Source organism: Roseburia sp. TF10-5 (assembly GCF_003462365.1).
In the GTDB taxonomy this organism is placed as follows: Bacteria; Bacillota; Clostridia; order Lachnospirales; family Lachnospiraceae; genus Roseburia; species Roseburia faecis.
Genome location: NZ_QTYW01000008.1, coordinates 57,672 through 100,821, shown reverse-complemented (window position 1 = coordinate 100,821; position 43,150 = coordinate 57,672). Strand labels below are relative to the sequence as shown.

General features: G+C 46.5%; 54 protein-coding genes and 2 pseudogenes (1 of these 56 running past the window's edge). 53 read left to right on the top strand and 3 right to left on the bottom strand.

The genetic code is table 11. The features are described 5' to 3' along the window. The first annotated feature begins 86 nt into the window (after positions 1 to 86). The 13 genes from DXD06_RS09850 (at position 87) to mobQ (DXD06_RS09795) (ending at position 10,527) form a co-directional block, all read left to right on the top strand. On the top strand, positions 87 to 1,151 hold the full coding sequence (locus DXD06_RS09850) for a DUF6017 domain-containing protein (RefSeq protein WP_117831502.1): 1,065 nt from the start codon (positions 87 to 89) through the stop codon (positions 1,149 to 1,151). Continuing rightward, the gene (locus DXD06_RS09845; protein WP_117831501.1) at positions 1,132 to 1,464 is read left to right on the top strand and encodes a DUF6050 family protein; all 333 of its coding nucleotides are present in this window, start codon (positions 1,132 to 1,134) and stop codon (positions 1,462 to 1,464) included. Before DXD06_RS09850 ends, DXD06_RS09845 begins: the two co-directional genes overlap by 20 nt. Next, positions 1,461 to 1,733 carry a hypothetical protein gene (locus tag DXD06_RS16960; RefSeq protein WP_147343621.1) on the top strand — a complete coding sequence of 91 codons (273 nt, stop codon included), beginning with the start codon at positions 1,461 to 1,463 and terminating at the stop codon, positions 1,731 to 1,733. The genes DXD06_RS09845 and DXD06_RS16960 overlap by 4 nt, the downstream gene beginning before the upstream one ends. Positions 1,734 to 1,758: 25 nt before the next feature. Next, positions 1,759 to 2,409: a hypothetical protein gene (locus DXD06_RS09840; RefSeq protein ID WP_117831500.1), complete on the top strand. Its 651-nt coding sequence runs from the start codon at positions 1,759 to 1,761 to the stop codon at positions 2,407 to 2,409. 24 nt (positions 2,410 to 2,433) lie between these two features. Then, complete coding sequence (locus DXD06_RS09835; protein ID WP_117831499.1) at positions 2,434 to 3,588, top strand: hypothetical protein; 1,155 nt, start codon at positions 2,434 to 2,436, stop codon at positions 3,586 to 3,588. A 296-nt stretch (positions 3,589 to 3,884) separates the two neighbouring features. After that, positions 3,885 to 4,358, top strand: coding sequence for a PcfB family protein (locus DXD06_RS09830; RefSeq protein WP_117831498.1), 474 nt, complete (start codon positions 3,885 to 3,887; stop codon positions 4,356 to 4,358). A gap of 110 nt (positions 4,359 to 4,468) precedes the next feature. Continuing rightward, a complete protein-coding gene (locus DXD06_RS09825) occupies positions 4,469 to 4,729 on the top strand; it encodes a conjugal transfer protein TraG (protein ID WP_243000992.1) in 261 nt (86 codons plus the stop codon). Positions 4,730 to 4,776: 47 nt separating this feature from the next. Then, positions 4,777 to 6,627 carry a recombinase family protein gene (locus DXD06_RS09820; protein WP_330418186.1) on the top strand — a complete coding sequence of 617 codons (1,851 nt, stop codon included), beginning with the start codon at positions 4,777 to 4,779 and terminating at the stop codon, positions 6,625 to 6,627. Between the two features lie 79 nt (positions 6,628 to 6,706). Beyond that, entirely contained in the window at positions 6,707 to 6,898 is a 192-nt protein-coding gene (locus DXD06_RS09815; protein WP_085533500.1) for a transposon-encoded TnpW family protein, read from the top strand. Positions 6,899 to 7,031: 133 nt separating this feature from the next. Continuing rightward, complete coding sequence (locus DXD06_RS09810; RefSeq protein ID WP_117831495.1) at positions 7,032 to 7,328, top strand: hypothetical protein; 297 nt, start codon at positions 7,032 to 7,034, stop codon at positions 7,326 to 7,328. 79 nt (positions 7,329 to 7,407) lie between these two features. Further along, a complete protein-coding gene (locus tag DXD06_RS09805) occupies positions 7,408 to 8,346 on the top strand; it encodes a serine hydrolase (RefSeq protein ID WP_040219241.1) in 939 nt (312 codons plus the stop codon). Positions 8,347 to 8,496: 150 nt separating this feature from the next. Continuing rightward, positions 8,497 to 8,793: a DUF3847 domain-containing protein gene (locus tag DXD06_RS09800; RefSeq protein ID WP_117831494.1), complete on the top strand. Its 297-nt coding sequence runs from the start codon at positions 8,497 to 8,499 to the stop codon at positions 8,791 to 8,793. A 132-nt stretch (positions 8,794 to 8,925) separates the two neighbouring features. Beyond that, entirely contained in the window at positions 8,926 to 10,527 is a 1,602-nt protein-coding gene (gene mobQ, locus DXD06_RS09795; RefSeq protein WP_330418185.1) for a MobQ family relaxase, read from the top strand. Positions 10,528 to 10,588: 61 nt separating this feature from the next. Here the strand turns inward: mobQ (DXD06_RS09795) and DXD06_RS17085 are convergent, their stop codons facing one another. Continuing rightward, entirely contained in the window at positions 10,589 to 10,753 is a 165-nt protein-coding gene (locus DXD06_RS17085) for a hypothetical protein (RefSeq protein WP_158569508.1), read from the bottom strand. Between the two features lie 79 nt (positions 10,754 to 10,832). Here DXD06_RS17085 and DXD06_RS09790 point away from each other — a divergent pair, with 79 nt between their 5' ends. The 5 genes and pseudogenes from DXD06_RS09790 to DXD06_RS17080 all read left to right on the top strand — a co-directional run bounded on the left by DXD06_RS09790 (position 10,833) and on the right by DXD06_RS17080 (position 14,929). After that, positions 10,833 to 12,734, top strand: a complete 1,902-nt coding sequence (locus tag DXD06_RS09790) for an AAA family ATPase (protein ID WP_117831493.1) — start codon at positions 10,833 to 10,835, stop codon at positions 12,732 to 12,734. 85 nt (positions 12,735 to 12,819) lie between these two features. After that, positions 12,820 to 14,064: pseudogene (locus DXD06_RS09785) on the top strand (VirD4-like conjugal transfer protein, CD1115 family); the annotation flags it as partial. Between the two features lie 96 nt (positions 14,065 to 14,160). Continuing rightward, on the top strand, positions 14,161 to 14,544 hold the full coding sequence (locus DXD06_RS09780) for a TnpV protein (protein ID WP_117831492.1): 384 nt from the start codon (positions 14,161 to 14,163) through the stop codon (positions 14,542 to 14,544). A 14-nt stretch (positions 14,545 to 14,558) separates the two neighbouring features. Next, complete coding sequence (locus tag DXD06_RS09775; RefSeq protein WP_015559843.1) at positions 14,559 to 14,741, top strand: hypothetical protein; 183 nt, start codon at positions 14,559 to 14,561, stop codon at positions 14,739 to 14,741. A gap of 11 nt (positions 14,742 to 14,752) precedes the next feature. After that, on the top strand, positions 14,753 to 14,929 hold the full coding sequence (locus DXD06_RS17080) for a hypothetical protein (RefSeq protein WP_158569507.1): 177 nt from the start codon (positions 14,753 to 14,755) through the stop codon (positions 14,927 to 14,929). A 204-nt stretch (positions 14,930 to 15,133) separates the two neighbouring features. On the opposite strand, the gene DXD06_RS09770 is transcribed toward DXD06_RS17080, so the two are convergent. Continuing rightward, positions 15,134 to 15,982, bottom strand: a complete 849-nt coding sequence (locus DXD06_RS09770) for a helix-turn-helix domain-containing protein (RefSeq protein WP_117831491.1) — start codon at positions 15,980 to 15,982, stop codon at positions 15,134 to 15,136. 362 nt (positions 15,983 to 16,344) lie between these two features. On the opposite strand from DXD06_RS09770, the gene DXD06_RS09765 reads away from it, so the two are divergent. From DXD06_RS09765 to DXD06_RS09655, 23 genes and pseudogenes are all read left to right on the top strand, one after another. Then, positions 16,345 to 16,638, top strand: a complete 294-nt coding sequence (locus tag DXD06_RS09765) for a hypothetical protein (protein WP_117831507.1) — start codon at positions 16,345 to 16,347, stop codon at positions 16,636 to 16,638. Next, positions 16,622 to 16,927 carry a molecular chaperone gene (locus DXD06_RS09760; RefSeq protein WP_117831490.1) on the top strand — a complete coding sequence of 102 codons (306 nt, stop codon included), beginning with the start codon at positions 16,622 to 16,624 and terminating at the stop codon, positions 16,925 to 16,927. Before DXD06_RS09765 ends, DXD06_RS09760 begins: the two co-directional genes overlap by 17 nt. 424 nt (positions 16,928 to 17,351) lie before the next feature. Continuing rightward, entirely contained in the window at positions 17,352 to 18,596 is a 1,245-nt protein-coding gene (locus tag DXD06_RS09750; RefSeq protein ID WP_117831488.1) for a serine/arginine repetitive matrix protein 2, read from the top strand. Between the two features lie 33 nt (positions 18,597 to 18,629). Then, positions 18,630 to 19,217, top strand: coding sequence for a CHC2 zinc finger domain-containing protein (locus DXD06_RS09745; protein ID WP_330418184.1), 588 nt, complete (start codon positions 18,630 to 18,632; stop codon positions 19,215 to 19,217). A gap of 40 nt (positions 19,218 to 19,257) precedes the next feature. Then, positions 19,258 to 20,616, top strand: a complete 1,359-nt coding sequence (locus tag DXD06_RS09740; protein WP_117831487.1) for a virulence-associated E family protein — start codon at positions 19,258 to 19,260, stop codon at positions 20,614 to 20,616. Between the two features lie 266 nt (positions 20,617 to 20,882). Then, a complete protein-coding gene (locus tag DXD06_RS17265; protein WP_004612784.1) occupies positions 20,883 to 21,050 on the top strand; it encodes a hypothetical protein in 168 nt (55 codons plus the stop codon). 71 nt (positions 21,051 to 21,121) lie between these two features. After that, entirely contained in the window at positions 21,122 to 22,774 is a 1,653-nt protein-coding gene (locus DXD06_RS09735; RefSeq protein WP_117831486.1) for a recombinase family protein, read from the top strand. Positions 22,775 to 22,941: 167 nt separating this feature from the next. Beyond that, positions 22,942 to 23,832: a LysR family transcriptional regulator gene (locus tag DXD06_RS09730; RefSeq protein ID WP_117831485.1), complete on the top strand. Its 891-nt coding sequence runs from the start codon at positions 22,942 to 22,944 to the stop codon at positions 23,830 to 23,832. Positions 23,833 to 23,945: 113 nt separating this feature from the next. Then, complete coding sequence (locus DXD06_RS09725) at positions 23,946 to 24,140, top strand: hypothetical protein (protein WP_117831484.1); 195 nt, start codon at positions 23,946 to 23,948, stop codon at positions 24,138 to 24,140. Positions 24,141 to 24,311: 171 nt separating this feature from the next. Beyond that, positions 24,312 to 25,292, top strand: a complete 981-nt coding sequence (locus DXD06_RS09720) for a flavodoxin (protein ID WP_199535206.1) — start codon at positions 24,312 to 24,314, stop codon at positions 25,290 to 25,292. A gap of 22 nt (positions 25,293 to 25,314) precedes the next feature. Then, the gene (locus tag DXD06_RS09715) at positions 25,315 to 26,043 is read left to right on the top strand and encodes a flavodoxin (protein WP_117831483.1); all 729 of its coding nucleotides are present in this window, start codon (positions 25,315 to 25,317) and stop codon (positions 26,041 to 26,043) included. Positions 26,044 to 26,075: 32 nt separating this feature from the next. Beyond that, positions 26,076 to 26,846 carry a flavodoxin gene (locus DXD06_RS09710; RefSeq protein ID WP_117831482.1) on the top strand — a complete coding sequence of 257 codons (771 nt, stop codon included), beginning with the start codon at positions 26,076 to 26,078 and terminating at the stop codon, positions 26,844 to 26,846. A gap of 20 nt (positions 26,847 to 26,866) precedes the next feature. Continuing rightward, a complete protein-coding gene (locus DXD06_RS09705; protein ID WP_117831481.1) occupies positions 26,867 to 27,553 on the top strand; it encodes a DUF4405 domain-containing protein in 687 nt (228 codons plus the stop codon). 28 nt (positions 27,554 to 27,581) lie between these two features. Then, positions 27,582 to 28,925, top strand: a complete 1,344-nt coding sequence (locus DXD06_RS09700; protein WP_117831480.1) for an MATE family efflux transporter — start codon at positions 27,582 to 27,584, stop codon at positions 28,923 to 28,925. Positions 28,926 to 28,972: 47 nt separating this feature from the next. Next, positions 28,973 to 29,449 (top strand): flavodoxin, encoded by a 477-nt coding sequence (locus DXD06_RS09695; RefSeq protein ID WP_117831479.1) that lies wholly within the window; start codon positions 28,973 to 28,975, stop codon positions 29,447 to 29,449. Positions 29,450 to 29,553: 104 nt separating this feature from the next. Then, on the top strand, positions 29,554 to 29,958 hold the full coding sequence (locus tag DXD06_RS09690) for a cupin domain-containing protein (RefSeq protein ID WP_117831478.1): 405 nt from the start codon (positions 29,554 to 29,556) through the stop codon (positions 29,956 to 29,958). An 11-nt stretch (positions 29,959 to 29,969) separates the two neighbouring features. Next, positions 29,970 to 30,290, top strand: coding sequence for a carboxymuconolactone decarboxylase family protein (locus DXD06_RS09685; RefSeq protein ID WP_117831477.1), 321 nt, complete (start codon positions 29,970 to 29,972; stop codon positions 30,288 to 30,290). 14 nt (positions 30,291 to 30,304) lie between these two features. Next, positions 30,305 to 31,471, top strand: coding sequence for an iron-containing alcohol dehydrogenase (locus DXD06_RS09680; protein WP_117831476.1), 1,167 nt, complete (start codon positions 30,305 to 30,307; stop codon positions 31,469 to 31,471). 113 nt (positions 31,472 to 31,584) lie between these two features. After that, positions 31,585 to 31,839: pseudogene (locus DXD06_RS09675) on the top strand (VirD4-like conjugal transfer protein, CD1115 family); the annotation flags it as partial. A 124-nt stretch (positions 31,840 to 31,963) separates the two neighbouring features. Beyond that, positions 31,964 to 32,122, top strand: coding sequence for a Maff2 family mobile element protein (locus DXD06_RS09670; protein WP_117831475.1), 159 nt, complete (start codon positions 31,964 to 31,966; stop codon positions 32,120 to 32,122). Between the two features lie 155 nt (positions 32,123 to 32,277). After that, positions 32,278 to 32,550, top strand: a complete 273-nt coding sequence (locus DXD06_RS09665) for a helix-turn-helix domain-containing protein (RefSeq protein WP_002593556.1) — start codon at positions 32,278 to 32,280, stop codon at positions 32,548 to 32,550. Next, positions 32,510 to 32,887 (top strand): TnpV protein, encoded by a 378-nt coding sequence (locus DXD06_RS09660; RefSeq protein WP_005335912.1) that lies wholly within the window; start codon positions 32,510 to 32,512, stop codon positions 32,885 to 32,887. The genes DXD06_RS09665 and DXD06_RS09660 overlap by 41 nt, the downstream gene beginning before the upstream one ends. A 29-nt stretch (positions 32,888 to 32,916) precedes the next feature. Next, positions 32,917 to 33,879 (top strand): DUF3658 domain-containing protein, encoded by a 963-nt coding sequence (locus DXD06_RS09655; protein ID WP_005335911.1) that lies wholly within the window; start codon positions 32,917 to 32,919, stop codon positions 33,877 to 33,879. Between the two features lie 61 nt (positions 33,880 to 33,940). On the opposite strand, the gene DXD06_RS09650 is transcribed toward DXD06_RS09655, so the two are convergent. Further along, positions 33,941 to 34,747 carry a helix-turn-helix domain-containing protein gene (locus tag DXD06_RS09650; RefSeq protein ID WP_008372835.1) on the bottom strand — a complete coding sequence of 269 codons (807 nt, stop codon included), beginning with the start codon at positions 34,745 to 34,747 and terminating at the stop codon, positions 33,941 to 33,943. A 482-nt stretch (positions 34,748 to 35,229) separates the two neighbouring features. Here DXD06_RS09650 and DXD06_RS09640 point away from each other — a divergent pair, with 482 nt between their 5' ends. From DXD06_RS09640 to DXD06_RS09580, 12 genes are all read left to right on the top strand, one after another. Further along, on the top strand, positions 35,230 to 35,418 hold the full coding sequence (locus tag DXD06_RS09640; RefSeq protein ID WP_002304353.1) for a hypothetical protein: 189 nt from the start codon (positions 35,230 to 35,232) through the stop codon (positions 35,416 to 35,418). Continuing rightward, positions 35,415 to 35,756 (top strand): DeoR family transcriptional regulator, encoded by a 342-nt coding sequence (locus DXD06_RS09635; RefSeq protein ID WP_005335900.1) that lies wholly within the window; start codon positions 35,415 to 35,417, stop codon positions 35,754 to 35,756. Before DXD06_RS09640 ends, DXD06_RS09635 begins: the two co-directional genes overlap by 4 nt. Beyond that, the gene (locus DXD06_RS09630) at positions 35,749 to 36,045 is read left to right on the top strand and encodes a DUF3847 domain-containing protein (protein ID WP_005335898.1); all 297 of its coding nucleotides are present in this window, start codon (positions 35,749 to 35,751) and stop codon (positions 36,043 to 36,045) included. The genes DXD06_RS09635 and DXD06_RS09630 overlap by 8 nt, the downstream gene beginning before the upstream one ends. Before the next feature lie 317 nt (positions 36,046 to 36,362). After that, entirely contained in the window at positions 36,363 to 36,560 is a 198-nt protein-coding gene (locus DXD06_RS09625) for a helix-turn-helix transcriptional regulator (protein WP_002595107.1), read from the top strand. Between the two features lie 2 nt (positions 36,561 to 36,562). Continuing rightward, entirely contained in the window at positions 36,563 to 36,979 is a 417-nt protein-coding gene (locus DXD06_RS09620; RefSeq protein WP_002595106.1) for a hypothetical protein, read from the top strand. 103 nt (positions 36,980 to 37,082) lie between these two features. Next, complete coding sequence (mobQ, locus tag DXD06_RS09615; RefSeq protein WP_002595105.1) at positions 37,083 to 38,657, top strand: MobQ family relaxase; 1,575 nt, start codon at positions 37,083 to 37,085, stop codon at positions 38,655 to 38,657. Between the two features lie 66 nt (positions 38,658 to 38,723). Beyond that, positions 38,724 to 39,368, top strand: coding sequence for a CHC2 zinc finger domain-containing protein (locus DXD06_RS09610; RefSeq protein ID WP_002595104.1), 645 nt, complete (start codon positions 38,724 to 38,726; stop codon positions 39,366 to 39,368). Further along, on the top strand, positions 39,337 to 40,674 hold the full coding sequence (locus DXD06_RS09605) for a virulence-associated E family protein (RefSeq protein ID WP_117831474.1): 1,338 nt from the start codon (positions 39,337 to 39,339) through the stop codon (positions 40,672 to 40,674). Before DXD06_RS09610 ends, DXD06_RS09605 begins: the two co-directional genes overlap by 32 nt. 241 nt (positions 40,675 to 40,915) lie before the next feature. Next, the gene (locus DXD06_RS09595; protein WP_002595102.1) at positions 40,916 to 41,113 is read left to right on the top strand and encodes a hypothetical protein; all 198 of its coding nucleotides are present in this window, start codon (positions 40,916 to 40,918) and stop codon (positions 41,111 to 41,113) included. Next, complete coding sequence (locus DXD06_RS09590; protein WP_005335872.1) at positions 41,114 to 42,784, top strand: recombinase family protein; 1,671 nt, start codon at positions 41,114 to 41,116, stop codon at positions 42,782 to 42,784. A 104-nt stretch (positions 42,785 to 42,888) separates the two neighbouring features. Next, entirely contained in the window at positions 42,889 to 42,957 is a 69-nt protein-coding gene (locus DXD06_RS18000) for a hypothetical protein (RefSeq protein ID WP_208913923.1), read from the top strand. Positions 42,958 to 42,960: 3 nt separating this feature from the next. Continuing rightward, positions 42,961 to 43,150, top strand: partial view of a VirB6/TrbL-like conjugal transfer protein, CD1112 family gene (locus tag DXD06_RS09580; RefSeq protein ID WP_117831473.1) — the start only. Its footprint extends 683 nt past the window's final position; 190 of the gene's 873 nt are visible here — the first part of the coding sequence; it begins with the start codon at positions 42,961 to 42,963; its stop codon lies beyond the right edge, outside the window.

Here is a 43,150-nt window from a genome sequence, read left to right as displayed (position 1 = left end):
AACAACAAAAAATACCGTATTTATGCGGTGTTTGGCGTTTCGCAAACGCCTAAGTGAGAAATAAGCAGCAAAGGAGGCATGAAAAAGTGGACGAGAATACAAAATTTGATTACTACTATGGAATTGAAGCAGACCAGTTCTCTTTTTATCGTGTTCCCCGGTTGCTGATTAAGGATGAGCGGTTCAAGGGGCTTAGCAGCGATGCCAAGCTCCTGTATGGCTTGATGCTCGATCGGATGTCACTGTCTATGAAAAATGGATGGCTAGACGAGGAAAACAGGGCGTATATCATCTATACGGTGGATGCGATTATGGAAGATTTGGGATGTGCGAAAGCAACCTGTGTCAAGATTATGAAAGAGCTGGATTCCGAAAAAGGGATTGGGTTGATTGAAAAAAAGCGCAGAGGTCTTGGCAAACCGGATATTATCTATGTGAAAAACTTTGCCACAATGTCAGCGGAACAGGAGGAAAAAGAGCCTGAGAATACTGGAAAATCCACAGAAGTTCAAAATTTGAACTTCAAGAAGTCTAATATTGATACTCCAAGAAGTTCAGAAATTGAACTTCAGGAGGTACAGAATCTGAACCACCAGAAGTATAAAAAGCAGACTTCAAGAGGTTCAGAAACTGAACTTGCAGAGGTTCAGGATTTAGCCCCTATTTATACTAACTATAATAAGACTGATATAAATTATACTGATATGAGTTATACCAATCCAATCTATCCATCCGGTGAAGGAAATCAGACCGATGATAGGATGGATGGAGCAGATGCATACATAGAGATTATCAAAGAAAATATTGAGTACGATCATCACATGAAATATGATGAAATAAATGACAGGGAACTGTATGATGAATTATTTGAATTGATCTGTGAGGTTGTATGTGTAAAGCGGACTACGATACGGATTGCGGGGGAGGAGTATCCCTATGAGCTTGTAAAGTCAAAATTCTTAAAGCTGAGGAGCAGTCATCTGGAGTATGTGATGGGGTGTATGAAAGACACGACAACAAAAATTTCAAACATTAAGGCATATATGGTTACAGCACTGTATAATGCACCATCAACAATAAATCATTATTATCAGCAGGAAGTGCAGCATGATATGTATGGAGGAGGCTGGCATGAAAAAGGTATTGTTTAGAATTATTATTCCGATACTGATATTAGCTACCTGGATGATCATGTGCTATCCGGTACGTGCAAAGGCAGATGGGTTTGATTATTTTCTATACTGGATTATGGTAGGATGTCCATATGGAATGCGGAAAATGAGTATGTTTCTTGTTCCGAAGAATTTTGGTATTGCAGGGAGCATTGGCATATTGGCACTAGATTGTATCATTGGTGGGTTGATCGGTGGTATGATTGTTATAATCAGAATTATCAATACAGTTATGGAAATAATAAAATTGATATCAGGAACTTTTGGACATAATGTCCAGAAGTGTGAGTGAGAAAACAAAAAAGGCATTGTCAATCGAGTTTAACATTTGAAAATTTGTGGCAGGAATGGTTAGATACGAAATTATTCATCACAGGCAAGAGCAGGAAAATGGAAGGCATGGGGGATGAGGAAATATTTAAGAGTCTGCCAGCAGATGAACGAAAAGCACTTTTAGTAAAGAAAGATGATTTTGCAGCAAAGGCAGGAATAGAAAACAGCGTCAGAGCAGTTATGAGTCGAGAGATTTGTAGCTGTTCTTTTTATTACTTTTTGACATAATGTCCAGGAGTGGAAAGGAAAATGTATGGAATCAATGAGAGATGTGAACAGGGTAATGGAACGGGAGATTAAAAAGGGAAGTAGTCCTTTGAAACTGGACCATATTGAATTTGGAGATTATTCGTATCAGGAGATAATGTCACAGGAGAAATTGTTTGAGGTATTAACATATTTGTTGCGGATAGGTGACTTCAAACAGTATGCCGGAAAGACTATTCTTAATAATGTTTATATGGATCTGCGATGGAAAAAGCCAGTATTTAAGAGAACCAAGACTATTATGGAAAGAAATAATATATTTGCGACCATTAGAAGGTATGTAAAAAAGCTGAAACCGCAGTATAATGGAGATGTATATTTGGAAACGGTCAGATGTTATTTTGATATATCACAGGAAAATCTGGAAAAGTGCCGATATACATATCAAGGGAATGAAACATACGCCTTCCTTATGTCGGACAAGTATATTAGGGCATTGTATACGCATTGTTTGGTGGCAAGAAAAGAATATGCTTTTGACAGTGTAAAATCGAATGGACTTTCGGATATGGAGCTTTCTATGGTAAAATTAGAGGGTGTTAGAGAAGTATTATTTCAGGCATTGTTACTTGATGATGTGAAGTTTGAAGATGACAAGATGTATACGGAGTTAAGCAGTATATATTTATTGTGTTAAAAGGAGAAAGGGGAACTGAGAGAAATGAAGTGTACCATTTTTTATTCTTGGCAATCAGACTTGCCCAACAAAGATAACAGATCATTTATTGAAAATTGTATAGAAAAGGCAATTAAGAAAGAAAAATTGGGATTTGAAGCTGGTTTGACGGTAGCTGTTGATAGAGATACAAAGAAAACGGTTGGTACACCAGATATAGCTGGAACAATTTTTGATAAAATTGCCAAAACCGATATTTTTATTTGTGATATATCTATTATTAATGGAAACGATAAAGGGCGCAAGTGTCCCAATCCTAACGTATTGTTGGAGTTGGGATATGCGGTAAGAACTCTTGGATGGGATAGGATTATTTGCTTCTATAATCTGAAATATGGAGAGTTAAAAAGTGTTCCATTTGATTTGAGTCACCGTCGTATATTTTTCTATAATTCCGATAATGAGAATGAAAAAGAAGAGGTATCTAAGGCATTATCGGTGGGGATAAAAGAGATGATAGCGAAAGGTTTAATTAGTAACCCTTTACGTGATCATATGAAAGGACGAATTGATTATTGTGTATTAGAAATTTTAAAACAAATAAGTTGTGTTTTGGTTAATACAATCACAATGTCTGATGCTTTAGCGAAAGTTCCTGAGGTCTTGAATTTTACAGAAGAGAAAATTATAGATATATTATCCGATAATCATAAGGTATTGGGATTCTTTGCAAATAATGATTTAGAAGAAGTGAAAAGAAAGGGCGAAGCCATTTTTTCTGCAATTACTACATCAAATGTATATCAAGTTGAATGGGCTGTTTTAGTATTGGAATTGATTGATTGGGTAAGAAGATATCAATATCTTATATCTGATAGGGCAAAAAATATATTGTATAGCACTGTTTTAGAACCTGTTCCATATTTGAATGTAGTGGCAGGAAGAGAGCTGAATCCAGATAATCCTAATAATTCCTGTTTGTTATTAAAAAAGATGGGAACTGATTCGGGAAAAGTACTATATGCGGGCACAATGGTGAAGATTGATAAAAGATCCTTAGTATCCCTTTGGTATATAAACGATGCGGCAATAGAAAAATTTGCAAAATGTTTAGTTGATGCTATTAATATGGCAAAAAAGTGGCTTGATAAAACAGAAGGAGAATTTATTTTAGATCCAGATTATTATGGAATTATTTGATAATAAGTTGTTATGAAAAAGTTTTTTGTATGGAAGCATAGAGGAAAGGATATGAACTTGGACAACGCAAAGTAGAGAAATTATAAACATCTTGATACTTGATAAAAGATATGATAATTTACAACAGCGTAAGGGCAGTTATAGACCGTAAAGGTTTGTAGTTGCCCTTTTTTGTGTTTATAAAACTTTTGGACAAAATGTCCAGAAGTGGAAAGGAGAACTTATGAAATATTTATTACACAGGCTGTTGGTTCCACCCTGAATCAAATCGGTGCAGATAAGGAAGGAGGTACACCGTGCAGGAGGAAACAACACAGAAAACCATTGCTCTTGCAATCAAGACTTCCAAGCTGACCGCAAGCGTTTTACAGAAGGCAATGAAGATGTATCTGGAGCATCAGAAGCATAAGGAGCCTTCGCATGGAAAAATTCCGGTAAAGAAGCTGATCGGTCAGGGCGAGGGTGCAAAGTCCATAGAGGTCACGGATAGCAACATCAAATCTTTTGAGCGTGTTGCAAGAAAGTACAATGTTGATTTCGCTGTGAAGCGGGATAAGACCACGGAACCACCTAAGTATCTTGTATTTTTTAAGGGCAAAGATGCCGATGTGATTGCACAGGCATTCAAGGAGTTTGTAAAAGTTAATGAGAAAAAGCAGCAGCGTCCGTCACTCAGACAGAAATTGAAAGGACTTCAGAAGATTGTTGCGCAGAATAAGAATAGGGAGCGAAGCAGAGAGAAAAATAAGGACAGAGGACAGAGCTTATAAGCAAGGTCATTGACGGAATTAAAAAGGATTTACAGTCAATTCCGAAAATTCTCAAAGAAAAAACAAAAGGGGTAAATAAGAAACAGCTTGCCCTGAAGTGCGCTCCCTATGTGATTTTCGGATATGTTCTGAATAAGGTTTCATGGCTGTATGGACAGCAGGCAGGTGACAATACATTACAGAAGGTGTTGGACACAATCAATGGGATTGGAGGTGCGTTCCATAATCCGCTTCCAAGTTTTCTGCCGAGAGATTTACTGGTAGGAGTGGGATGCGGAATAGAATTTCGTATGGTAGTTTATTATAAAGCGAAAAATGCAAAGAAATTCCGGCAGGGAGTTGAGTACGGTTCGGCAAGGTGGAGTGCATAATTTTAAGTGTAAATGACACATACATGGACGCACAGGAGGTTATGCACATGACTGATTATAGCAAAATTACAGCCCTTTACTCCCGCCTTTCCGTGGGCGACGAGGACAGGGACGGCGGCGAGAGCAACAGCATACAGAACCAAAAAATATTTTTGGAGAACTATGCCAGAGGGCAGCACCTAACCAATATCCGGCACTACATTGACGATGACGAAAGCGGTAGGTTTTTTGACCGTTCCGCCTACTCCCGCATGATGGACGATGTGGAAAACGGGAAAATCGGTGTCTGCATTATGAAAGACCTTACCCGCTGGGGACGCGATTATCTCCAAGTCGGCAACGCGATGGAGATATTCAGACGGAACAATGTGCGCTTTATCGCAGTCAACAACGGCATAGACAGCGAGAAGCCCGACACGCTGGAGTTTGCGCCCTTTATCAATATCATGTCGGAGTGGTACGCAAAGGACATCAGCAAGAAAGTGAAAACAGGCATTAAGACCAAAGGCATGAGTGGAAAGCCGATTGTCACCGAAGCCCCTTATGGCTATGTCAAAGACCCGGACAACAAGGATTTTTGGATAATCGACGAGAAAGCCGCCGAGGTTGTCCGTTTGATTTTCCGTCTGTTTATCGGTGGGAAGAACCGCAACCAAATCGCCGTGCATCTGAAAAACGAGCAAATCCCCACCCCCACTTTCTATATGAAAGACCGCGGGCGGGGAACCTGTAAAAATAAGACGCTCAACGAGGATAACCGCTGCAAGTGGAACAAAGCCACCTTGACCAATATCCTCACACGGCAGGAGTATTGCGGCGATGTGGTCAACTTCAAGACTACAAAGCATTTCCGGGATAAACATAACCACTATGTAGACCGGAGCCAGTGGCACATCACAGAAAATGTGCATGAGCCGATTATCTGCCGCAGCGATTTTGAAACCGTACAGCGGATTTTGGAAAACGCACCCGTCAAACGCCCCAACGGGGACGGGGAAATCCACCCTCTGTCCGGCTTGCTTTTCTGTAAGGACTGCGGCGCAAAAATGCACATTCGCATAGATTACAGGAACGGCGGCAAGCGTCATGTTGCCTATTGCAGCGAGTACCACAAGGGAAAAGCAAAAAATCCCAAGTGCAGCTCCCCGCACATCATGGATGCGGACTTGCTCATGCAGACCATCGCGGAAGTGCTGAAGAAAATCGAGGACTATTCTATCAGCAACCGGGCGGAGTTTGAAGCCTTAGTGAAAAAGAACCTTGCCATGCAGCAGACCGACCAGACCAAAAAACAGCAGAAGCGTATTCCGCAAATCACGACGCGCCTTGAACAGATTGACAAGGTGCTGAATAAGCTCTATGAGGACAACGCCCTCGGCACGATCCCGCAAGACCGTTATGAGCAGATGTCGCAGAAGTATTCGGAAGAATACTACGCGCTGAAAGCGGAGCTTGCCACGCTCCAAGAGCAGCTATCCGCTTACGAGAACGCGGGAGGACGGGCGCAGAAGTTTTTGAAGCTGACGGAACGTCATGCTGCCTTTATCGACCTGACCCCCGCCATTCTCAACGAGTTTATCAGCCGGATTGAAGTGCATGAGCGCGACCAGAAAAGGGCGAGATACGCAATCCAGCACATCAGCATATATTTCAATTATATCGGCAAGTTTGAGAATGAAGTGACACAGCTTGCAGAGCCGACCGAGCAGGAAATCCGGCAAATGCGGGAGGAAATCGAAGAAGCCAAAAAGGAAAAGAGCCGCGCCTACCACCGGCAGTATTCAAGGGAGTACCGGGCGCGAAACCTTGAAAAGCAGCGGGAGTATGACCGCATGAAAGCGCGGGAATACCGGGCAAGGAGAAAGGCGCAGGCAGCCGCCGCACAGCCCACACAGTAAAACAGAATAACCGTCAACCAAGAGGGATTTTCCGAGTTACGGGAAATCCCTCTTTTGCGCCCGGAGAAAGGAGCCGCCTATGGCAGAACAGACCCCCGACAGTATCATCACGACCCGGAGGAACGGGCAGACCATTGTTGCGGAGTTATTTTTCAATCACAGCAGCACAGAAACATTCCGCGACAAGCTGCTCAAACTGGTGCTTGCCGACAGTTCGCGTTTATCCGCGTCTGACGGTCAAGAGCCGGAAAAAACAGAAATCTTGCGATAACAGCCGCCCCGACGAACCATTCCCTGTCCGGGCGGTTTCTATTTGAAAATCCTCATTTTCCCCAAGTCAAGAGCCGGGAAAAACACCCGAAAAATGCCCCTATTGCGTAACAGGGGCGCAGAAAGGAGAGTTTATGAGAACAGGGCTTACGAAGCAGGAAAAGACCACCGATATTTGGTTTGACGAGAAAGACCCCCTTATCCATATCCGCACCCACAACACCGCCTTAAAGAAGCGGCTGCTTGCATACAGCCGCCGTTATCCGGCGAATTGCCAGCAGACGGACACAGACCCGGAAACGGGCTGCATGGAGTTTGATATTGAGAAAGGGCGTTTCTCTTTCCGTCTGACTGCCCCATACAGCGAGGAACGACGGGAAGCAACGCGGCGATATGCCAGAGAAAACAGCACTACAAACTTGTTGAAATAATGTGGATTTGTTCATATTCTTGTGCTATACTTTTCTTAAAGGCACAGAATGGCAGATATAAATTCGTGGGAGAAAAAATATGAAGAAGCATAGAAAATGTAAAAAGATAATAGCTTTTGTAACAGTGTTGTTTATAGCATTTGTTGCAGTAATTGGGCTACACAAAACAGGGATTTATCGTTTTGATTTCTTAAAGGACATCTATAAAAAAATTGATTTTCAACTAAGTACGAACGAGCTTAACATTCCGCAGGACGCTCTTTCATTTTCTGTTTATGATATTGAACAGGAGGAATATTTATTTTACGAGGGCGATAGCCAACTTCCCACAGTAGCAAGTTTGGCAAAACTATTTGCCATTGATTATGCTTTGGGAAAAGTAGATTTGGAAGATATTGTTGAAGTAAATCAAGAGGTATTAGAACTTGTTCCGGCGGGTTCATCTTTAGCAAATCTGTATGCTGGGGAATACACAGTTAAACAAATCATGGAGGCTATGCTTGTTCCTTCCGGAAATGACGCAGCCTATGCGTTGGCATATCATATCGCTAAAAACGAATTAGGCGAAGGTTATACAGCAACGGAATATATAGATTATTTCATGACAGAACTTAGTGAGTATTTAATCGAAGCAGGCTATTCCAAAACAAATTTATATAATGACCCAAGTGGCGCGTCTATGCAAGCTGACTCTCATTTAGATGACATTAACCGCGTAGCGTTGAAGCTCCTTAACTACGATTTTGTTAAAGAATGTATTGGAAAAAGCGAATTTTCAATTCAAACTCCGCAAGGTGAATTTACATGGAAAAATACAAATGAATTTTTAGATGAAAATTCACCGTACTATAATGCAAATGTTAAAGGAATGAAAACAGGAACAATGGCATCTTCCTATAACATTGTTGTTCTGTATGAAAAAGATGGAAAAGCATATTTAATTACCTGTTTAGCGGCACACTCAAATGAGGGGAGATATAAAGCGGTACAGTCTGCTATCAACACGATTATTGAATAATGATGATGAAATATCCCGTTTAAGTAAAGTGTCAAAACAATAAGGGTAAGATAAAACAGCACACAATAAAACTTAATACCCACCCAAAAGGGCAGCCGAGAAATCGACTGTCCTTTTTCTACGCCGACAGGCAGAAAGGAGCGACCAGCCATGACGAAACCGAGAGAGAAAACCCGCGAGGAGCTGCAAGCCGAGATTGAGGACGGAAAGAAGAAAATCCGGCAGTTTGAGAACCGGGAAAAGATGTTGCGTCAGAAGCTATCCAAAGAAGAACGCAGAACGCGCAGCCACCGCCTTATCGTCCGGGGCGCGGTCTTTGAAAGCATTGTGCCGGAAGCAAAGGACATGACCGACGAGGAAGCCGCAGCACTTCTCCGGCTTGCCTTGACGAGCCAGCCAGCGCGGGAGTTTTTGAGAAAAAGAGCCGAAGCCGGGAACGCCGAATAAATCCCTTTGGAACAAAGGGCGCACTTATACACCCTTGCGGGCGTGTGCGCTCTGCCGAGGGCTTATCTCCGCACAGGGGTTTTACCCCGCGCTCCGATATGGTGGCTTTGCCGCAACAAGGGGCTGCACCCCTTGCGCCGCTTCGCGGCTATCCCTGCACACCCACAAAAACAGTACACCCGCCGTTGGCGTCTGTACTGTTTTTGCGGGTTTTATTATCCTATCCGGGAGGTGATACCCATAGCCATTTACCATTGGAACATCGGCATTGTGAGCCGAGGAAAAGGCAAATCAGCCGTTGCCGCAGCCGCCTACCGAAGCGGCGAAAAGCTGACAAACGAATGGGACGGAATGACCCATGACTACACCCGCAAAGGCGGCGTTGCCCATACAGAAATCATGCTGCCGCCCCACGCACCGCCCTCATTCGCTGACCGTTCAACCTTGTGGAACAGCGTGGAGCTTTACGAGAAAGCCGGGAACGCCCAGCTTGCCAGAGAGATTGACGCGGCGCTCCCCATAGAATTATCCAGAGAGGAACAGATCCGGCTTGTCCGGGAATACTGTTCCTCTCAATTTGTTTCCAGAGGAATGTGTGTGGATTTTGCCATTCACGACACCGACAGCGGCAATCCCCATTGTCATATCATGCTTACCATGCACCCCCTTGACGGGCGCGGCGCGTGGGCGGCAAAGTCCAAAAAGGAATATGACCTTGATGAAAACGGTGAGCGTATCCGCTTGCCAAGCGGCAGATATAAGACGCACAAGGTTGACCTCACGGGCTGGAACAGCCAAGAGAATGCGCTTGTTTGGCGCAAGGCATGGGCTGATATTTCAAACGACTATCTTGAGCGTGCCGGAAGCCCGGAGCGTATCGACCACCGCAGCAACGCCGAAAGAGGAATTGACGAGATACCCACTGTCCACATGGGCGTGGCGGCTTGCCAGATGGAGAAGAAAGGTATCGCCACCGAGAAAGGCGAACTGAACCGCAGTATCCAAAAGACAAACCGCCTTATCCGGGAAATCCGAGCGCAGATTGGGAAGCTCAAAGAATGGATTGCCGACCTGTTCAAAGCGCGGGAAACCGCCCCGGAACAGCCGCCGCAATCTCCCAACCTTGCAAATCTGTTGATGAAGTATTTGAGCGTTCAGAGAGAAAAAAGCCGGAAGTATTCGCAGAGTTGGCAACAGCAGCACACAGCCGATGAATTGAAAACCATAGCGGCAGCGGTCAACCATCTCTCCGAGCATAGTATCTCGACCCTTGACGAGCTGGACGCTTCTATTTCCTCTGTCAGCGATAAAGCCTATTCAATCCGGGAGGGAATGAAAACCGCCGAGCGGCGCATGAAAGAACTGCAAAAACTCTTGGAGCACGGCAGAAATTATCAGACCTACAAGCCCATACAGGACGAGTATCGGCAAATCCGCTGGAAAGGAAAACAGGAGAAGTTTGCGGAAGCCCGCCGCGCCGAGCTTACCCTATGGGACGCGGCAAACCGCTATCTCCATGCAAATCTGCCGAAAGGAACAAAGAGCTTGCCTATCGCTGAATGGGAAAAGGAGTACGCCACTCTCAGCGGGCAGAGAACAGCGGAATATGCCAAGCTGAAAGAAACACGCGCCGAGGTTGCCGAGCTGCACAATATCCGCAAGTGCGTTGATATTGCGCTGAAAGCCGACCAGCCGGAGCAGACCCGCACCAGGCGGCACGAACAGGAGCGATAAAAAAGGACGGGCAAGCTGTCCGGCTTGTCCGTCCCATATATTTCCGGATATAAGAAAAAGCTCATTTCTTATCGGGTAAAAATGTCATTACAGCACCTACGATACCAACGATTGAAAAAATTAAAGACCATCTAAAAGAAAAGTCAAAAAAAGGTGCATTACCGTATCCCAGCATCAACAGGATACTAAATAAAATCAGTGCTATACCTTGCAGTTGCCTTTTCATGTAATCACACTCCTCTCAGATGATTAAATTATACTCGCAAGTTATGAATAATTCAACCACAGAAAGCGAGGTATCAACCATGTACTACACCCAAGAACAGATAGACCGGGCGAACCAAGCCGACCTTGTTTCTTTCCTGCAATCACAGGGAGAGCAGCTTACCCGCGCCGGACAGGAATACCGATGGAAACGGCACGACAGCCTGACCGTCCGGGGAAACAAATGGTATCGCCACAGCCAGAGCAAGGGCGGCGCACCCATTGATTTTGTCATGGAGTTTTTCGGCAAGAGCTTCACCGAAGCCGTTGAACTGCTGACAGGCGAAAAAGGAGCCGCCCCGCCGCCGGACAGACCAAGCCCCGCGCCCCTATCCGACTTCCGACTGCCACCCCGCAGCACCGACAACCGCATAGCGAGGAACTACCTCACAGCAGCCCGCCGCATTGATGAAGATGTGACGGGCTTTTTCTTTTCCACCGGGGATATTTACGAGGAAGCCGCCCACCATAACGCCGTATTCGTCGGCAGAGATGAAAGCGGCATACCGCGATACGCCCATCAGCGCGGCACAGCCGGGAGTTTTCGGCTTGATGTGAAAGGCAGCGACAAAGCCTTTAACTTCTGCTACCGTGGCGAGGGCGAAAGGTTGTTTGTCTTTGAAGCCCCGATAGACCTCTTATCTTTCCTCTGCCTGTTCAAAAAGGACTGGCAGAAGCAAAGCTATCTGGCGTTGGGCGGCGTGGGAGAAAAAGCCCTGTTGCGCTTTCTCTCTGACCGTCCGAACATCAAGACCGTTTTTCTCTGCCTTGACAGCGACGAAGCCGGAAACGACGCTTGCAGCCGCCTTGCAGAGCTTGTGCCGGAGGGGTTGACCGTCCACCGCCTTGTGCCGCTTTACAAGGACTGGAATGAGGTATTGCAGCACCGGGCAGAAATCGCAGACGGGAAGTATTTGCGTGAAGCGGTCTACGGCTTGAAAGAGCCGCCGCAGGAAGAAACCGTTGAGATTATCCGAATGAGTGAGGTTGACACGCAGACCGTTGAATGGCTATGGGAGCCGTATATTCCCTTTGGGAAAGTAACCATTGTGCAAGGCAATCCCGGCGAGGGCAAGACCACATTTGCCCTACGCCTTGCTGCCGCCTGCACCACCGGGGGAACGCTGCCGGGAATGAAACCCTTGCCGCCATTTCAAGTGATTTACCAGACTGCCGAGGACGGTTTGGGCGATACCGTTAAGCCACGCTTGATAGAAGCCGCCGCAGACCTTGACCGGGTGCTTGTGATTGATGAAGCAAAACGGGAGCTTACCCTGTCCGACGAGCGCATAGAGAAAGCAATCATGCAGAATGGAGCGCGTCTGATTATCCTTGACCCCATACAGGCGTATATGGGCGAAAAAACCGACATGAACCGGGCGAACGAAGTGCGCCCCATGTTCCGCCGCCTTGCCGATGTTGCCGAGCGTACCGGGTGCGCCGTTATCCTTATCGGACATCTCAACAAAGCTGCCGGAGGACAGAGCGCGTACCGGGGATTAGGTTCTATCGACTTCCGCGCCGCAGCAAGGAGCGTCCTGCTGATCGGGCGCGTGAAGCGAGAGCCGAATGTGCGCGTCATCGTCCATGACAAATCTTCCCTTGCGCCGGAGGGCAAGCCCGTTGCCTTTTGCCTTGACCCCGACACAGGTTTTGAGTGGATAGGCGAATATGATATAACCGCTGATGAACTGCTATCCGGCGCGGGCGGCAACACCGCCACAAAGACCGAACAGGCGGAACGGCTGATACTGGATTTACTGGCAGACGGGAAAGAGCTTGCCAGCGAGGACATTGTAAAAGCCGCAGCCGAAGCCGGAATATCCGAGAGAACGGTGCAGAACGCCAAGCGCAACATGGGCGGCATTTTAGGCGCAAGGCGCGTGGGCGGTCAATGGTACAACTTCATCAAGAAGAAGCAGCAGCCCGAACCCGCAAGCTGAAAGTGCAAAACGCAGACCCTTTGCACTTTGCACTTTCGCACTTTCACGATAATTTGCGTCAATAACTCAAAAAAGCACTTGACAAAACGCTTCATGGGGAACTGCCAAAGATATTGGACCGTATGTTGATCCTGTATTTGAAAACAACGTGCTTTTAACGGCAACGGAGCGTCTTATGATGTCCGGCAGACCAAAGCAGCCGAAGTATGCAAGGAATAAAAACATTCTTGTGATCGGTGGTTCCGGTTCCGGTAAGACACGCTTTTTTGTGAAGCCGAACCTTATGCAGATGCACAGTTCCTATGTGGTCACTGATCCGAAAGGCACAGTCCTCGTGGAATGTGGCAAAATGCTGTCTAAGAATAATTACCGGATTAAGGTGCTTAATACCATTAACTTTGCAAAATCAATGCATTACAACCCTTTCGCTTACATCCGGAGCGAAAAGGACATTCTGAAACTCGTAAACACAATCATTGTAAATACCAAAGGGGAAGGACAGCAAGCCTCTGAGGATTTCTGGGTAAAAGCCGAAAAGCTCTATTACACGGCACTGATCGCATATATCTGGTACGAAGCACCGGAGGAAGAACAGAATTTTTCCATGCTGATTGATCTGGTGGATGCCAGCGAAGCTAGGGAGGATGATGAAAATTTCAAAAATGCGGTTGACCTGCTGTTTGAGGAGCTGGAGCAGAAGAACCCAAACCATTTTGCGGTAAGGCAGTATAAGAAGTATAAACTTGCCGCAGGAAAGACAGCAAAATCTATTCTGATTAGCTGTGGTGCAAGGTTGGCACCATTTGACATCAAGGAGCTGCGTGACCTGACTGCTTATGATGAACTGGAGCTTGATACATTGGGTGAGAAAAAGACAGCACTGTTTGTCATTATCTCCGATACCGATGCGACATTCAATTTCATTGTAAGTATCATGTATTCGCAGTTATTCAATCTGCTTTGTGACAAGGCAGATGATGTATATAACGGAAGACTGCCGATTCACGTCCGGTGCTTACTGGACGAGTTTGCAAACATCGGGCAGATTCCACAGTTTGAGAAGCTGATTGCTACCATTCGTAGCCGGGAAATATCAGCTTCTATTATTTTGCAGTCAAAGTCACAGCTAAAGGCTCTGTACCGGGATAACGCTTCCACGATTGAAGGAAACTGCGACACTACCTTGTTTCTGGGAGGAAAAGAAAAAGATACTCTGAAAGATCTGGCAGAAATCCTTGGAAAAGAAACGATTGACCTTTACAATACCTCGGATACGAGAGGTACGAGCCAGTCCTACGGTCTGAACTATCAAAAGACCGGAAAAGATGTGCCATAATTCATGGTGACGAGTTCAGTTGCCTTGAATAACAGATGGACAGGGACACGATCAACTGGATTCGTACAAAATCGAATATAGGAGGTCGATATGGAAGAATTAAGAAACCGTATCCATGATGACAGCAACGGTCTGGACTATGTTCTTGTTGGCGATTATTACATACCAGACCTGAAGCTGCCGGAGGAAAGCCGCCCCATCGGGCGGTGGGGCCGGATGCACAAGTCATATCTGCAAGAACACCGCCCCGGCCAATACAATGAACTGCTTCTGTCGGGAAACTTCTGGACGTATCTTGCCGATCTGAACGAGCAGGCCGCTGAACGGCTGGCGCATATCATCTCGCAGATGCAGGCGGCGGAAGGTGTTACCGAGGAACTGAAAGCCCGTAATCAGCTTGCCTGGGTCGGAACCATGAACAGCATCCGTAGCCGGGCAGAGGAAATCATCCGGTCTGAGATGATCTATGTTTAAGGAGGTGCCTGTCTATGAGATACCGTATCGAATACGCTGATGGACGCTGCTGTAACTTTGCCAATGGCAGGGCTGACCTGCTGGAATGGCTGAAACTGCTGAAGGAGGAAGAAATCGCTGACATCCGCAAAGTGTATAAAAGCGGTGTGTCGGATTCCGTCCTGGAAACATACCGGAATTATATCCGTCCAGCATAAGGAGGACGCTTATGGGTACAGATATTGAAAAACTGGTTGATTTGATGATTCAGGAGAGGATGCAGAGCCAGTTTGCTAAGTGGCGGGAGGCAGAAACCGGCAAGGAGAAAAAAGCTGACTACCTTCACTGGAAACCGAGTATCAAAAAGCGGTCAGCGCATTATCCGAGGAACAGAAGGACGCTGTAAAGAATTATTGCGATTCCATTTTCGATTCCGGCGCAGAAAGCGAATGCTTCTTTTACCGGCTGGGCCTTAAAGATGGCATCCGACTCTGGAAGTTTATGAAAAAGCTGATGAAAACGGTCAGCTAACAGATGTACAACAGCATATTTTTTCCGCCCGCAAACGGGTCGAAAGCCGTCCAACGGTACAGGTTGGGCGGCTTTTCTGTTACCTGCGTTTCTTGCGTTTGGGCGCATAGTACGGCTGCGGCTTGACCTTCCCCCTCATGTTGTTGGGATTTTTGAGCATCTTGGACAGGCTCAGTATCCGCAGGAACGCCGAAAAGTCCTCCGAGGAAATTTTCTCAAATGGTATCTGCATCCTGTCACAAAATTCATGGATTACCATTTCCTCCTGGCTGCCCTGTTCAAGTGCCTGCTCAAACTTTTCCTTGACGTCATCCAGCGTGGGCTGTGGGTCGGCGGTGGTCTTGTCCTTCAGGTGATCTCCCCGTATATCCTGGACGATGTTATCCAGGTCATCGTGCATGACGTGGCTGTAAAAGTCGCTTTCCTGCACCTGCCCCAGTTCCAGCGTCCGCACATAGAGGTCATCTTCTCCGGGCGCATATTTGCTGAGGACGGTCTGCCGGGTGGCCTCCATCACCAGATTCATCTGCTCCACCCGCATATTGGCGATCTGGTCGATACAGATTTCCATATCCACCATCAGCCGCCGGAAGTTTGGGTGTGTAGCCAGTTCGCAGAGAAGCCGGTTGTTAATCTTACCACTCCGCAGAAGTTCAATCATCTCATCGTTCAAATGGAGCGACTGCACATCGGCGTTGGGAACCTCCTTGTTATCGGTCAGCCCCATCAGATAGTCGGCGGACACGCCGTAAAAATCCGCCAGTGTCGCAATCGCAAACGGGCTGATGTCCTTATAGTCATCGCTTTCATATTTTCCCAGCGCCGATCTGGACAGGCCGGTCTGCTCCGCCAACTGTTCCAGCGTCAGGTGTTTGTCCACCACCCGCAAGTCTTTGAGCCGCTCGGGGATTGACAGCTTTGTGTACATCCAATGCCCCCTCTCTCGTTATCGTTTTTTCAGTGATTACACCTATTATAGCACGATTCCATAAGCGTGGAAATATGCGGATTTCGAGCGTTTTTCCAACGTCTTGGATATACGGGAGCAGCCCCCTTTTTTCGGTAAACTGGTTCTTGCAGACAGGCACTGAACCTTGAAAATCGAATGACCGGCTGCAAGGGGTATGACCTCCGGGGAAGTGACGCCAGGACAGAAATCGAGCGCACCAAAGAGGCCGATACGCCGGGAGAAATTCCGGGCAGGAGCGGCTTGCAGGCAGACCGGCGGACAGAAACAAGTTTATCATGCGGGGCGCATGGCTCCGCAGCAAAGAAATGGAGGAAATCATTATGACACTGAGCATGAAAGAAAAGAAGATTCTCTACGCTTACGGCTGTCCCGGCCACCACAATACGGTGACACGGCTGAAATGGCTGACGGCCCTGACGGTTGACCCGGAGGCCAAACGCCGGATGCTGGGGCTGGCCCGGAAGGTGGAGACGGAGGTGAACGAAAGCTGGTACGAGGATTTTTACCACCATCTGCGGATGGAGATGGACGAGTACCGCCGTCTCAAGCGCAGCCTGCGTGTGCTGAAATCTTATACCGATTATGAGGAGGATTTGTATGACGAAGCTGTCTAAGTATGAGAAAGAAACCATCATCAACTGGAACGAGGCGGAGAACCTTGCCAGTATCTACACCTTCAACGCCAGCTTGAAGCGCAGGCTGGCCGATTTCAGCCGGAAGTACCCGCTGCTGTGCCGGTTGGAGCGCAGCACGCCGGAGGGCAGCGTGACCTATGTGCTGGACAAGTCCCGGCTGTCGATCCGGCTCATCCCGCCTTACAGCGAGGAACGGAAAGCCGCCGCCAGCGCCTACGCAAAAGAGCATGGCTTTCAGGTGGTGACGGCAGAAGAAAAAATCGCCTGAAATGGGGGCGATTACGGTCAAAATGGCGGGTCTGCACCCGTCGTTTTGACCGGCAATCCCCGCAGGCGTATTCCGTATCCACTTCCCGCCGAAAGGCGTAAATGTGTGGATGCGGAGCCGGTGAAACTGGCGGACACCGCTTCGGCGGTAGAAGCCAGCTTCGCCGGAGCGGAAGTACAGAGGGCGGCCAGCCCTTTGTGCCTGGGTGCAGGGGCGGCAGCGCACTGCTGGGGTCAAGGGGCAACGCCCATTGGCGGGTTGAGGGCAGCAGCCCCATCGGGTCAAGGGCGAAGCGCCTTGCCCAGGGAAAGTTGATGCCTGCGTCAACTTGTACTGGGTATTACCTGACGCAAAACTTCGCAGGTCTGGCGGCTTTGCCGCCCTCCCCAGCCCAGAACATCTTTGCAGGAAGGAGGAAAAATGTTTGAAATTAACAAGACACAATGGACGATCTGGGAAGCATGGCACTTACAATCCCCGGCACAATGACCGTCGGTTCGATGTAGAAAATAGCGAACACATTGACGCTGAGCGTGCCAGACAAAATGTGTACTGGGACTGTTACCGGGGCTTTACCACCCACGACTTTCGGGAAAACCCAGAGCAGCCGGATTTCAGCTTTGAGGAAATTGAACGGATGTATTACTACGAGCATTATGCCGACCATGTCAATGCTCAGAACGCCCGGAACGAGAAAACCCGGCACATTGAGCGCAATCGCACTGTGGATGATCTTTTGAAAAATAACAAGACCTGTCCAGAAGAAAGCATCTACCAGATCGGCACTATGGAAGAATCCGTTCCGCCGGAGACTTTAGCGCTCATTGTCAGTGAATTTTATGAGGAATTTGAAAACCGTTTCGGTTCTCATATCCACATTTTAGACTGGGCGCTCCATCTGGATGAAGGGACTCCGCACATCCATGAGCGCCATGTATTTGACTGTGAAAATCGGTATGGAGAGCTGTGCCCCCAGCAGGAAAAGGCGTTGGAGGAACTGGGTATCCCTCTCCCTAAACCGGAACAGCCAAAAGGAAAGCACAATAACCGGAAACAGACTTTTGATGCAGTCTGTCGGACAATCTTATTTGACATTGCCAAACGGCATGGGCTGCATCTGGAACAGGAGCCGTCTTATGGTGGGCGTGACTATTTGGAAAAGCAGGATTATATCCTGATGAAGCAGAAGGAGCAGCTGGCGACACAGGAGCAAAAGCTGGAGGAACTGACGCTAAAAATTGAGGATGTAGAAACCTTACTGGAAGATGTTTCCAGTGCAGCCTATGACAAGGCGGTGGAGGTTGTGACCGACAAGGTTCGGGAACAAACCCAGCTTGAAGATATGGAAGTAATTGAGAAATATCGAAAGAGCGTGGTATCGCCCAATACCAAAAATTCGCCAGAAGTTGTGAAGATAGCGAACACTCTGCTGAGTAGGGTGCGAGAAAAATTACAGCAGTCTGCTGAAAAAGTTCTCAAAAAGGTACAGGCGGTGCTGTTAAAACCGGAGGTCAAACAGGCTGGCAAAGAGCAGATCAAAAATAAAGCCAGAAAATCCATTAAGGAGAAGCTGGCACAAGGCAAACTGGACGCTGATCGGGAGAACCGGGAGCGCTGGGAGCGTGAAGGACGGATTGCTCCAACAAGAAAACAGGATATGGAATTGTGAGGCATCTGATTTTCTATGGAAACCGGATGCCTTTTGCATTGTTTGGAGGTGGAAGAAACGAATGTATTTGAAGCAGTAAAACAGTCTGTTACCACAAGGCAGGCTGCTTTGGTTTATGGAATTTCAGTAGGACGCAACGGGATGGCTTGTTGCCCGTTTCACGATGACAGGCATCCCAGCATGAAGGTGGACAGACGGTTCCATTGTTTTGCCTGTCAGGCAGATGGAGATGTGATTGATTTCACTTCCCGTCTTTTTGGACTAAGCAGTAAAGAAGCTGCCTTAAAGCTGGCAGAGGACTTCTCAATCAGCTTTGACCGCAAAGGCCACGATCCGCCACAAAAGAGAGCAATCAAAAGAAAAATCAGCGAGGAAATGCGATACCGGCAGGCAGAGCAGAAATGCTTTCGGGTGCTGTGCGACTACCTGCGTTTGCTGGAACTATGGAAAGAAGAATATGCGCCCAAACAACCGGAGGATGACTGGAATCCTTTGTTTGTGGAGGCTCTGCACAGGCAGCCATATATCGAATATCTGTTGGATCTTCTTCTGTCTGACAGCGTAGAGGAACGAGCTTTTGTAGTTGCGGAGTATGGAAAAGAGGTGAAGAAAATTGAATAGCGAATATCATAGTTTACCGCCAGCCACCCAGCAGGCTGTGATGAACGCAGCCGAAGCCATAGCGCCGGAACAGAGCGTTGATGAGGTGCGGCAGAGCCTTTCTGTTACCGACAAGGGAAAAACAGCCAACACCATTGACAACTGCCGGATTGTGTTCTGCTGCGATCCACTCCTGCGGGATGCCATCCGGCTTAATCTCCTGACTGACCGGGTAGACATTGTACAGGACTTGGGGTGGCGCAGGAATACCAGCGCTCTGACGGATACTGATGTGAAATATCTTCTCCTCTATTTTGAGAGAAACTATGAGCTGACCAGTGAGAAAAAGATCACGGCTGCCCTTTCTATCGTAGCAAACGAAAATTGTTACCATCCAATTCAGGATGTGCTGAACAGTCTTGTCTGGGACGGTACACCACGCATCCGATCCTGTCTGCACCATTTTCTTGGTGCTGATGAAAGTGACTATGTGGAAGAAATGCTGAAACATTTCCTGCTGGGTGCTATACGCCGGGTATTCCGTCCCGGTTCCAAATATGAGGAAATGCTTTGTTTGGTGGGCGGTCAGGGTGCCGGGAAGTCCACATTCTTCCGACTGCTGGCGATCCGGGACGAATGGTTCTCTGATGACCTGAAGAAGTTGGATGACGACCGGGTATTCCAAAAGCTACAAGGTCACTGGATCATTGAGATGTCAGAGATGCTTGCCACCAGCAGCGCAAAGAGCATTGAAGAAATTCGTTCCTTTATTAGCCGACAGAAGGAAACCTACCGGACACCTTATGAATCTCAGCCTAAAGACCGGCTTCGGCAGTGCGTGTTCGGTGGTTCCTCGAATACGCTGGACTTTCTGCCGCTGGATCGAGCCGGGAACCGGCGCTTTCTCCCAATCATGATTTACCCGGAGAATGCAGAGGTTCACATTTTGGAGGACGAGGACGCTTCCAGAGCGTATCTGTTGCAGGTATGGGCAGAAGCTATGAGCATTTACCACAGCGGCAAATATTCCATGAAATTCAGCAAGTCCATCCAGCGTCAACTGGTGGAGGTGCAGAAAGACTTCATGCCGGAGGACACCGAAGCCGGACAGATACAGGGTTTTCTGGAACATTACACCGGGAATATCGTCTGCTCCAAACAGCTGTTCAAAGAGGCACTGGGACACACATTTGATGAACCGAAGCGGTGGCAACTCCACAATATTAACGAGATTATGAACACGGTCGTGACCGGTTGGAAGCCTTTTTCTAACCCACGGATGTTTGCCGGTTATGGCAGGCAAAAGGGTTGGGAACGGGACACTTCCGGCAACGAACTGCCCGGCAACGAAGGTGGATTTGTGGAACTGAGTGAAGAAGAATGCCGTCAGCTGGAACTTCCGCAGGAGTGGATTGCCTGACAAGGACGGTCTGTTGCCGGGATAGTTGCCAGTTGGTTGCCGGGTTCGTTGCTGATAAATTTATGGTTTTGATATAGAAAAAGCCCGTAAATAAAGGATTTTTATTATCTATCTATGTTTCCGGCAACGAAAGCAACGAGATTTTACAAGAAAATTTGAAAAGTAAGAAATCAGGGTCAGACGATAGTTTACAGGTTTTTTGATGTCCGTTGCCGGACTTCGTTACCACAGCTACCGTCTGATCCCCTATTCTATGGAGGTAGCCTATGGAGAAAAACAAGAAGCAGAATAAAAAAGTCCAGTTTGTAGTGGTTCGTGAGTTTTCTGGGGACAAAACCATGCGGGAAGCCTTTGAGCAGCTGATCGAGCGTCAGACCTGCGAACACTTCGAGGAATGGTTAGAGCATCAGGAAATGGCACGAAAAGCGGCGTAAAGCAGTTGAATCATGGACAGGGGCATGGTATTATAATGGTATCGTGTCCCTGTTCATAGAAGGAGAACACTATGAGCAGGAAAAAACAAGTGAATCAGAAAATCACAGCCCTTTATTGCCGTATCTCTCTGGAGGATGGCGGCGATAATGAGAGCATGAGCATCAGCAACCAGAAACTTATGCTCCGGGACTTTGCCGAAAAAAACGGAATGTTCCAGTATGAGTATTATGTGGATGACGGTTATACAGGCCGCAATTTCAACCGCCCTTCTTTTCAGCGCATGATTGCCGATATTGAGGCGGGAAAGATCGGCTGCGTTATCACCAAAGACCTGTCCAGACTGGGCAGGAATTATATCGAAGCTGGCAGCTATATCGAAATCTTTTTCCCAAAACACAATGTACGCTATATCGCCATTACAGACGGAGTGGACAGCCTGACCCGTCAGGAAATGGACATTACGCCGTTTAAGAATATTCTGAACGATATGTACAGCCGGGATATTTCCAAAAAGGTGCTGGCAGGGCGTATGACCCGTTCCCGGCAGGGGAAGTTTTGTGGTGGGCAGCCGCCCCTCGGTTTGATGCGTGACCCGGAGGATAAGGGGCATTTGATCCGTGACCCTGAGACAGCACCGGTAATCCGAAAAATCTATGATATGGCGCTGGATGGCTGGGGATGTATGCGGATTGCAAAGCAGCTCATGGATGATAAAGTCCCAATCACCAGAGTAAAAAGTAACACAGAATGTGATGTAAATTACTATTCATGGGGAAGTGCAAGAATCAGCCATATCCTGCGGAATCCCTTTTATAAGGGCGCACATCTGGTCTGCCGGACACATCAGAAAGGGATTCGCTCCAACACCTATGACATTATCCCTCGTGAGGACTGGGAAGTTATCGAGGATTGCCATGAAGCAATCATCTCCCCAGAAGAATGGGAGCAGGTGCAGGAAACCATTGACCGCAGACCAACCATTATGAAGGGCAACTCCTGCCCTTTTTATAACCTGTTCCACGGTATCATTTATTGTGCGACTTGCGGAAAGTCCATGCAGGTGCGGTATGAAAAGGTTGGCAGAACCGGAAAGAACCGTTTTACCGGCGAACAGCGGGAACCGATTGATAAGGCGTATTATATCTGCCAGACCTACAACAGGCTGGGCAAGAACGCCTGTACCAGCCACAAGATCGAAGCCAGAGATTTATACAACCTTGTACTGAAAGATATTCAGGAACTGGCAAAGACTGCGCTCAAAGATGCCGATGCTTTTTATCAGCGGCTGAGTAGCCGAATGGAGCACCGCTATCTTCTGGATGCCTCCCAGACACAGAAGGAATGTCAACGACTGGAAAGCAGGAATCGTGAAATTGATGAGATGTTCCTGAGCCTATATACCGATAAAGCAAAAGGAATCCTGACTGAGCAGCGTTTTATGAAGCTGACAGCAACACTGGAACAAGAGCAGGAAGCCAACCAGAAGCGCCTGCAAGACCTACTGTTGATGATGCGCCACTCTGACGAACAGGAAAATGAAGTTCGCACCTTCATCAAAGAAATCCGGCGCTATGCAGCCATTGAAGAACTGGATGAAGCGGTGCTGAACCGGCTCATCAGCAAAATTTTGGTGGGCGAAGTCAAGAAGATTGACGGACAGAAGGTGCAGGAAGTCCGAATTGTTTATAACTTTGTCGGAGAAATTTCGGAAATGACAGCATAATTAGAAAACCCCTATCTCCCTATTAATGAGAGATAGGGGTTTATCAAGTTTTACATAAAATTATATTACCGGTAAGCATACGATGAGCAGATGTTTTTTATTGCCTTTCGAGTATAGATACGCTAAAATATACTTATTAAGCATGATGAATTTGGGAGGTGTTTTTCGTGGAAATTAGAGTTCTTCGATATTTTCTGACTGTAGTAAGGGAAGAAAGTATCACAAAAGCCTCAGAAGTTTTACATATCACGCAGCCGACACTTTCACGCCAGCTTGCACAGATGGAGGAAGATATTGGTGTAAAGCTGTTTGATAGAGGGACACGGAAAATCAAATTGACAAATGAAGGAATCCTTCTTCGCCGTCGTGCGGAAGAGATTTTGCAGCTTGTAGATAAGACAGAAAAAGAATTAGTGGAGCAAGAGGAACAGGTGGAAGGTAAAATTTCCATTGGGTGTGGAGAAATTGCTGCTGTACAACTTCTTCCTAAAATAATTGAGTCCTTTCGTCAGAAATATCCCCGTGTTACTTTTGACATTTTTACAGCCACAGCAGATTTGGTAAAGGAACAAATGGAGAAGGGACTACTGGATATTGGCTTGCTTCTTGAGCCGGTTGATATGGAAAAATATGAATTTATTCGCTTGAATATAAGGGAAAAATGGGTGGTTCTAATGAAATCGGATGATCCACTCTCCAAGAAAGAAACGGTAAGCGCAAAAGATTTGTCTGTACTGCCTTTGATTCTTCCAAGGCGTATGAATGTGCAGAGTGAGTTGGCAAGTTGGTTTGGCAACTACTATGAGAAACTGGATATTGTTTTTACCAGCAATTTAAGTACGAACAGCGCAATTATGGTGAATGGAGGCTTGGCATATTCATTGGTGATTGAAGGGGCTGTACCCTTCTGGGATCAATCAAAGGTTACATTCAGACCGCTTGATCCGCCACTTACAGCAACAAGTGTATTAGCATGGAAACGTGGTCAGCCGTTTAGCTTAGCAGCCACAAAATTCATCGAACATATTCAATGCTTTTTAGGCATGGACAAACCATAAAAACTAAGTATTTGATATAATTCAATTCAAAAATTATTATATAGGTGTAGAGATAAAGCAAACAGCTTTCATTTCTGCACCTATATTTTTTATTGAGGAGGGAGTGCCATTTCATGAAACCGGATTATGATTCCCTTATAAACGCCGGATTAAGCAAAGAAGAAATCGCAAAAATTTCAGGATGTGAAGATCAAGGAATGCAGATCAGGATGTTGCGAAAATATCGGTACAAATTGCTTGATGAGGTACATGAAAAGCAGCAGTCACTTGATGCAATCGATTATATGATCTGTAAAATACAAAAATAACAATAAGAGGAAGTGACAAATTAAATGGGGGTAATTATGAAAAAATTTCCATCTATTCTATTCGTTTTTTCTCTGCTTTTTATGCTGACTGCTTGCAGCAGCAGCGCAGATCCATCGCAGGAGAGCAGTGGACAAACCACAAGTCCATCTTCTCAGCAAGATAGCGTTTCAGTGTCTAATGCAGTTTTAGAATCTGAAAGCACAGAAAGCGAACAATCGGCCAATAACACTTTAATCGTCTATTTTTCACGCTGGGGCAATACAGAATATCCCTCTGATGTGGATGCCATAACTTCGGCAAGTATTGTAGTGGATAATAATTCCCGTTATGGTACAACAGAGTATGTCGCTAATATGATAGCGGAGAATGTGGGTGGAGATCTGCACCGGATTGAAACAGTTACTCCTTATACGGCAGATTTTGATGAATTGCGGGATGTAAACCATGATGAAATGAATAGTAATTATTTGCCGGAGCTTAAAGAAAGCAATCTGGATATTTCCGCCTATGACACGGTGTTTATTGGCTATCCCGTATGGGCAACGGATGTTCCGCAGGCAGTGCTATCTTTTTTGAAGGAGTATGATTTAAGTGGGAAAACAGTTATCCCATTTTGTACCCATGATGGCTATGGTGCAGGTAACAGTTATCAGACTATTGCAGAAGCAAGCCATGCAGCAGTTTTGTTAGAGGGTATTGCGATTGAAGCAAAAGATGTTCCAAACGCACAGGATACCGTCTCATCATGGCTTGCAGATATAGGAATATCTAAATCTAAAGTACAAACAGGGACTCCTATCAAGATTACGGTTGGTGAAGTTAGTTTAGATGGAATTCTATACGATACAGAACTGGCAGAAGAAATCAAAACATATTTTCCGTTGACAATTTCCATGGTGGGTTACGGTGGCAGAGAATACTATGGAGGGGTTGAGTTCTATCCAGAACATTTGGAAGGCGGTCAGAAGAATTTTGAGAATGGTGATATTACCTATTGCGAGGCACACCATAATATGGCCATTTTCTATGCACAGACAGATAACCCGGTACTTTCTGTGGATGTCATTCCGATTGGCAGAGTGACTTCGGACTTATCTGTTTTTGAAAACCTTGACAGCCGGGAGGAAGTCGTCTTTTCTCTGGCAGAATAAAAAAATGATGGAGGTATTTATAATGAAAAAAGCAATCGCTATCTTACTTTCTTTGACTATGATTTTGGGACTTGCAGCTTGCGGAAATTCTGCAAGCCAGACAGAGCAACCATCTACAGAAGATACTTCCGTGGAAAGTAAAGCTGATACCAATTCTGCGGAAAGCAGGACAGCAGAATTTGAGCCCGAAAGTGAAGCTGCGCAGCCCGATGATACGGAAGAAACAGAACCTGCGCCTGATACGGATACTGAGTCGGAAGGAACAAAGGTACTGGTAGCATATTTTTCCGCCACCAATACAACGGAAGGTGTGGCAGAACATATTGCAAATGGTCTGAACGCAGACATTTACGAAATCGTTCCTGAAGATCCTTATACAGATGCAGACCTTAACTACAATGACAACAACAGCCGTACTACGATTGAAATGAACGATCCCAATGCCCGTCCCGCAATTTCCGGTTCTGTTGAGAACATGGAGCAGTATGACATCATATTCGTTGGCTATCCCATCTGGTGGGGAGAGGCACCGAGAATCGTCAGCACTTTCATGGAAAGCTATGACTTTTCCGGCAAGACCATTGTTCCTTTTTGCACTTCCGGTGGCAGCGGCATTGGTTCCAGTGCGTCCAATCTGGAGCGTCTCACCAGCGGAGCTACTTGGCTTGATGGACGGCGGCTAAATGGCAGCGATTCGCAGGATACCGTTATGGAATGGGTAAACAGCCTTGATCTGAACCTGGCAGAATAACCCGATAAAGAAGATTTCAAGGAGATGATCACATGAAAAAAATAACCGCACTGATACTTTCTGTTGTACTGGTGTTTTCTCTGGCAGCCTGCTCTAATACACAGCAGAACAATGCTTCTGATCCTGTGTCCAGCGAAGCACCCTCTCTGGTGGTAGAATCCACTCCCGCAGAAGTCACAGAAACGGAGTCTCCAAAGACAGAGGACGATACGGAACCTGCTTCTTCGGAGTCGGAAGAAACGAAAGGCAGCAATATTCTGATTGCTTACTTTACCTACGGCGAAAATGCGGAGCTTCCCGATGACGTGGACGCTTCTGCATCAGCCAGTATTCAAATCTTTAACGGTGAAGTCACAGGCAATACGGGTGTGATGGCCCGTATGATTGCAGAAGCTTCCGGCGGAGAGTTGTTTTCTATCCGAACAGTAGAACCTTATCCCAATAACTACAATGATACCGTTGATGTTGGACAGACTGAAAAGAACAATGGCATTCATCCGGAATTGGCTACGCATATCGAAAATCTGGATCAGTACGATACGATTTTTGTTGGCTTCCCAAACTGGTGGTATGGTATGCCTATGGTAATGTACAGCTTTTTTGACGAGTATGACTTCAGTGGGAAAACCGTGATCCCCTTCTGCACTTCCGGTGGCAGTGCATTCTCGGATGCGATTGATGAAATTAAAAATATGGAGCCGGATGCAACCATTCTTGACGGACTTCATATTGGCAGTTCCAGTGTAACCGATGCGGAAAGCAGAGTGAGCGAATGGGTGCAGGGACTCGGTTTATCTAAATGATACGAAAGGACAAATGACTCATGAAACTAAAAATAAAGATGGGAATTGATTTACTGATGACAGCGCTGTTACTTTGTCTGATGGCTTATCAAGTCACCGGACAGAAGCTTCATGAGTGGTTTGGAACAGGGATGCTTGTACTGTTTTTGCTACATAACATTCTGAACATCCGGTGGTATGGTAGCCTGTTCAAAGGGAAATATACCCTGCTGCGGGCAATGCAGACGCTCATCAATATCAGCGTTCTTATCTCCATGCTGTGTTTGGGGTTTAGCGGAGTTGTGATGTTCCGTCATGTCTTTGCGGGACTTTCTATCCACGGACCGATGGCAACAGCGAGAACCATGCACCTGGCGGCATCTTATTGGGGATTTGTGCTGATGAGTATTCATTTAGGAATGCATTGGGGAATGATCGTGGGAATGTTCCGCAGACTTTGTAACAGAAAGAAAACCCCTGCTGTATTTGTATGGCTGATGTATTTTATAGCAATTTTTATTGCGGGGTATGGAGCGTACTGTTTCCATAAGGAAAATATTCTCTCCTATATGTTCCTTAAACAGGAGTTTGTGTTTTTTGATTTTGAACAGAGTGCAGTTTCTGTATTTGCAGAGTATATCACCATGATGGGACTATGGGTCTTTATCGGCTTTTACACAGTGAAAGGACTCAGAAAGATAACCTCACAGAGCAGAAGAAAGGAATAAATTGTAAAATCTTAGTGGAGGAAAAGGCATGAATCAGCAAACAACTCTGTTTTCAAACGAGAAGTTGATGGCTATGATTATTCCCCTGTTTTTAGAGCAGCTGCTGATAATGCTTGTAGGGATGGCGGACACACTGGTGGTCAGCTACGCCGGAGAAGCAGCAGTATCCGGTGTTTCATTGGTAAATCAGTTCAATACTATTTTTATTTATCTGTTTACAGCATTGGCATCTGGAGGGGCGGTTGTGATCAGCCAGTATATTGGTAGAAAGAAAAATGATGACGCTGGAGAATCCGCCAGTCAGCTTCTATCATTCTCTACGATTTTTTCCATATTGATCGCAGTGATAGTTCTGATTGGAAATGAAGGGATGCTTCGTCTGATGTTCGGTAAAGTGGAAGATTCTGTGATGCATTCTTGTATTACATACCTTAGGATTTCTGCATATTCCTATCCGGCATTGGCGATTTACAATGCTGGCGCTGCCCTTTTTCGCAGTATTGGAAAAACCAGTGTGACCATGTATTTGTCGGTAATTTCCAATATCATCAATGTTATTGGAAATCTCATTGGTGTATTTGTTTTGCGTGCAGGTGTTGCAGGTGTTGCATACCCTTCACTGATCGCTCGGACATTTTCAGCCGTGATGATTACAGTACTTTGTTTTCAGAGAAAAAATGAAGTGTTCTATCGCTGCAAGTGGATTTTTCGGTGGAATGTGGATTTCATGAAACAAATTCTAAAAATTGCTATTCCAAATGGGATGGAAAACGGTGTGTTCCAGTTAGTCAAAGTAGCATTAAGCGGTATCGTTGCACTTTTTGGAACATATCAGATTGCTGCAAATGGTGTTGCACAAAGTATCTGGTCGTTGGCTGCGCTGGCGGGAGTCGCTATGGGTCCCGTATTTATAACGGTCATTGGGCAGTGTATGGGAAATGGGGATGCAGATGCTACGGAGCATTATTTTAAGAGATTGACAAGAATCACATTGCTGATTTCATCGGCATGGAATCTTTTGATTTTTCTTCTGACTCCATTCTTTATGAAATTTTATGCTTTGCAGCCGGAGACCAAACGGCTTGTGATCTGGCTGGTTTTAATCCATAACGTGTTTAATGCAGCAGCATATCCCTTTTCCGGTGCGCTTAGTAATGGGCTGCGGGCAGCGGGTGATGTGAAATTTACCATGTATGTTTCGGTTATCTCCACGATAGCGGTGCGTCTTTTGCTGTCATGGTTCTTCGGAATTGTCCTGCAAATGGGCGTGATCGGGATTGCTATTGCAATGGTTTGTGACTGGAGCATTCGGGCGGTCATTTTTTTCCGGAGGCAGAAGTCCGGAAAATGGAAAACATTTCAGGTGATATAGATTCATTTATAATAAGTTCAATAACATAATTTACGGAGGAAATTACTATGGGCAAGAAAATTTTGGTAGCCTATTTTTCAGCAAGCGGCGTGACTGCAAAGGCAGCATGGAAACTTTCAGAAGCGGCAGGCGCAGACCTGTATGAGATTAAACCAAAGGTACCGTACAGCAGTGCCGATCTGGACTGGACAAATAAAAAAAGTCGCAGCAGCGTGGAGATGAACGATCCGATATTCCGCCCTGAAATTGCCGGGAAACTGGAAGGTATGGATCAGTATGATCTGGTGTTTGTCGGGTTCCCTATCTGGTGGTATGTTGCCCCAACGATTATTAATACTTTTTTGGAGAGTTATGATTTCTCAGGTAAAACCATCGTTCCTTTTGCTACTTCTGGCGGCAGCGGCATGGGAAACACAAATGAAAAACTTGCACCGAGCTGTCCTGGCGCTATCCTGATGAAAGGAAAAATGCTGAATGGCTTGTTGTCTCAGGAAGAATTGAAAGCATGGGTAAAAAGTCTGTGAGTTGGATGTGGGCATTGTAACAAACGCTGCCCGTTCCATGTGGATCAGGTTGCAAGGATGCAAGAGATTTTAGGCTATTTTAATTCTTGAAGGGAGAATCAATCATGACAGAAAAAGATTTTAAACAGATCTTCCCATTGGGTGAGAAAAATGATGCGTATGCACAATATTTTGTTGGACAGAGTTACCTGTCCATGCTGACAACGGAAAGAGTTGGAATTGCAAATGTAACTTTTGAGCCAGGATGCCGGAATAACTGGCATATTCATCACAAAGGCGGACAGATTTTGCTCTGTACTGCCGGACGTGGATATTATCAGGAGTGGGGAAAAACGGCTCAGGAGATGAAACCCGGTGATATTATTAATATCCCGCCGGAAGTGAAGCATTGGCATGGAGCTGCTCCTGATAGCTGGTTTTCTCATTTGGCGGTGGAGGTCCCGGCAGAAGGAAGTTCTAATGAATGGTTGGAACCGGTGAAGGAAGAAGAATACAGTAAGCTAAAATAAGGAGACAGATTATGAAAAAGGTAACAGCGGGCAGAGATGCCCTGGGTGATTTTGCACCAAAATTTGCGGAACTGAATGATGACGTGCTGTTTGGAGAAGTGTGGTCACGAGAAGATAAGCTGCCTGCAAGAGACAGAAGCATTGTCACAGTAACAGCACTTATGGCAAGCGGTGTTCTGGACAGTTCTCTTGCCTTTCATATAGGAGAGGCAAAAAAGAACGGTGTCACAAAAGAAGAAATAGCAGAAATTTTGACACACGCTGCCTTTTATGCTGGCTGGCCGAAAGCATGGGCAGCATTCCGCATGGCGAAGGAAATCTATCAGGACTAAGGAGGAAAAACATTATGTTAGGAAATTTTTCGTATTCAAATCCGACAAAACTTTACTTTGGAGAGGAGTCTCTTTGTTCTTTGAACGAGGAGCTTCCTAAATATGGAAAAACCGTTCAGTTGATTTATGGCGGTGGTTCTATCAAGAAAAATGGTATTTACAATCAGGTTATGAGATTACTGAAAGATAACGGAAAAGTAGTCGTTGAGGATGGAGGAGTGATGCCAAATCCTACCGTGGAGAAACTGCGGGAGGGTGTTCAGATTGCCAGAGAGAATCATGTGGACTTTCTGCTGGCTGTAGGCGGCGGCTCTTGCTGCGACTATGCAAAAGCGGTTTCCGTGTCTGTTCACTGTGACGAAGATCCATGGGAGAAATATTATATCCGCTTTGAGGAGCCGGATTGTGAGATTGTCCCTGTTGGCTGTGTATTGACTATGGTGGGAACCGGAAGCGAAATGAATGGAGGTGCGGTCATCACCAATCACGATCAAAAGCTGAAAATTGGTCATGTGTTTGGAGATGCTGTGATGCCGAAGTTTGCAATCCTGAATCCGAAATTCACTTTCACATTGCCGAAACAGCAGATGGTGGCCGGCATTTATGATATTTTCAACCATATCTGCGAGCAGTATTTCTCTGGGGAGGACGACAATACCAGCGATTATATCAGCGAGGCACTGATGAAATCAGTAATTCACAGTTCGAGAATTGCCATTCAGAATCCAGAGGACTATGAGGCAAGGTCGAATATCATGTGGGCTGCAACCTGGGCACTGAATACGCTTGTTTCCAGAGGAAAAAGTACCGACTGGATGGTTCATATGCTTGGTCAGGCAGTAGGAGCATATACGGATGCAACTCACGGAATGACGCTTTCTGCGGTGTCACTTCCTTACTATCGGTATATTATGCCTTATGGTCTTAGCAAGTTTTGCCGTTTTGCTGTGAATGTGTGGGAGGTCAATCCTGCTGGAAAAGCTGATGACCAGGTTGCCAGAGAAGGGCTTTCCTGTATGGAAGTTTGGATGAAAGAACTGGGACTTACAATGAATCTCCATGAGTTGGGAGCAACAGAAGAAATGTTGCAGGGTATCGCAAACGGAACCATCATCATGGAAGGTGGATATAAGGTGTTGAATCATGATGAAGTGTTGGAGATTTTGAAGAACAGTCTGTAAGTATTTAAGTAGGAGCTTTTATAACGATAATATAATAGAGAAAGACAAGTGCTGTGAAAGAAATTTTTCTTTGATGGTGCTTGTCTTTTTTTTAATTCATCACTTGACATTGTGGCAAAGAGTTAATGAGTCAGGACGAGATTGCAGTCATGGATGGCAGCAAATGTATCATGCAGCTTAGAGGTGTGAGACCATTTTTCTCAGATAAGTTTGATATAACGAAGCATAAGCAATACCCGCTGTTATCCGATTATGACAAAAAGAATGAATTTGACATTGAAAAATACGTCAAGAACCGCAACAGACTCCGCTTTAAGAGGAATGATGTGGTGGATGAGGTATGCGATGTCGGAGAAATCACAGCTTAACTTCTGGACATTGTGACCAGAAGTTGTTTTACAACTGAATATGGAACTTATGATATGGGAGCTTTTCTAAAAATTATAATTCAGAGAAGCTCCCTTTTTATTTTTTGAAAAAGGAGACAAACAAATGGGCTTTTTTACAACATCAGTAACAGGACTTAAAACAGTAGTAACCGCAATCGGTGCAGGTGTCGGCGTATGGGGAGTTATCAATCTTCTGGAAGGATATGGTAACGATAATCCCGGTGCAAAATCACAGGGTATCAAACAGTTCATGGCTAATTAAAGGGAACAAAAAGAAAGGGAATGCACAATCCAGACGGTATCAGCGGCAGGCTACAAGAATAAATTGTGATTTCACAAGATTGGTGTTATAATAAGAGAAAAGTTCCTGCCGGGGCAACCGCCCCGGTGGTATGGATAGAAAGGCAGGAAAACAATATGCACATCAGCTATAAACCACTCTGGCACACACTGTTAGAGCGTGATATGAGAAAAGAGGATTTAAGGCTTGCTGCTGGTATGACAACAAATATGATTGCCAACATGAGCAAAGAGGGAAAGCACATCAGCATGGATACATTAGCCCGTATCTGTGAAACTCTGAATTGTGAGATTACTGATGTGATTGAGTTAGTACCAGACGAGCCTGCTTCCACAGGAGGTAAGGAACATGAGCGAATTGAAACCAAGAATAACGGAAAACGGAATTGATTATATCCTTGTCGGAGATTACTACATTCCAGGCTTGAAACTGCCGGAGGAACACCGCCCTATCGGAAAGTACGGACGAATGCACCGGGAATATTTAAGAGAAGTCCACCCAGCCAGATTGAATACATTGATACTGACCGGAGAATTGTTGACATATCTTGCAGACCTGAATGAACAGGCACAAAAACGGTTAGACACTATCATGGAGCAGATGAAAGCTACCGAGGGCGTGACAGAGGAATTGAAGTGTACCCGACAAATGGAATGGGTGCAGCGTTGCAATAACATTCACAACAGGGCAGAAGAAATTGTTTTGTATGAGATGATTTATTCATAACGGGAGCAATTAAATCGGAGGTATATAAGATGATTGAAATTGTATTTGGTGAAAGTGCCTGTGGAAGTTTGAAAATTGCCCAAACTTACGGCAAGGGAAAGTATAGAGGAAGTGCTGTTTCAATATTTATGAGGCACGAAGACGGGAGTGTTCCATCTTCAGATGAAATGAAAAAGGCACAGCTTCAAGCACAGGAACAAGAACGCATTGCTTGGGAGAATGCTATTCCATTGGGAGGCAAGAGCAGTGATGTTTATTGTTTTGATATGGCTCTTAGTGTGGGAGATATTTCTGATAATGGAATTGGCGAACAGCGGAAAAATATTTTCAAGAAAATGCTGTCTGTCTGCTTTGTAGAGGATTTAGATTATCAGGTTGAAGAAAAAATACAGAAAATTAAAACTACATTGACCTCAGTGATTGAACGATATGTAGCTGGGGAAGAAATTCGCATTTGGTATAGCTATAATCCAGATGAGCTTTGTGGTATGTATTGGCTTATGAAACAACTTCAACCATTAAACTGCCAGACAACAATTTATTTGGTTAAGTTACCTACATGGGAATATGGAAAAGAAAATACTATGACATCCAAAATAGCATGGGGCGAGGTCTCTCCTGGCGAATGGGGAAACTATATAACTCTACAAGAGAAAGCTAATCCTGTATTTCTTTCAGCTTGTACTATGAAATGGAATCAACTTCAAAATGAAAATGCACCTTTGCGTGCAATGTTAAATGGTAAATTGCAAAGCGTTTCAGAAGATATATATGATAGTTTCATTCTTCGTGAAATTGCGGAACAGCCAGAGCAATTCAAAATGGCTATTGTCATAGGTAATGTTTTAGGAAAATATCAACTTGGAATTAGTGATGTATGGATTTCCAATCGCATTGATAAAATGCTTGAAGATGGTGTGTTGGAAATTATACAGGACGCACCAAAGGGAGAAACAAATTATCGCCGAATATTAAGAAAACGAATGAAATAATAACCACAGCACAAACCGCTGCTACATGGAATCCAACAAACCATGCAACAGCGGTTTTCCTTTACCGTTTTTTCCTCTGGCTGATAGGTGTTCCCATTTTCTTTGATTTTTTGAGAATACGAATGAACCAGCGAAATTCTTCTTCTGACAGGTTTTTATAGTTGATACCAAGCTGCTTGCAGTAAAGGATAACCAGTTTTTCATCTCGACTGCCCTTGAAATTTTCGACCGCTTCCAGATTTTCTTTCAGTTCATCGGCAACGGTAGTTTGGGGCGCACTCTCGCTGTCCTTTTTGTGGAATTCCCGAATATCCCGGATAATCAGGTTGAGGTCATCCAGAACCATGTGACTGAAATACTCATCATCACTGATATGTGCGGCTTGCAGCACCTTCAAATGCGGGTCATCTTCGCCGGGGCGATACCGTTCAATAATTTCATGCCGGACGGTATCAACAAGGGAGTTGAGATTTTGGATTTGCATGGTGGCAATCCCGTCCACATAAATCTCAATGTCCGCAAGAAACTTGATAAAGTCCTTATGGGTGGCAAGTTCGCAGAGCAGACGGTTGTTAATCCGACCGCTTTTCAGCAGTGCCACCATCTCATCGTTCAAATGCAGCTCCGTCAGTGGCGTGTTGATCTGCTCCCTGTTCTCTGTCCGGCACAGCAGATAATCGACGGAAACCCCATAGAAGTCTGCCAGCGTGATAAGGTTGCCATGATTGATTTCCTTATAATCCTCTTTTTCATAACTGCCAAGGGCTGATTTAGAAATGCCCGTCAGCTTTGATAGTTCTTCCAGATTTAAGCCTTTGTCTTTGCGGAGTTCCCAAAGGCGTTCCTGTATGCTTGTTGCAACTTTCATGGGCGCACGCTCCTTTCCGGTGGTTTTATTTCTGCCGTTTAACTGGATTATATCACACTTTCCGCAATCGTGGAAATTTCTGATTTTCCCCCTGATTCCTACTTTGTGGATATACGGCACAGGGCACAAAAATGTTCTATGATACAGGTAGTTCATCGATGGATTATTCCAATCGAATGACCAGCCTGTGTGGGATATGCTTCCCCGGCGATGTAGCGCCATGACTTTTGGCAGGGATATGGAGGAACCCTGACCGAAACGAGCGTACCAAAGGGAGCGATACGCCGCTGTGAGATTCAGGGGAGGAACGACACCGGGGAGAACTGGCGAACTGACACCGAAATGATACCGAAACACGACAATTTGATAGGGAGATAGTCTACCCTATCGCTGAGACTTCGGGAGATTTTAAGCGGCTCTATGGCTGTAATTTTGCCGAAAATCGCCCCGAAACCATACACGAAAACGGGAGGAAACGTAACATGCCGAGAATGAGCAAAAAGCGGAAGCATGAGCTTTCCTTTTACCTCAATGACCGGGGGCGTGTCACTTACAACGAATTATGCCGGAAATGCCAGCATGGGTGCAAGCAGAGCTTCCGGGCGGTTGTGATTGACTGCCCCCGTTATTTATCCAAACGAGCAAAGAAAAAGGAGGAACACACCGAATGAATTTTGAATTTATGACGATAGACACACCATTGCCGCCCTGTATGCCATTTCCCAGAGCGTTGACAGGATTTCCAGTCAGCAGCACCGCAAAGGTCATGTACTGCCGGATGTTGGACGCTATGCTTTTCAGAGGGCAGGCGGACGAGAACGGGATTCTTTTTGTCTGCTTCCCTATCACAGCCATTGCCGCAGTCCTGTCCCGCAGCCTCATGACGGTCAAGCGTTCTTTGAATGAACTGGAAACCGCCGGACTTATCATGCGGGTGCGTCAGGGCGTGGGAGAACCGAACAGGATTTATGTGCTGATACCGGGAAAGGAGGGCGCTACCCTTGCCTGATACCTCAAAGCTGGGAAAGCTCAACCGGGAGTTGGAGAAAAGCGAAAAGAAACTGCGGAAAGCCATCAATGATGAAAAGGCATTGCAGCACCAGTTGAAGCAGCTTACCCGAAAGGAACGGACGCACCGGCTCTGTACTCGTGGCGGTATGCTGGAAAGTTTTCTGCAAGAGCCGGAACGCCTGACGGACGATGATGTCATGCTGTTGCTGAAACTCATTTTTCACAGGCAGGACACGCAAGATATATTGAAAAAACTGCTGGAACGGGAGAAGCCGGAAACCCCTTAGTTTACTAAGGGCGCAATTATACACCACCCAGAGGTTGGTGCATTGCGTTCTCCGAAGGCTCCTTGCAGGAGGGCTGTGATTTTCCGCAGCCACGGTCTGCTCCAAATCAAACAGGGGACGCTACACTTCCCCTGCGCTGGCTGCCGCCAGCTACCCTTTTGTGGACTTGCCATCTGGGGACACCTTGCGTTGCAAGCTGTTCCCAGCCGATAAGTTTCATAAAATATAATGCAAATGGAAAGCTAACTTGACATAAAAGAACTATGTGATATAATGGAAGCATGGAAAGTTAACTTTCCATAAGAGAGGAGGATGACATGAAAAATCGCCTGGAAGAATTACGAAAGCAACGAGGCATAAAGCAAGAAGATTTAGCAAATGCATTGGAAGTATCACGACAGACCATCGGCTCTTTGGAAAACGGACGCTATAACCCATCTATTCAGTTGGCATTTAAGATTGCCAGATATTTCAACATGAGTATTGAAGAAATTTTTATTTACGAGGAGGATTGATTATGAAAAAAAGGTTGTTGATTTTAATGACAGTTACAGGAATGATTATTCTACTGGGAGGATTGCTAACATACGGTTTGGGAGTACATGAAATAATACCTGTGCCACGTCCCGACTTAATAGTAGTAGGTACATCTCTCATTGGAATTTTGCTGATTGTATCTGGTGTGTGCGACTTGTTCGTTAAGAAAACCAAAGAAATGGAAATAGAGGAAAATGACGAGAGAAATATTTCGCTTAGTAATGCTGCTATGGCAAGTGGCTTCAAGGTAATGAATGTTACGATTGCTGTTTCTATTTTTGCTTTGATTTTCACCGGATATATGACAGTAGTCCCATGTTTCACTATTATTGGGGCTTATGCTATTGGACAAATTGTATTTATTGTGCGACTTTGGTACTTGCACAAAACTATGTAAATGTATTACTAAATACCCGCCGCCCCCAGCGGCACAACAAGCAGGAAATCTGAAAAGGTATCCTGCTTTTTCTATGTCCAAAAACGGAAAGGAGGAACACAAAATGCCCTGTCCACACAACGAAATCTCTATTGTGCAGCGCAGCCACCGCCAGTCTGCGGTTGCCGCCGCTGCTTACCAGAGCGGCGAAAAGCTGTTCTGTGAATATGACCAGGAAGTAAAACACTACCCGGAAAAGCGTGGTATCGTCCACAATGAAATCCTGCTCCCGGCAAACGCTCCCCTGGAGTACACAGACCGCAACACCCTCTGGAACGCTGCCGAAGCTGTTGAGAAGCAATGGAACTCCCAGCTTGCAAGGCGGTGGGTGCTTTCCATTCCCAGAGAGATACCGCCCGACCAGTACGCCGCCCTTGTACGGGATTTCTGCCGCCAGCAGTTTGTTTCCAAAGGAATGTGCGTGGATTTTGCCATCCATGACAAAGGGGACGGAAACCCACACGCCCATGTCATGCTGACCATGCGGGCAATGGATGAGCGTGGGAAATGGCTTCCCAAGAGCCGCAAGGTCTATGAACTTGATAAGAACGGGGAACGAATCAAGCTCCCGTCCGGCAGGTGGAAAAGCCACAAGGAAGATACGGTTGACTGGAACGACCGCAAATATGGCGAAATCTGGCGGCATGAATGGGAGGTCATCCAAAACCGCTATCTGGAAGCCAACAACCGCCCGGAACGAGTAGATCTCCGTTCTTACGAAAGACAGGGGCTTGATATTATCCCTACCGTCCATGAAGGGGCTGCTGTCCGGCAGATGGAAAAGCGTGGGATTCAGACGAACATCGGCAACCTGAACCGAGAAATCAAAGCCGCCAATAGTTTGATGAAGTCCATCCGGCAGCTTATTAAAAATCTCAAAGGCTGGATTGCGGAGCTTAGCGAAAAGCGGAATGAACTGCTTGCCCAAAAAGCTGCGGAGGAAGCGGTCTTTCTTCCCAATCTGCTGATGAAGTATATGGAGATACGAAAGGCAGAACGGAGCAGCTGGACACGGGCGGGACAAAGCCGGGGGACTTCCAAAGACTTAAAGGCAGTCAGCGAAGCCCTGTCCTATCTCCAGAGAAAGGGACTTTCCACCGTGGAGGATTTGGAAAACTTTATAGAAACGTCCGGGAAATCTGCCGCCGACTACCGAAAGCAGATGAAGCCAAAGGAAACCCGCAGCAACGTGATTGACGCTATCCTTGCCGCCCGGACGGACTGTAAGGAATGTAAGCCCGTTTATGAGAAATACCAGAAGATATTTTTCAAGAAAACTAAGGAAAAATTCAAGCTGGAACACCCGGAGGTTGCCCGGTTTGAGAAAGCCAGTGCCTACCTTGCCAAGCACCCGGACGATAAGGACAGCACGAAAAAGGAGCTTTTGCAGGAACAGGCGAAGCTTGTGGACGAAATCGCAGACTTGAAAGTACCGTTGACCGAGGTGCAGGAAGATTTGAAGAAGCTGTGGGACATCCGCTACTGGGTACGGAAAGCCACACCCGGCACAGAGGAAAGCAAAGAGCCGCCCAAGAAGCAGCCCCTCAAAGAAGTCTTGCAGGATAAGGCTGACGAGAAGAGAGCACAGAAAAACGCCCCGGCGCAGACGAAACACAAACAACAGGATATGGAACTTTAACAGGCACTTGCCATTTTCAGATTGAGAATGATAAGTGCCTTTTCTTTTTTACAAGGAGGAATTGATTTGAATGTATTTGAAGCTGTGAAGCAGTCCGTTACGACAAGACAGGCTGCGGAGCATTACGGAATCCGGGTAAACAGAAACGGGATGGCTTGCTGCCCGTTCCACAACGATAAGACCCCCAGCATGAAGCTGGACAAGCGTTTCCACTGCTTCGGATGTGGTGCAGATGGGGATGTGATTGATTTTGTAGCTGCCCTGTACGGGCTGGGGAAAAAGGAAGCCGCCGCACAGTTGGCGAGTGACTTCGGGCTTGCCTATGAGGACTGGAAGCCACCGGGCAGGGCAAGGAAGCCCAAGCCCCGGCAGAAATCCCCGGAAGAACAGTTCCGGGAAGCAAAGGCACATTGCTTCCGTGTCCTTGCCGATTATCTACACCTCTTACGGGTATGGAAAACCGACTATGCCCCGCACTCCCCGGAGGAAGCGTTTCATCCCCGGTTCGTGGAAGCCTTGCAGAAGCAAGCCCATGTGGAATATCTGCTGGATGTGCTGCTGTTTGGGGATACGGAGGAAATCGCTTCACTGATTACGGAACATGGAAAGGATGTGATACAGCTTGAACAGCGAATGGCAGAGCTTGCCGCCGCAGACGCAGCAAGAACTAAAAAACACCATGAACGCCATGCAGCCGCCCCAGAGCGTTGAGGAAGTAAAGGCAACTCTGGAAACCACCGAGAAAGGCGGTGTCCGCCAGAGCATACGGAACTGCCTGACCGTATTCCAGCGTGACCCGGTGCTTGCCGGGGCAATCGCCTATAACATCCTGACCGACCGAAAGGACATCATAAAGCCCATCGGTTTTCACAGAGAAAGCACAGCCCTGACCGATACAGACATGAAGTATCTGCTTCTCTATCTGGAGGAAACCTACGGGCTGACCAGTGAGAAAAAGATTGAAACCGCCATCGGGATTGTGGCGAATGAGAATAAGTACCACCCCATCCGGGATTTTCTGAACAGCCTTGCATGGGACGGGACGGAGCGCATCCGCTTCTGTCTGCGGCACTTTCTGGGGGCGGATGTGGACGATTACACCTATGAAGCCCTAAAGCTGTTTCTTTTGGGGGCGATTACAAGGGCATTTAAGCCCGGAAGCAAGTTTGAAATCATGCTGTGTCTGGTAGGCGGTCAGGGGGCTGGCAAGTCCACCTTCTTCCGTCTGCTGGCAGTCCGGGACGAGTGGTTTTCCGATGATTTGCGGAAGCTGGACGATGATAACGTGTACCGCAAGCTGCAAGGTCACTGGATAATTGAAATGTCGGAAATGATGGCAACCGCCAATGCCAAGAGCATTGAGGAAATCAAGTCTTTTCTAAGCCGACAGAAAGAGGTTTATAAGATACCCTATGAAACCCACCCGGCAGACCGTCCCCGTCAGTGCGTGTTCGGCGGTACTTCCAACGCCCTTGACTTTCTCCCCCTTGACCGTTCCGGCAACCGCCGATTTATCCCGGTCATGGTGTACCCGGAGCAAGCCGAGGTTCACATTTTGGAGGACGAAGCCGCTTCCAGAGCCTATATCAGCCAGATGTGGGCGGAAGCAATGGAGATTTACCGAAGCGGCAGGTACAAGCTGTCATTCAGCCCAGCCATGCAGCGGTATCTCAAAGAACACCAGCGGGATTTTATGCCGGAGGACACCAAAGCCGGGATGATACAGGCTTACCTTGATAAGTACACCGGGGAAACGATCTGTTCCAAGCAGCTCTACAAGGAAGCCTTAAATCACACCTTTGACGAGCCGAAGCAATGGGAAATCCGGGAAATCAACGAGATAATGAACCAGTGCATTACCGGGTGGAACTACTTTTCCAATCCAAGAATGTTTGCGGAATATGGCAGACAAAAGGGCTGGGAGCGTGAAATCCCGGCAACGGACACCGACAACCCGCCCGAAAAATCTATGGACGGTTTTGTGGAGGTCACGGAGCAGATGGAGCTTCCATTCTGAAAATGACAGCCCGTTGCCGACTTCGTTGCTATCCCGTTGCCGAGCCGGTTGCCGGGGAAAAACCCATAACTGCGGGCTTTTCTCCCCTATGACAACCAAAACAACAGAAAAATAAAAGAAAAGTATAAATAGTAACCACCGCCAGATTGAGATTGTTTGCAAGGTCTTTTGAAGCCCGTTGCCGGACTTCGTTGCCGACACCCTCTGTCTGGCTATTTTCATGTATGGAGGATAACTGCCTATGGCAAAAAACAAAACAGAGATTCATGTGACCACTGTATTTGACGGGGAGCTGGACGCCACCGATGTGTTCGTCAGCCTGATTTCCCAGAAATACGGCAAGACAAATACAAAAGAATATCTTGCTAAAAAGAAAGAATTGAAGTATAATGAAGATGAGGTTCAAAAGAGCCGGATACCGTCTGGATTGTGTGGGTAAATGGCTATGATGAACGAAATGGAATACAGAACAATCGGTTCGGCACTTGCCGGGGGCTATCGTGCAGCGGTCTATTGCAGACTGTCAAAGGACGATGACCTGCAAGGCGAAAGTGCCAGTATCGCAAACCAGCGTGATATGCTGGAAAAATACTGCGAAAAGCAGGGATGGGAGGTTGTGGCAGTCTATCAGGACGATGGCTTCACAGGTCTTAATATGGAGCGTCCTGATTTACAGAGAATGTTGAGATCCATTGAGCGCAGGCAAATCAACCTTGTTATCACGAAAGACCTCAGCCGACTGGGGCGTAACTATCTGCAAACCGGGCATTTGATTGAGGACTTTTTCCCAAGAAACGGGGTGCGCTATATCGCCATGAATGACGGTATCGACACCTTACGGGATAACAACGACATTGCCCCGTTCAAGAATATCCTGAACGAGATGTACAGCAAGGATATTTCCAAGAAAGTCCATTCCTCTTATCTTCTGAAAGCGCAGAAAGGACAGTTTACCGGGTGTCTTGCCCCGTTTGGGTATCGGAAAGACCCGGAGGACAAAAACCATCTGCTCATTGACGAGGAAACCGCCCCGATTGTGCGGCTGATTTTCGGATATGCCCTAAACGGTCATGGTCCGAACTATATCCGCAGACGGCTGGAGGAAGAAAAAATCCCCTGCCCCACATGGTGGAACCGGGAACGGGGGCTTCGCAATACCCGCACCAAATGGGAAAAGAAAGACCCGGAAAACGGGCGGTATATGTGGGACTTCTCCGTTATCAAAGACCTTTTGATGAATCCCGTCTACACCGGGGCGATTGCTTCCCAGAAAAAAGACTACCGCTTCAAAATCGGCACGATTGGGGAAAAGAAACCGGAGGACTGGGTTGTGGTTGAGGGACAGCACGAACCGCTGATTGACCGCATGAGCTTTGATATTGTGCAGAACAAGCTGAAATCCCGCCAGCGTCCGGGGCAGACCAATGAAATCAGCCTGTTTGCCGGACTGATAAAATGCGGCGAGTGTGGGAAGTCGCTGACGATACGCTACACAAACGCAAAACATCCCCAGCGGATTTACTCCTGCAAGACCTACAATGCCTTTGGAAAGAACCACTGCACCCAGCACCGGATTGATTATGACACCCTTTACAGTCATGTGCTGCGGAAAATCCGGGAATGTGCCAGAGCTGCCCTGATGGACGGAGAAGCGGTTGCCGACCGCCTGACCAATACCTGTGAAGCCGAGCAGCGGGAACAGCGGGAAGCAATGGAACGCTCCCTTACAAGGGACGAGGAACGGATTGAGGTTCTGGACAAAATGGTAATGCGGCTTTATGAGGATATGATTGCAGGGCGTATCAGTGAGCAGAACTTCAACACCATGCTGGAAAAGACGCAGACCGAGCAGACGGAGCTTAAAACAAAAGTGTCCGAGGGCAGAAAGCGGCTGTCCGATGAAGTCCAGCTTGCCAATGATGCAAAACAATGGGTGGAAGCCATTCAGGAATACGCCAACATCACAGAGCTGGATGCAGCCACCCTTAACCGCTTAATCAAAGAAATCGTCGTGCATGAGCGCATTGACGAAGATAAAACAAGACACATTTCTATCGAAATTCATTTTAATCTCAAACCCATCCCGGAGGTGGAACAGGTCACTGCCTGACCTGTCCCGCCTGGATGGTTCTCTTAAAAACACCATATAGATTTTTGTACGCCGCCGCCCGCCATCGAGCAGAATTTTACACCTAATTGGGGATAAAACAGCTTATGAGTGGCGGTGGCATCATCATTGTGGCACAGACGGTAATTCCACAGCTTACCACACTGTTCTCATAATTCATGGGCGGGATCATTGATAAGATTACTGAATTCATAAAGGAACTGTTGCAGGGATGGGTGCTGACAAACTTTGAAACCATGTTTACCGATGTCAATGACAAGGTAGGCACGATTGCAGGGGAGGTCAGCAAAACTCCCAGCACTTGGAACTCCGGTATTTTTGACATGATAAAAACCCTGTCCGATAACG

Excerpts from the sequence above, each read along its gene's own strand:
- DXD06_RS09640 (WP_002304353.1), top strand. The coding sequence starts at position 35,230 with ATGCCGAGAATGAGCAAAAAGCGGAAGCATGAGCTTTCCTTTTACCTC.
- DXD06_RS09655 (WP_005335911.1), top strand. The coding sequence starts at position 32,917 with ATGATTGAAATTGTATTTGGTGAAAGTGCCTGTGGAAGTTTGAAAATT.
- DXD06_RS09770 (WP_117831491.1), bottom strand. The coding sequence starts at position 15,982 with ATGTACACAAAGCTGTCAATCCCCGAGCGGCTCAAAGACTTGCGGGTG.
- DXD06_RS09700 (WP_117831480.1), top strand. The coding sequence starts at position 27,582 with ATGAATCAGCAAACAACTCTGTTTTCAAACGAGAAGTTGATGGCTATG.
- DXD06_RS09620 (WP_002595106.1), top strand. The coding sequence starts at position 36,563 with ATGAAAAAAAGGTTGTTGATTTTAATGACAGTTACAGGAATGATTATT.
- DXD06_RS09690 (WP_117831478.1), top strand. The coding sequence starts at position 29,554 with ATGACAGAAAAAGATTTTAAACAGATCTTCCCATTGGGTGAGAAAAAT.
- DXD06_RS09715 (WP_117831483.1), top strand. The coding sequence starts at position 25,315 with ATGAAAAAAGCAATCGCTATCTTACTTTCTTTGACTATGATTTTGGGA.
- DXD06_RS17265 (WP_004612784.1), top strand. The coding sequence starts at position 20,883 with ATGGAGAAAAACAAGAAGCAGAATAAAAAAGTCCAGTTTGTAGTGGTT.
- DXD06_RS17085 (WP_158569508.1), bottom strand. The coding sequence starts at position 10,753 with ATGAAAAGGCAACTGCAAGGTATAGCACTGATTTTATTTAGTATCCTG.
- DXD06_RS09800 (WP_117831494.1), top strand. The coding sequence starts at position 8,497 with ATGACGAAACCGAGAGAGAAAACCCGCGAGGAGCTGCAAGCCGAGATT.
- DXD06_RS09725 (WP_117831484.1), top strand. The coding sequence starts at position 23,946 with ATGAAACCGGATTATGATTCCCTTATAAACGCCGGATTAAGCAAAGAA.
- DXD06_RS09660 (WP_005335912.1), top strand. The coding sequence starts at position 32,510 with ATGAGCGAATTGAAACCAAGAATAACGGAAAACGGAATTGATTATATC.
- DXD06_RS09775 (WP_015559843.1), top strand. The coding sequence starts at position 14,559 with ATGAGATACCGTATCGAATACGCTGATGGACGCTGCTGTAACTTTGCC.
- DXD06_RS09665 (WP_002593556.1), top strand. The coding sequence starts at position 32,278 with ATGCACATCAGCTATAAACCACTCTGGCACACACTGTTAGAGCGTGAT.
- DXD06_RS09670 (WP_117831475.1), top strand. The coding sequence starts at position 31,964 with ATGGGCTTTTTTACAACATCAGTAACAGGACTTAAAACAGTAGTAACC.
- DXD06_RS09765 (WP_117831507.1), top strand. The coding sequence starts at position 16,345 with ATGACACTGAGCATGAAAGAAAAGAAGATTCTCTACGCTTACGGCTGT.
- DXD06_RS09590 (WP_005335872.1), top strand. The coding sequence starts at position 41,114 with ATGGCTATGATGAACGAAATGGAATACAGAACAATCGGTTCGGCACTT.
- DXD06_RS17080 (WP_158569507.1), top strand. The coding sequence starts at position 14,753 with ATGGGTACAGATATTGAAAAACTGGTTGATTTGATGATTCAGGAGAGG.
- mobQ (WP_002595105.1), top strand. The coding sequence starts at position 37,083 with ATGCCCTGTCCACACAACGAAATCTCTATTGTGCAGCGCAGCCACCGC.
- DXD06_RS09810 (WP_117831495.1), top strand. The coding sequence starts at position 7,032 with ATGAGAACAGGGCTTACGAAGCAGGAAAAGACCACCGATATTTGGTTT.
- DXD06_RS09705 (WP_117831481.1), top strand. The coding sequence starts at position 26,867 with ATGAAACTAAAAATAAAGATGGGAATTGATTTACTGATGACAGCGCTG.
- DXD06_RS09735 (WP_117831486.1), top strand. The coding sequence starts at position 21,122 with ATGAGCAGGAAAAAACAAGTGAATCAGAAAATCACAGCCCTTTATTGC.
- DXD06_RS09685 (WP_117831477.1), top strand. The coding sequence starts at position 29,970 with ATGAAAAAGGTAACAGCGGGCAGAGATGCCCTGGGTGATTTTGCACCA.
- DXD06_RS09695 (WP_117831479.1), top strand. The coding sequence starts at position 28,973 with ATGGGCAAGAAAATTTTGGTAGCCTATTTTTCAGCAAGCGGCGTGACT.
- DXD06_RS09815 (WP_085533500.1), top strand. The coding sequence starts at position 6,707 with ATGGCAGAACAGACCCCCGACAGTATCATCACGACCCGGAGGAACGGG.
- DXD06_RS09790 (WP_117831493.1), top strand. The coding sequence starts at position 10,833 with ATGTACTACACCCAAGAACAGATAGACCGGGCGAACCAAGCCGACCTT.
- DXD06_RS09650 (WP_008372835.1), bottom strand. The coding sequence starts at position 34,747 with ATGAAAGTTGCAACAAGCATACAGGAACGCCTTTGGGAACTCCGCAAA.
- DXD06_RS09805 (WP_040219241.1), top strand. The coding sequence starts at position 7,408 with ATGAAGAAGCATAGAAAATGTAAAAAGATAATAGCTTTTGTAACAGTG.
- DXD06_RS09840 (WP_117831500.1), top strand. The coding sequence starts at position 1,759 with ATGGAATCAATGAGAGATGTGAACAGGGTAATGGAACGGGAGATTAAA.
- DXD06_RS09820 (WP_330418186.1), top strand. The coding sequence starts at position 4,777 with ATGACTGATTATAGCAAAATTACAGCCCTTTACTCCCGCCTTTCCGTG.
- DXD06_RS09635 (WP_005335900.1), top strand. The coding sequence starts at position 35,415 with ATGAATTTTGAATTTATGACGATAGACACACCATTGCCGCCCTGTATG.
- DXD06_RS09835 (WP_117831499.1), top strand. The coding sequence starts at position 2,434 with ATGAAGTGTACCATTTTTTATTCTTGGCAATCAGACTTGCCCAACAAA.
- DXD06_RS09625 (WP_002595107.1), top strand. The coding sequence starts at position 36,363 with ATGAAAAATCGCCTGGAAGAATTACGAAAGCAACGAGGCATAAAGCAA.
- DXD06_RS09595 (WP_002595102.1), top strand. The coding sequence starts at position 40,916 with ATGGCAAAAAACAAAACAGAGATTCATGTGACCACTGTATTTGACGGG.
- DXD06_RS09760 (WP_117831490.1), top strand. The coding sequence starts at position 16,622 with ATGACGAAGCTGTCTAAGTATGAGAAAGAAACCATCATCAACTGGAAC.
- DXD06_RS09740 (WP_117831487.1), top strand. The coding sequence starts at position 19,258 with ATGAACGCAGCCGAAGCCATAGCGCCGGAACAGAGCGTTGATGAGGTG.
- DXD06_RS09710 (WP_117831482.1), top strand. The coding sequence starts at position 26,076 with ATGAAAAAAATAACCGCACTGATACTTTCTGTTGTACTGGTGTTTTCT.
- DXD06_RS09845 (WP_117831501.1), top strand. The coding sequence starts at position 1,132 with ATGAAAAAGGTATTGTTTAGAATTATTATTCCGATACTGATATTAGCT.
- DXD06_RS09605 (WP_117831474.1), top strand. The coding sequence starts at position 39,337 with ATGAACGCCATGCAGCCGCCCCAGAGCGTTGAGGAAGTAAAGGCAACT.
- DXD06_RS09680 (WP_117831476.1), top strand. The coding sequence starts at position 30,305 with ATGTTAGGAAATTTTTCGTATTCAAATCCGACAAAACTTTACTTTGGA.
- DXD06_RS09780 (WP_117831492.1), top strand. The coding sequence starts at position 14,161 with ATGGAAGAATTAAGAAACCGTATCCATGATGACAGCAACGGTCTGGAC.